Annotated in this window: 69 protein-coding genes, 1 tRNA gene and 2 pseudogenes (1 of these 72 running past the window's edge); 9 read left to right on the top strand and 63 right to left on the bottom strand. The window is 23.8% G+C overall.

Annotation, left to right across the window (positions count from 1 at the left end; genetic code table 11):
- The 6 genes from infB to AB6A63_RS00335 form a co-directional block, all read left to right on the top strand.
- Positions 1–629, top strand: the final stretch of a protein-coding gene (gene infB / locus AB6A63_RS00360; RefSeq protein ID WP_370430724.1) for a translation initiation factor IF-2. Its footprint begins 1,177 nt before the window's first position; the window shows 629 of its 1,806 coding nt (coding positions 1,178–1,806); its start codon lies off the left edge, out of view; it ends in the stop codon at positions 627–629.
- 1 nt (position 630) lies between these two features.
- Positions 631–975, top strand: coding sequence for a 30S ribosome-binding factor RbfA (gene rbfA / locus AB6A63_RS00355; protein ID WP_370430723.1), 345 nt, complete (start codon positions 631–633; stop codon positions 973–975).
- A 91-nt stretch (positions 976–1,066) separates the two neighbouring features.
- Entirely contained in the window at positions 1,067–3,247 is a 2,181-nt protein-coding gene (gene priA, locus AB6A63_RS00350; RefSeq protein WP_370430722.1) for a replication restart helicase PriA, read from the top strand.
- A 158-nt stretch (positions 3,248–3,405) separates the two neighbouring features.
- A complete protein-coding gene (locus tag AB6A63_RS00345) occupies positions 3,406–4,863 on the top strand; it encodes an MATE family efflux transporter (protein ID WP_370430721.1) in 1,458 nt (485 codons plus the stop codon).
- Between the two features lie 54 nt (positions 4,864–4,917).
- A complete protein-coding gene (locus AB6A63_RS00340) occupies positions 4,918–6,204 on the top strand; it encodes a glucose-6-phosphate isomerase (RefSeq protein WP_370430720.1) in 1,287 nt (428 codons plus the stop codon).
- A gap of 84 nt (positions 6,205–6,288) precedes the next feature.
- Complete coding sequence (locus AB6A63_RS00335) at positions 6,289–7,482, top strand: hypothetical protein (RefSeq protein ID WP_370430719.1); 1,194 nt, start codon at positions 6,289–6,291, stop codon at positions 7,480–7,482.
- A 183-nt stretch (positions 7,483–7,665) separates the two neighbouring features.
- Here AB6A63_RS00335 and AB6A63_RS00330 read toward each other — a convergent pair whose 3' ends face one another.
- Positions 7,666–8,319, bottom strand: a complete 654-nt coding sequence (locus AB6A63_RS00330; protein ID WP_370430718.1) for a hypothetical protein — start codon at positions 8,317–8,319, stop codon at positions 7,666–7,668.
- 349 nt (positions 8,320–8,668) lie between these two features.
- Between AB6A63_RS00330 and AB6A63_RS00325 the strand changes: the two genes are divergently transcribed.
- From AB6A63_RS00325 to truB, 3 genes are all read left to right on the top strand, one after another.
- The gene (locus tag AB6A63_RS00325) at positions 8,669–9,607 is read left to right on the top strand and encodes an HD domain-containing protein (protein WP_370430717.1); all 939 of its coding nucleotides are present in this window, start codon (positions 8,669–8,671) and stop codon (positions 9,605–9,607) included.
- Between the two features lie 834 nt (positions 9,608–10,441).
- The gene (gene trxA, locus AB6A63_RS00320; protein ID WP_370430716.1) at positions 10,442–10,744 is read left to right on the top strand and encodes a thioredoxin; all 303 of its coding nucleotides are present in this window, start codon (positions 10,442–10,444) and stop codon (positions 10,742–10,744) included.
- Positions 10,745–10,805: 61 nt separating this feature from the next.
- Positions 10,806–11,657 carry a tRNA pseudouridine(55) synthase TruB gene (gene truB, locus AB6A63_RS00315; RefSeq protein WP_370430715.1) on the top strand — a complete coding sequence of 284 codons (852 nt, stop codon included), beginning with the start codon at positions 10,806–10,808 and terminating at the stop codon, positions 11,655–11,657.
- Positions 11,658–11,932: 275 nt separating this feature from the next.
- On the opposite strand, the gene metG is transcribed toward truB, so the two are convergent.
- From metG to AB6A63_RS00005, 62 genes and pseudogenes are all read right to left on the bottom strand, one after another.
- The gene (metG, locus tag AB6A63_RS00310; protein WP_370430714.1) at positions 11,933–13,483 is read right to left on the bottom strand and encodes a methionine--tRNA ligase; all 1,551 of its coding nucleotides are present in this window, start codon (positions 13,481–13,483) and stop codon (positions 11,933–11,935) included.
- 37 nt (positions 13,484–13,520) lie between these two features.
- A complete protein-coding gene (rsmI, locus tag AB6A63_RS00305; protein WP_370430713.1) occupies positions 13,521–14,372 on the bottom strand; it encodes a 16S rRNA (cytidine(1402)-2'-O)-methyltransferase in 852 nt (283 codons plus the stop codon).
- An 18-nt stretch (positions 14,373–14,390) separates the two neighbouring features.
- Positions 14,391–15,326, bottom strand: a complete 936-nt coding sequence (locus AB6A63_RS00300; RefSeq protein ID WP_370430712.1) for a hypothetical protein — start codon at positions 15,324–15,326, stop codon at positions 14,391–14,393.
- A complete protein-coding gene (gene tmk / locus AB6A63_RS00295; RefSeq protein WP_370430711.1) occupies positions 15,323–15,943 on the bottom strand; it encodes a dTMP kinase in 621 nt (206 codons plus the stop codon). The genes AB6A63_RS00300 and tmk overlap by 4 nt, the downstream gene beginning before the upstream one ends.
- Before the next feature lie 14 nt (positions 15,944–15,957).
- Entirely contained in the window at positions 15,958–16,692 is a 735-nt protein-coding gene (truA, locus tag AB6A63_RS00290; protein ID WP_370430710.1) for a tRNA pseudouridine(38-40) synthase TruA, read from the bottom strand.
- 59 nt (positions 16,693–16,751) lie between these two features.
- Complete coding sequence (locus tag AB6A63_RS00285) at positions 16,752–17,777, bottom strand: energy-coupling factor transporter transmembrane component T (protein WP_370430709.1); 1,026 nt, start codon at positions 17,775–17,777, stop codon at positions 16,752–16,754.
- Positions 17,764–18,633, bottom strand: a complete 870-nt coding sequence (locus tag AB6A63_RS00280; RefSeq protein WP_370430708.1) for an ATP-binding cassette domain-containing protein — start codon at positions 18,631–18,633, stop codon at positions 17,764–17,766. The genes AB6A63_RS00285 and AB6A63_RS00280 overlap by 14 nt, the downstream gene beginning before the upstream one ends.
- Positions 18,609–19,427 carry an ATP-binding cassette domain-containing protein gene (locus tag AB6A63_RS00275; protein ID WP_370430707.1) on the bottom strand — a complete coding sequence of 273 codons (819 nt, stop codon included), beginning with the start codon at positions 19,425–19,427 and terminating at the stop codon, positions 18,609–18,611. The genes AB6A63_RS00280 and AB6A63_RS00275 overlap by 25 nt, the downstream gene beginning before the upstream one ends.
- A gap of 118 nt (positions 19,428–19,545) precedes the next feature.
- On the bottom strand, positions 19,546–19,902 hold the full coding sequence (gene rplQ / locus AB6A63_RS00270; protein ID WP_370430706.1) for a 50S ribosomal protein L17: 357 nt from the start codon (positions 19,900–19,902) through the stop codon (positions 19,546–19,548).
- 158 nt (positions 19,903–20,060) lie between these two features.
- Complete coding sequence (locus AB6A63_RS00265) at positions 20,061–21,017, bottom strand: DNA-directed RNA polymerase subunit alpha (RefSeq protein ID WP_370430705.1); 957 nt, start codon at positions 21,015–21,017, stop codon at positions 20,061–20,063.
- 17 nt (positions 21,018–21,034) lie between these two features.
- The gene (gene rpsK, locus AB6A63_RS00260; RefSeq protein WP_370430704.1) at positions 21,035–21,424 is read right to left on the bottom strand and encodes a 30S ribosomal protein S11; all 390 of its coding nucleotides are present in this window, start codon (positions 21,422–21,424) and stop codon (positions 21,035–21,037) included.
- Positions 21,425–21,430: 6 nt separating this feature from the next.
- Positions 21,431–21,823: a 30S ribosomal protein S13 gene (gene rpsM / locus AB6A63_RS00255; RefSeq protein ID WP_370430703.1), complete on the bottom strand. Its 393-nt coding sequence runs from the start codon at positions 21,821–21,823 to the stop codon at positions 21,431–21,433.
- 21 nt (positions 21,824–21,844) lie between these two features.
- Positions 21,845–21,961, bottom strand: coding sequence for a 50S ribosomal protein L36 (rpmJ, locus tag AB6A63_RS00250; RefSeq protein ID WP_152309609.1), 117 nt, complete (start codon positions 21,959–21,961; stop codon positions 21,845–21,847).
- A 43-nt stretch (positions 21,962–22,004) separates the two neighbouring features.
- A complete protein-coding gene (locus AB6A63_RS00245; RefSeq protein WP_370430702.1) occupies positions 22,005–22,196 on the bottom strand; it encodes a translation initiation factor IF-1 in 192 nt (63 codons plus the stop codon).
- Positions 22,197–22,237: 41 nt separating this feature from the next.
- On the bottom strand, positions 22,238–22,981 hold the full coding sequence (gene map, locus AB6A63_RS00240; RefSeq protein ID WP_370430701.1) for a type I methionyl aminopeptidase: 744 nt from the start codon (positions 22,979–22,981) through the stop codon (positions 22,238–22,240).
- Positions 22,982–23,064: 83 nt separating this feature from the next.
- Positions 23,065–24,375, bottom strand: coding sequence for a SecY family transport protein (locus AB6A63_RS00235; RefSeq protein WP_370430700.1), 1,311 nt, complete (start codon positions 24,373–24,375; stop codon positions 23,065–23,067).
- A 9-nt stretch (positions 24,376–24,384) separates the two neighbouring features.
- Positions 24,385–24,828, bottom strand: a complete 444-nt coding sequence (rplO, locus tag AB6A63_RS00230; protein WP_370430699.1) for a 50S ribosomal protein L15 — start codon at positions 24,826–24,828, stop codon at positions 24,385–24,387.
- A 20-nt stretch (positions 24,829–24,848) separates the two neighbouring features.
- A complete protein-coding gene (gene rpmD / locus AB6A63_RS00225) occupies positions 24,849–25,031 on the bottom strand; it encodes a 50S ribosomal protein L30 (protein WP_370430698.1) in 183 nt (60 codons plus the stop codon).
- Positions 25,028–25,531 (bottom strand): annotated as a pseudogene (rpsE, locus tag AB6A63_RS00220) (30S ribosomal protein S5); the annotation flags it as partial. The pseudogene rpsE and the gene rpmD, both read right to left, overlap by 4 nt.
- 197 nt (positions 25,532–25,728) lie before the next feature.
- Positions 25,729–26,082 carry a 50S ribosomal protein L18 gene (gene rplR / locus AB6A63_RS00215; protein ID WP_370430697.1) on the bottom strand — a complete coding sequence of 118 codons (354 nt, stop codon included), beginning with the start codon at positions 26,080–26,082 and terminating at the stop codon, positions 25,729–25,731.
- Positions 26,083–26,103: 21 nt separating this feature from the next.
- Entirely contained in the window at positions 26,104–26,646 is a 543-nt protein-coding gene (gene rplF, locus AB6A63_RS00210) for a 50S ribosomal protein L6 (RefSeq protein ID WP_370430696.1), read from the bottom strand.
- A gap of 17 nt (positions 26,647–26,663) precedes the next feature.
- Positions 26,664–27,041, bottom strand: a complete 378-nt coding sequence (rpsH, locus tag AB6A63_RS00205) for a 30S ribosomal protein S8 (RefSeq protein ID WP_370430730.1) — start codon at positions 27,039–27,041, stop codon at positions 26,664–26,666.
- 11 nt (positions 27,042–27,052) lie between these two features.
- On the bottom strand, positions 27,053–27,322 hold the full coding sequence (gene rpsN / locus AB6A63_RS00200; protein WP_370430695.1) for a 30S ribosomal protein S14: 270 nt from the start codon (positions 27,320–27,322) through the stop codon (positions 27,053–27,055).
- Positions 27,323–27,360: 38 nt separating this feature from the next.
- Positions 27,361–27,903, bottom strand: a complete 543-nt coding sequence (gene rplE, locus AB6A63_RS00195; protein WP_370430694.1) for a 50S ribosomal protein L5 — start codon at positions 27,901–27,903, stop codon at positions 27,361–27,363.
- Between the two features lie 24 nt (positions 27,904–27,927).
- A complete protein-coding gene (rplX, locus tag AB6A63_RS00190; RefSeq protein ID WP_370430693.1) occupies positions 27,928–28,263 on the bottom strand; it encodes a 50S ribosomal protein L24 in 336 nt (111 codons plus the stop codon).
- A 12-nt stretch (positions 28,264–28,275) separates the two neighbouring features.
- A complete protein-coding gene (gene rplN / locus AB6A63_RS00185) occupies positions 28,276–28,656 on the bottom strand; it encodes a 50S ribosomal protein L14 (protein WP_370430692.1) in 381 nt (126 codons plus the stop codon).
- 2 nt (positions 28,657–28,658) lie between these two features.
- The gene (rpsQ, locus tag AB6A63_RS00180) at positions 28,659–28,919 is read right to left on the bottom strand and encodes a 30S ribosomal protein S17 (protein ID WP_370430691.1); all 261 of its coding nucleotides are present in this window, start codon (positions 28,917–28,919) and stop codon (positions 28,659–28,661) included.
- A gap of 113 nt (positions 28,920–29,032) precedes the next feature.
- Positions 29,033–29,266, bottom strand: coding sequence for a 50S ribosomal protein L29 (gene rpmC, locus AB6A63_RS00175; protein WP_370430690.1), 234 nt, complete (start codon positions 29,264–29,266; stop codon positions 29,033–29,035).
- The gene (gene rplP, locus AB6A63_RS00170; protein WP_370430689.1) at positions 29,263–29,685 is read right to left on the bottom strand and encodes a 50S ribosomal protein L16; all 423 of its coding nucleotides are present in this window, start codon (positions 29,683–29,685) and stop codon (positions 29,263–29,265) included. Before rplP ends, rpmC begins: the two co-directional genes overlap by 4 nt.
- A gap of 55 nt (positions 29,686–29,740) precedes the next feature.
- Positions 29,741–30,478, bottom strand: a complete 738-nt coding sequence (gene rpsC / locus AB6A63_RS00165; protein ID WP_370430688.1) for a 30S ribosomal protein S3 — start codon at positions 30,476–30,478, stop codon at positions 29,741–29,743.
- Between the two features lie 5 nt (positions 30,479–30,483).
- Positions 30,484–30,837, bottom strand: coding sequence for a 50S ribosomal protein L22 (rplV, locus tag AB6A63_RS00160; RefSeq protein WP_370430687.1), 354 nt, complete (start codon positions 30,835–30,837; stop codon positions 30,484–30,486).
- A 20-nt stretch (positions 30,838–30,857) separates the two neighbouring features.
- Complete coding sequence (rpsS, locus tag AB6A63_RS00155; protein ID WP_370430686.1) at positions 30,858–31,139, bottom strand: 30S ribosomal protein S19; 282 nt, start codon at positions 31,137–31,139, stop codon at positions 30,858–30,860.
- A 24-nt stretch (positions 31,140–31,163) separates the two neighbouring features.
- Positions 31,164–31,991 (bottom strand): 50S ribosomal protein L2, encoded by an 828-nt coding sequence (gene rplB, locus AB6A63_RS00150; protein ID WP_370430685.1) that lies wholly within the window; start codon positions 31,989–31,991, stop codon positions 31,164–31,166.
- A gap of 46 nt (positions 31,992–32,037) precedes the next feature.
- Positions 32,038–32,337 carry a 50S ribosomal protein L23 gene (gene rplW, locus AB6A63_RS00145; RefSeq protein WP_370430684.1) on the bottom strand — a complete coding sequence of 100 codons (300 nt, stop codon included), beginning with the start codon at positions 32,335–32,337 and terminating at the stop codon, positions 32,038–32,040.
- Entirely contained in the window at positions 32,337–32,960 is a 624-nt protein-coding gene (rplD, locus tag AB6A63_RS00140) for a 50S ribosomal protein L4 (RefSeq protein ID WP_370430683.1), read from the bottom strand. Before rplD ends, rplW begins: the two co-directional genes overlap by 1 nt.
- On the bottom strand, positions 32,960–33,613 hold the full coding sequence (gene rplC / locus AB6A63_RS00135; protein ID WP_370430682.1) for a 50S ribosomal protein L3: 654 nt from the start codon (positions 33,611–33,613) through the stop codon (positions 32,960–32,962). Before rplC ends, rplD begins: the two co-directional genes overlap by 1 nt.
- 54 nt (positions 33,614–33,667) lie before the next feature.
- Positions 33,668–33,982 carry a 30S ribosomal protein S10 gene (rpsJ, locus tag AB6A63_RS00130; RefSeq protein ID WP_370430681.1) on the bottom strand — a complete coding sequence of 105 codons (315 nt, stop codon included), beginning with the start codon at positions 33,980–33,982 and terminating at the stop codon, positions 33,668–33,670.
- A 329-nt stretch (positions 33,983–34,311) separates the two neighbouring features.
- Positions 34,312–35,238, bottom strand: coding sequence for a 16S rRNA (cytosine(1402)-N(4))-methyltransferase RsmH (gene rsmH / locus AB6A63_RS00125; RefSeq protein ID WP_370430680.1), 927 nt, complete (start codon positions 35,236–35,238; stop codon positions 34,312–34,314).
- 54 nt (positions 35,239–35,292) lie between these two features.
- Positions 35,293–35,508 (bottom strand): DNA-directed RNA polymerase subunit omega, encoded by a 216-nt coding sequence (gene rpoZ / locus AB6A63_RS00120; RefSeq protein ID WP_370430679.1) that lies wholly within the window; start codon positions 35,506–35,508, stop codon positions 35,293–35,295.
- A gap of 5 nt (positions 35,509–35,513) precedes the next feature.
- A complete protein-coding gene (gene gmk / locus AB6A63_RS00115) occupies positions 35,514–36,146 on the bottom strand; it encodes a guanylate kinase (protein ID WP_370430678.1) in 633 nt (210 codons plus the stop codon).
- A 43-nt stretch (positions 36,147–36,189) separates the two neighbouring features.
- Entirely contained in the window at positions 36,190–38,646 is a 2,457-nt protein-coding gene (leuS, locus tag AB6A63_RS00110; RefSeq protein WP_370430677.1) for a leucine--tRNA ligase, read from the bottom strand.
- 37 nt (positions 38,647–38,683) lie between these two features.
- Positions 38,684–38,914 carry an acyl carrier protein gene (acpP, locus tag AB6A63_RS00105; protein ID WP_370430676.1) on the bottom strand — a complete coding sequence of 77 codons (231 nt, stop codon included), beginning with the start codon at positions 38,912–38,914 and terminating at the stop codon, positions 38,684–38,686.
- A gap of 156 nt (positions 38,915–39,070) precedes the next feature.
- Positions 39,071–39,661, bottom strand: coding sequence for a lambda-exonuclease family protein (locus AB6A63_RS00100; RefSeq protein ID WP_370430675.1), 591 nt, complete (start codon positions 39,659–39,661; stop codon positions 39,071–39,073).
- A gap of 79 nt (positions 39,662–39,740) precedes the next feature.
- Positions 39,741–41,429: an arginine--tRNA ligase gene (gene argS, locus AB6A63_RS00095; protein ID WP_370430674.1), complete on the bottom strand. Its 1,689-nt coding sequence runs from the start codon at positions 41,427–41,429 to the stop codon at positions 39,741–39,743.
- Positions 41,430–41,611: 182 nt separating this feature from the next.
- On the bottom strand, positions 41,612–42,511 hold the full coding sequence (locus AB6A63_RS00090) for an RluA family pseudouridine synthase (RefSeq protein WP_370430673.1): 900 nt from the start codon (positions 42,509–42,511) through the stop codon (positions 41,612–41,614).
- 139 nt (positions 42,512–42,650) lie between these two features.
- On the bottom strand, positions 42,651–44,828 hold the full coding sequence (gene ftsH / locus AB6A63_RS00085; RefSeq protein WP_370430672.1) for an ATP-dependent zinc metalloprotease FtsH: 2,178 nt from the start codon (positions 44,826–44,828) through the stop codon (positions 42,651–42,653).
- 54 nt (positions 44,829–44,882) lie between these two features.
- Positions 44,883–46,181 carry a serine--tRNA ligase gene (gene serS / locus AB6A63_RS00080; RefSeq protein WP_370430671.1) on the bottom strand — a complete coding sequence of 433 codons (1,299 nt, stop codon included), beginning with the start codon at positions 46,179–46,181 and terminating at the stop codon, positions 44,883–44,885.
- Between the two features lie 90 nt (positions 46,182–46,271).
- Complete coding sequence (gene rpsT / locus AB6A63_RS00075) at positions 46,272–46,535, bottom strand: 30S ribosomal protein S20 (protein ID WP_370430670.1); 264 nt, start codon at positions 46,533–46,535, stop codon at positions 46,272–46,274.
- A gap of 471 nt (positions 46,536–47,006) precedes the next feature.
- Complete coding sequence (locus AB6A63_RS00070) at positions 47,007–47,711, bottom strand: ATP-binding cassette domain-containing protein (RefSeq protein WP_370430669.1); 705 nt, start codon at positions 47,709–47,711, stop codon at positions 47,007–47,009.
- Between the two features lie 150 nt (positions 47,712–47,861).
- Complete coding sequence (gene sufU, locus AB6A63_RS00065) at positions 47,862–48,305, bottom strand: Fe-S cluster assembly sulfur transfer protein SufU (protein ID WP_370430668.1); 444 nt, start codon at positions 48,303–48,305, stop codon at positions 47,862–47,864.
- 48 nt (positions 48,306–48,353) lie between these two features.
- Positions 48,354–49,616 (bottom strand): tyrosine--tRNA ligase, encoded by a 1,263-nt coding sequence (gene tyrS / locus AB6A63_RS00060; RefSeq protein ID WP_370430667.1) that lies wholly within the window; start codon positions 49,614–49,616, stop codon positions 48,354–48,356.
- Positions 49,617–49,656: 40 nt separating this feature from the next.
- Positions 49,657–50,016 carry a 50S ribosomal protein L19 gene (gene rplS / locus AB6A63_RS00055; protein WP_370430666.1) on the bottom strand — a complete coding sequence of 120 codons (360 nt, stop codon included), beginning with the start codon at positions 50,014–50,016 and terminating at the stop codon, positions 49,657–49,659.
- A 24-nt stretch (positions 50,017–50,040) separates the two neighbouring features.
- Complete coding sequence (gene trmD / locus AB6A63_RS00050) at positions 50,041–50,769, bottom strand: tRNA (guanosine(37)-N1)-methyltransferase TrmD (protein WP_370430665.1); 729 nt, start codon at positions 50,767–50,769, stop codon at positions 50,041–50,043.
- 17 nt (positions 50,770–50,786) lie between these two features.
- Complete coding sequence (rpsP, locus tag AB6A63_RS00045) at positions 50,787–51,041, bottom strand: 30S ribosomal protein S16 (RefSeq protein ID WP_370430664.1); 255 nt, start codon at positions 51,039–51,041, stop codon at positions 50,787–50,789.
- A gap of 103 nt (positions 51,042–51,144) precedes the next feature.
- Positions 51,145–51,957: a Bax inhibitor-1/YccA family membrane protein gene (locus tag AB6A63_RS00040; RefSeq protein ID WP_370430663.1), complete on the bottom strand. Its 813-nt coding sequence runs from the start codon at positions 51,955–51,957 to the stop codon at positions 51,145–51,147.
- Positions 51,958–52,022: 65 nt separating this feature from the next.
- Entirely contained in the window at positions 52,023–53,369 is a 1,347-nt protein-coding gene (pyk, locus tag AB6A63_RS00035) for a pyruvate kinase (protein WP_370430662.1), read from the bottom strand.
- A 117-nt stretch (positions 53,370–53,486) separates the two neighbouring features.
- Entirely contained in the window at positions 53,487–54,302 is an 816-nt protein-coding gene (locus tag AB6A63_RS00030; RefSeq protein WP_370430661.1) for a 1-acyl-sn-glycerol-3-phosphate acyltransferase, read from the bottom strand.
- 23 nt (positions 54,303–54,325) lie between these two features.
- Positions 54,326–54,802 (bottom strand): dihydrofolate reductase, encoded by a 477-nt coding sequence (locus tag AB6A63_RS00025; RefSeq protein WP_370430660.1) that lies wholly within the window; start codon positions 54,800–54,802, stop codon positions 54,326–54,328.
- Positions 54,799–55,665, bottom strand: a complete 867-nt coding sequence (locus tag AB6A63_RS00020; protein WP_370430659.1) for a thymidylate synthase — start codon at positions 55,663–55,665, stop codon at positions 54,799–54,801. The genes AB6A63_RS00025 and AB6A63_RS00020 overlap by 4 nt, the downstream gene beginning before the upstream one ends.
- 164 nt (positions 55,666–55,829) lie before the next feature.
- Positions 55,830–55,917, bottom strand: a tRNA-Ser gene (locus tag AB6A63_RS00015).
- A gap of 51 nt (positions 55,918–55,968) precedes the next feature.
- Positions 55,969–57,162 (bottom strand): acetate kinase, encoded by a 1,194-nt coding sequence (locus tag AB6A63_RS00010; RefSeq protein WP_370430658.1) that lies wholly within the window; start codon positions 57,160–57,162, stop codon positions 55,969–55,971.
- 182 nt (positions 57,163–57,344) lie between these two features.
- Positions 57,345–57,671: pseudogene (locus tag AB6A63_RS00005) on the bottom strand (hypothetical protein); the annotation flags it as partial.

Genomic DNA, 57,671 nt, shown 5'->3' with positions numbered 1-57,671 from the left:
TAAATTCTGATCTCGAAAAAGAACCTGCTTCGCTTAATGTTGTTATTAAAGCTGATACTCAAGGAAGTTTAGAAGCTATTATTGAAAGTTTAAATAAATTAGAAATTCCCCAAGTAAAAATTAATATTTTGAAAGCTTCTGTGGGAATGATTAATTTTAATGATATCGATTTCGCTAATAATTTTGATTCTTTATTAATTAGTTTTAATAATCCTATTAATAATGCTTTAGAAAAAGCCGCTAAAAATAACAAAGTAGAAATTAAAAACTATAATATTATTTATAAACTAATCGAAGATATAGAGAAAAAATTAACAAAATTAATTGAACCAGTTACAAAAGAAGTAATTACAGGTCAAGCCGAAATTAAAAAAATATTTAGCATAAGTTCTATTGGGAATATAGCTGGTTGTTATGTTATCAAAGGAACTATTTACAACAACGCTTTTGCTAAAGTAATTCGTAATAATGAAACAATTTATCAAGGGAAAATTGTTTCCTTGAAACATTTAAAAAATAATATCAATAGCGCCATAAAAGGACATGAATGTGGTATTTTATTAGATAACTTTAATAATTTTCAAATAAATGATATAATTGAATCATCTAGAATAGAAAAGGTAGTATAATATGAATGTTTCGAACAAAAGAAGAGCTAGTTTAATCCACGAATTATTAGTCAATATAGTTAATGATACAATTAAAAACGAACAGATAGGTTATATTAATATAGTGGATGTTGATTTGTCTAATGATTTGTCTTTTTGCAAAGTTTTTTTTACTATTTTAAACGATAAAGAAGAATTAATAAATACTACTCTGAGAATTTTAGAAGATAACAAAAAAGAAATTCGTATTAAATTAGCGAATGAAATCAAACATATAAAAAAAATTCCTGAATTAATATTTAAATATGACGAATCTTTAACTTATAGTAAAAAAATTGATAAACTTCTAAATAATATAATAAAATAAAAAAATACTTAAAAAAAGATAAATACAAAATATTTATCTTTTTTTATTTTTAATATCTTTTTTTGAAAAAATATCCAAAAGGAACCAACTAATGTTATATGCAGAAATTATAGTTGACAATAAAATTCCTCATTTACGCAAATTTTTTGATTATATTATTCCACAAGAATATAAAAAAACAACAAAAAGAGGAATGAGGGTTATTATTCCTTTTGGTCGTAAAAATACTCCTCATTTAGGATATATTTTAAAAATAAAAAATAAAAGTCATTTTGCTTCTGAGTCAAAAAAAAATATTAAAACAATTGAATACATTTTAGATACTGTGCCTTTTTTAAATGAAGAACTTTTTTTATTAGCAGAAGAAATATTAAAAATACCTTTTATCAATATTACTTCTGCTTATAATACAATTATACCTAAAAGTTTTTTTCCTAATTTTAGTCAAGAAATTAAAATACTTGATGAAAAAAAACTTCCATTAGAAATAAAAGAATATTTCAACAAAAAAAAAATATTAACTTTAAAAGATCGATTTATTTCTAAACAAAAATTATTAGAACTTCAAAATAAAGAAATAATTAAAATTCAAATTATCATTTCTAAAAAAGATTATCGCCCAAAAAAAGAAAATTTAATTTCTATCGCTCCTTCTTGGGATGAAATACCAAATAAATTAAATTCTGAAATTATTTTAAATCCAAAACAAAATTTATTTTGGGAAAAATTGGAATTCAACAAATACAATAATTTTCTACTACTTTATAAACTTCATGAAGAAAAAATTCAAATATATTTAAAAATAATAGAAAATTCTTTAAAAAATAAAAAACAAGTTTTAATTATAGTAGCGGAAATTATTTTAATTGATTTTTTAAAACAACAAATTCAAAAATATTTTCCTGAAATTCCTATCCATATTTTTAATAGTGATTCTAATTTAGAAAAAAATTATCAACAAATTTTAGATATTCAAGAAGAAAAAATTTTCATTATTATTGGAGCACGTAAAAGTATTTTCGCTCCTTTAAATAAAATAGGAGTAATTATTTTTGATGAAGAAAATGACGAATCTTTAATAGAAAAAGAAAAAAATCCTAATTATGATTCTAAAGAATTAGCCATTATTAGAGCTCGTTATCATCAAATTCCTTTGATTTTTTTCACCACAATCCCTTCAGCAGAAAGTTATTCTCGTATTAAAAAAAAAGAAATATTATTTTTTAATTTAATCGAATCTAAAAATAAAATCCAAAATCAATTAATCGATATGAAAAAAGAATTAAAAAATGGTAATTTAGAACCTTTATCTTCTTCTTTATTAAAGCAGTTACATTCTAATATCGAACAAAAGAAAAAAACCATTTTATTTATCAATGTGAAAGGTTTTTCTCCTTTTGTTTTGTGTCATTTTTGTAATTTTATCCCGAAATGTCAAAAATGTAATCGAAATTTAGTTTTATTTACTTCTAATCAAAACCAAAAAATTTTAAAATGTAATTTTTGTAATCATAATGAATTATTTCATTCTCGATGTCCTCATTGTTCTCAAAATACAATCAAAAATGTTAGCTTAGGTATCGAATATATAGAATTATTTTTACTCAAAAAAATCCCTCATATTAATTTAGCGAGAATCGATTCTGAATCTATCAAAAATACTAAAGCATTTCAAAGTATTTTAAAAAAATTAGAAAAAAATAAAATTGATGTTTTACTAGGAACAGAAATGATAGCCAAAAATTTAAAACTGCCTCCAATAGAAACAGTCGGGATCATAATGGCTGATATCCTTTTAAATATAAATCATTTTAAAGCGACAGAAAAAACTTTTCAAATATTAACTAAAATGTCTAATTATCTCTCAGAACAAGGAGAAATGATAATTCAAAGTTATAATACAGTTCATTATGTTTTTAAAAAATTTCATAATTCTAAAATATTTCCTTTTTTGGAAAATATTTTAGAAGAAAGAAAAATAACTCAAAATCCTCCTTTTAAATTCGTCAGTAAAATTTTAATAAGTGATAAAAATTTGAATAAAGTTTCAAATATCACATTAAAAATAAAAAAAATTTTAGAAAATAATATAGAACATAAAATAAAAGTTTTAGGTCCTTCTTATCCTTTAATTTTTTATAAAAACAAAGAATATAGGATGTTATTAACTTTAAAATACCAAGATTGGCCTTTGAATTTAAATTTTATTACTCGTCAAAAACTCAATGAAAATGTTTTTATCTCATTTAATCGTTTCGCTAATATTATTTAATTATGAATACAAAAGAAAATTCCGTTATTTTAATCAATATATAACAATTAAAAATTAATATTTTTTGTGAAATAATTCAGAAATTTTTATATAATATTTAAATGGTATAACTTCTCTATTTAAGGTTAAAAATTATTGTTTTAAAAAAGTAAAAATAAATGAAAGATTTTTTGTGGATAATTATGCAAAAAACTTTATCTTTAGAAAATCAAATTACAACTAATCCTAATCCAGAACCGAAAAAAGAACTTCCTATTTGGATTCAACTGATTATTGCTAGTTTGCCAATATGTCTATATTTATTATTTCAACATTTAGGTTCTGCAATAGATTATTATATTATAGGCGGAAAACCTGATCAAAAAAGACTAGAAGGCACGATCGGTTATTTGAAACAAATTAAAAAAGTACTACAAAGTATCGCGATCTCTTTAGGTGGTGCAGGAGTTGTTTTAGTTTCGAGAGAATATAAAAAAAATAATAAAGAAAAAGCAAAAGAATATGCTGTATTAGTTTTTTTTATAGCTTCTATAAGCGCTTTAATTATTTTTTTATTTTTTTGTTTAGGGAATTATATTCCTTTTATAGGTAAAAAAATTTTTTTAAAAAAAGATTTTTGGGTAGATGGCGGATTAGAATATTATAATATTTCGTTAATAACATTTGTTTTAATAACAATCAATTCTGTCTTTTTAGGTTTAGAAAGATCCAAAAGCAAAAACTTTTTTGTTTTATTTTTGAATATTTTAAATATTACAGCAAGAATCGTTTTTTCTTTTGCTTTTAAACATATGTTCGGCCATAATATTAATATGGTCCATTTAGCTTGGGCTGATTTCTTCTCTAATTTTATTATTACTCTTTTAGCTTTTTATTTTATGTTCAATAAAAAAAATGAATTTAGACTAGAATTTAGTAAATTAACTTTTCCTAAAGACGTAGTTCATAATATTTTAAAATTATCAGGTGTTTTAGTAATTGGAAAAACAACTTATGATATCGGAAAAAAATTTATTAATGATATGACGACAAATTATTACGGAGACAAATTATTAGGTATCGTTACATTAGCTGCTGTAGTCAATGGAATTTTATATGTTGTTTCTCAATCTTTTGAAGACGGTCAAACAGCATTAGTATCTCAACAAGCAGAAATATCCAAAAACCAAAAAACTTTAAAAATATTTAAAAATGTTTTCGTTATTACTTTAATTATAGGTATTATAGGTGTTATATTAAACCAATATTTTGGAATATCTTTACTCGAGATTTTAAATCCGGCTAGTAAACAATTTGCTCAATCAGAAAAAGATGGTTTTAAAACAGTTTTATTTTTTGAACAAATGTCTTTGTTTACCTCTATTTGGGCTTCTATGATGATGTTTTATATTATGTCTTATAAAAAAAATGCTAATATTGTTTTGTTATTAAATATTTTAAGAATTATAACCAGAATATTTTTATTATGGTTCTTTCATGAATTTTGTGTTTCAGACGATGGATATTTATCATTTGGATTAAGTACATCTATAAGCAATATTGTCGTTTTAATAGTAACTACAATTTTATTTATACAATTTATAAAACAAACCAAAAAAATAGAATCAAATAAATAATTTTATCTACAAAATTTTCTTGGATTTAATTTTTAAAAAATAGGAGACACAATTATGAGTTTAACACTAAATTTAGAAGGTATACAAAATTTTATCAATTGGGAAGATGAAGTACAAAAAATCCAACCAAAAGTATCCCAGATACATAACGAATTACATCAAAATATTGAATTGCAAAAAAAATATTTAGGTTGGCTAAAATTACCGTTAGATACAAATATTCAAAAAGACATCGAAAGAATTAAAAAAATAAAAAATAAAAATAATGATTTAGATGTTTTAGTAGTTATAGGCATTGGAGGTTCTTACTTAGGAGCGAAAGCGGTAATAGAATCTTTAAAAAAACCTTTTCCAAAAAATAAACCTGAAATTCTTTTTGCTGGAAATCAAGTATCAGGTAATTATTTAGCAAACTTAATTCGTTATTTAAAAAATAAAACATGGGCTATCAATGTTATTTCTAAATCAGGTACTACTTTAGAACCAGCTTTATCTTTTAGAGTTTTAGAAAAAGAAATAGAAAATAAATATAGTCTTGAAAAAGCGAAAGATTATATTTACGTTACAACAGATAGCGAAAATGGTATTTTATTAAAAATCGCTAAAAAAAAAGGTTATGAAACGTTTTTTATTCCTGATTCTATCGGTGGTCGTTTCAGTGTTTTAACTGTTGTAGGAATTTTACCTTTTGTTTTTGCAGATTTAAATGTTGAAGAAATTTTAAAAGGTTCCTTACAAGGTTATCAAGATACTTTAACTAACAATATAAAAGAAAATTTAGCTTATCAATATGCAGTCGCTAGATTTTTACTACATACTAAATTAAATAAAAAGATTGAATTATTAGTTAGTTATGAACCACATTTATCTTTTTTTGCTGAATGGTGGAAACAATTATTTGCGGAATCAGAAGGAAAAGAAAATAAAGGACTTTTTGTAAGTGCTATTAACAATTCAACAGATTTACATTCTTTAGGACAATTTATTCAAGAAGGTTCTAAAATAATGTTTGAAACGATATTAAATGCACATGATAATAATGATGATTATATTATTCCAAAAATTGAAAACGAATTAGATAATTTAAATTATTTAGCAGGCCAATCATTTTCAGACATAAATCAAAAAATTATGAAAGCAACTAAACAAGCTCATATAGAAGGCGAAATTCCAAATATTGAAATTTGTATTCCGCAAATAGACGCATATAATTTAGGTTATATTATTTACTTTTTTGAAAAAGCTTGTGCTGTATCTGGTTTTTTACTAGATATCAATCCTTTTGATCAACCTGGAGTAGAAATTTATAAAAAGAAAATGTTATCGCTTTTAAACAAATAAAAAATCTTTTTTTTAAAAAAATCGCAAAAGATTTTTTATTAATTTAAAAAATTTAAAAAAATATTTCATTAGAAGGACTAAAATATGACTAAAAATTCAAATAAATTCACTTTTCATAATATCATTAAATATTTATTTTTTGTAGGTACTTTTGTTGTTAGTTTCTTAACTTTATTCGTTATTGTTATGAGCACTATTAAAGCTAACAATTTTAAAAGTGCTATCATTTTTTCACATCCTAGTATCACTAATATTTTAATTTTAATTGTATTTTTTATCAATATCACACAATATAAAGACAATAAAATTTATTATTGGTTAGCTTTTACTGCTTTAATTTCTTCTTGTATAACTCTTATTTTTTCTTCTTCAGAAATGGCTTCCAATATTGATTTATTATTAAACAAAGAAAACCTTTTTAATTTCTTTTTTAGATTACATCAAATCATTTTACCTTCTTTATATTTAATTTTTTATATTTTTTTAGATAACAGTAATATGTTTAAGAAAAAAAGAAGTTTGTTAATTTCTTTTTTATATCCTTTAATATATATAGTGATTGTACAATTTTTATCAACTATACAACAAAACGAAAATGATTCCGCTATTAGTGAACTTAATTTAAATTCTTTTTATACTCTTCAAGGATTAATTTTTAATATTTTAAAAATTTTCTTTTTATTTTTACCGTTAACTCCGACTATTTTAGGTTTGTCATTTTTAAAAGAAGAAATAATGAAAAACCAAAAAATTAAGATGTTATTTTTAAGTTTAGGAATTTTTTTAATTTTCTTTCCGTTGAGCGGTTTATGGTACGCTCCTGTTTTAAATGAAAAGACATTCAAAGAAATAACTGACACAGGTTTTGCGAATCAAGTTTCTTACCGTTATAAATTCAAACAAACATCTTCTACAACTGACAAATTGTTAAAAAATAATTTGACTCTGTCCAGCGACAAATTCGTTCCATTAGACAAGATTCAAAAAAACTTTCAAACTAATTCTGCTGCATCTGCTAACTCAAATAATTTTGTTCCGTCTACTGCATTGGTTCCAACACAAAATACAACACCACCAACTTCGGTTTTAAAAGAACGTAGAAATAATTTTTTCAGAATATTAGTTGATTATGAACCAATAAGTAATGACGAATTAGTTTTCATCCAACAAAATTGGAATGAAATTTTAAAACAAGGTACATATACTTTCAACGAAACAAAATATAAAATTTCGTACAAATCAAGTAATAATTCATATTTAAGAAAACACCAACGATAATATAATATAAAAAACAAGTTTCAGATTAATCAGAAACTTGTTTTTTTAATGTTAAAAAGAAATTTTATTTTTGAAACAAAATAATATTTTTTGTTTTTATAAAATTAATTTTTTTAATATTTTAAAACTATTAAATATTAGACTCAATAAATTTAATTAATTTAATTGTTTTTCATAAATTAATTATATAAAGGTGTTAATTTCTTTTAAAGAATTAGACTCAATAAAACGATTAATTTTATTAGTCCATTCAGGAGCTTCTTTTTGTAATGCAGTATTTAAAGCATGAAAAAAACAATAACCATCTGAAGGAGTATCTTCAGGAGTTTGAATATAAAAATGAATATTACAACGATTAAGTATCTTGATGTTCAAAATATCTACTTCATTTAAAGACATTGAAGGATTATTTGTGAACAGAACAGCATTATTATTTACCGACAAACGAATATTTTTTTTAAAAATTTCACTAACAAAATTAATAGTACCGTAAATTAACGGAGTACTAACTGTTTTTAAATTACCCTCCAAAACATGTTGTATAAATAATTCTGGATCTCCTTGAAAAATTTGTTTATAATCGTTGTTTCCTTCCTGTCCTAATCCTTCCATAAATTTATTTAATCCCAAATAAGCTAACTTTTGAACTAAATTAAAAGATTTGGTATATTGTTTTTCTTCTTTTTTGATTTTTTGAAACCTAATATTATCTTTATTTATATTATTTATTTGTTGAATTTTATTTAATATAAAACGACTTAAAAAATAAATTAAAATAAATGTAATAATAATAACAATATATAGAAATTTACTTTTTTTCCACTTATTAAAATGCATTATTATCCTTTGGATTAATTGCTACAAATAAACCAAAATTAAATAAATTTTTAAAAATTATATTTTATTTATATATAAAAAATTAAAAAAATATATATTATTAAAAAGGAATAACGTTTATTTAATAATACAAAATGATTTTAACACAAATAAAAAAATTATTTAATATATTTTTTTATATTATCTACATTATTTTTTTTAAAAAAATTAATATTAAAAACATAATATAATTAAAATTTTTTTCTAAAATAGCAATAATAAAAATAAATCAATCAAAAAAAAATAAAATTAATTTTTTTAAAAAAATAATTTGATAAGTAATATTTAAAAAAACAGGAATATAAATTATATGAACCAAACAACATTTTTAAAAAATCAAAAAATAGGAAATGAATTTAGTTTTATCGGAAAATTAAATAGTATTAATAAAGGAGAACATTTTATAAATGTTGATCTTTTATTAGAAGAAAAATTTTGTATCAATATAAAATTAGATTTGAATTCTGAACTTCCTCAAAAAGAAAAAATTTATATATTTGAAGCCAAATATATTACTACCGAAAAAGAAAAAAATATTTTATTTGGTTCAAAATATAATCTCATTGAAGATATGTTGGAATGGGATAATATTTATTATTATTATAATCTTTTTTTTTCAAGTGCTCCTATATCTTTTCAAAAAATTGATGAAACAATTAATGAATATTTATCTCAAATCAAAAATCCTACTTTATATCAATTAACTAATAATTTATATCAAAAAAACAAAAAAAAGTTTTTGATTTCTCCGGCCGCTTTTAAAATGCATCACAATTATTATGGTGGTTTAGGATATCATACTTATAATATGTTAAGAATGGCTAGCAATGTAACAACTATATATCCTTTTTTAAATAAAGATTTATTAAATTGCGGAATTATCCTTCATGATATGGCGAAAATCAAAGAATTCGATTTTATTTCTAAAAATTACAATAAAGAAGGTGTTTTATTAGGACACTTAGTTTTAGGAGTAAATGATATTCAGGAAGAAGCTATTTTATTAGGAATTCAAAATACAGAAGAAATTTTACTTTTAAAACATTTATTGATTGCTCATCACGGTTTATTAGAATATGGTTCGCCAAAAGAACCTAAAATAGGAGAAGCTCTTATATTATGGTATTTAGACAATATAGACGCTAAATTAAATACTTTAGGTGAATATTTACAAAAAACAAAAAAAGGTGAATTTACCGAAAATATATCTGTCATCGAAGGTAAAAAATTTTATAATCCTGATTTATAATTAGAGACAATTTTAAATAATTATAAAAAATATTATGACAATATTTAAATGATAAAAAAATAAATTAATAAACATTTAATAAAATACTGAAAAAGATTAATTATTTTTTTATGTTATAATTAAATTATATTTATTTTACATTTATTAATTTGTTTTGGCATGTTTAAAAAGGATAATTTTTCTAATATTTTTTTATATTTTGTTATCAAAAATTTGCCTTATTGATAATAAATATATAAAAGATAAAAAAGAAATAAAATAATATATATGATACAAATATCTGGTAGAAGAGTGTTATATTTTTTTTATTATTTCTTGTGTGTTTTGGCGCAAGAGAATTATATTTAAGATATCTTGGTTTAAAGGACGATTCAAAAAAACAAAGTAAAATCTCATGAAAAACAAGAACAGTTAATTTGTGATGATTTCATGGCAAAAGCAATTCATAACGATAGGGCAAAATATTAATTATTAATTAATATTACTTTTATAGCTTGCATTGTTGTTCCTGGTTTTATTTGTTTTTGGAGAAAACGAGAAGACGAAAATACCGAAATACAAAATAGAGGAGTGTCATATTATTAAGAAAATTTATTTTATTTTCGAAATATATATTTTCTAAATCTATTTTTATTTCGTTAATTCAAATATAAAAATAAAATTTTAATTATTATCGCCAATATCAGTAATAATTAAAATTTTTTTATTTTCTAAAAAAAATATCTAATATATATTTATAATTTAAAAAAATAAATATTATAATATAAAAGGATATTGTAATAACAATTCATATTTAAAAAAAATAAAAATAAAATAAAAGAGTGAAATCGATATATGTTCCAAGAAAATGCCACTAAAAGTATAGAAAATTTAATTAATCAAAAAGAAACAATTTTACTGGATTTTTACGCTTCTTGGTGTGTACCTTGTCAAAAATTAATGCCTATTGTAGATAATTTTTTTGAACAAGATACAAATATAAAATTAGTTAAAGTTGATGTCGATGTATATACTGATTTAGTGTTAAAATATAATATCAAAAGTTTTCCTACTTTAATATTGTTTAAAAACGGTCAAGAAACAAAAAGACAAATAGGACTTTGTACAGAACAAGAATTAAATTCTTTTTTAAAATAAAATTAATAATTTCGATTATTATTAAAATACAAAATAAAATTTGGGAATAATAATTTCTTTCATGAACGGGTTTTTTTTAATTAATAAAAAACAAAATATGACATCTCATGATGTTGTTAATTTTATAAAAAGAAAATTTAATTTTGATAAAGTAGGCCATACTGGTATTTTAGATCCTTTAGCTGGAGGATTATTAATTATTTTAGTAAATAAAGCCACTAAATTATCTTTTTTATTTAATGACTTAGATAAAACATATACAGGCAATATTTTGTTTAATTATAATTATGATACTTTGGATATAACAGGCAATTTAATTGAAACAAAAAATATTATCCTATCAGAAAAAGAAATAAAAGAAAATATTCGTTTTTTTAATCAAAAAAAATATTTCCAAATTCCTCCTATGTATTCAGCCATCAAAGTTAAAGGACAAAAATTATATCATTTGGCTAGAAAAAATGTTGCAATTTCGGTTCCTCCAAGAGAAGTTTTTATCTATAAATTTCAAATGTTAGGTTCTTTAGAAGAAAATACTATCAATTTTGAAGCCCAAGTATCCAAAGGAACTTATATTAGAAGTTTAGCTAGAGATTTAGCTAACAAAATAAATACTTTTGGAGTTATCAAAAGTTTAATAAGAACTAAAATAGGAACTTATAATTTAAAAGAAGCTCATGATCTTGATACAGTCATGCTCGACCATTTTATTGATGCTAAAATTTTATTCCAAGACACACAAAAAATTATTTTAAATGATTATCTCATTAAATTAATTAAAAATGGTATTATGCTGGACGAAAGACAAATTATCACAACCGAACCTTTCGTCGTAACAGATGAACAAAATAATTATATCGCTTATTATGAACCAATAAAAAAAAACAAATATATAATAAAATATTTGTTTTAAATAAAATTAAAATTGAGAAGAGTACAATTAAGACAAATTATTTTATTCTCAAAATATATACCTTCTAAACATATTTTTTATTTCATAAAATATAAATTTAAATATAAAAATAAAAATTCAATTATTATCGATATTAATTGATGATAATTGAATTTTTTTTTATTTTATGAATAATTTGATTATTATTCTTTTTTTAATCTTTTTATAATTTCAAAACATATAATCAAAGATGAAATTTGTATTTAGAAACACACAAAAAAATTAAAATTCATATATTAAAAATCTTTTTGAATTAATCTTTCGAAAAGATTTTTTTCTAATTGTAATTCTTTAGGTTTAGTAACACCGAATTCTTGAATACTTTCAAAAGTATTATTTTCAGATTTAATTTGTTCCAAAATATTTTTTGATGTTTCCGGTAAAAAAGGTTGTAATAAAACTCCTATAAAACGAATAGTTTCTATTAAATGATATAAAACGAAATCTAATTTATCTAAATTTTCTTCCTTACGGAATAATTCCCAAGGTTTAACTAAATCAATATATTTGTTACATAAACGAGATAATTTTAAAATAGATTCTAAAGAATCGCCTACTTTATAAGATTTCATATATTCTTTAATAGAATTAAATGTTTCTACAGATTCTTTATCTAAATCAATTTCGGCAAGCTCAGTAAAAATTTTTTTATTTTTTTCTAGTTTGCCGTTTTTATATTTACTAATCATTCCTAAAGTACGACTTAATAAATTACCAATAGTATTTACTAAATCTGTATTATATCTATCAAATAAAAGATCATGAGTTAAAACACCATCATCATTATAAGGCATCTCATGTAAAACAAAATAACGAATCGCATCTACAGAAAAAGTTTTCAATAAATCGTCCACATAAATAATATTGTTCAAAGATTTAGACATTTTTTTATTATTAAACAAAATCCAAGAATGAATAAAAAACTGTCGAGACAAAGGCAAATTTAAAGCCATTAATAAAATAGGAAAATAAATTAAATGGAATCTGCTAATGTCTTTTCCTATAAGATGTAAATCACATGGCCAAAATTGTTCAAATTTTTTATCAGAACCTTCAGGAGAATAACCTAATCCAGTTATATAATTACTTAAAGCATCGATCCAAACATAAACTACATGTCGAGAATCAAAAGAGAAAGGAATACCCCATTTTAAAGAAGTTCTAGAAATAGATAAATCTTCTAATGGTTCTTTTAACAAATTCAAAATTTCTTTTTTTTTAGAATGAGGAAAAACTAAATCTAAATTTTCTTCTAAATATTTTAATAATTTATCTTGATATTTGGATAATTTAAAAAAATAAACCTCTTCTTTGGTCCAAATAGGTGTTTCACCGCTTAATGTTTTGCCATCAATTAAATCTTTTTCAAAAATATAACTTTCTTCCTGTAAAGAATACCAACCTTCATAAACTCCTAAATAAATATCTCCTTGTTTCAATAACTTATCTATAATTTGTTGAACTTTTTTTTTATGAGAGGCGCTATCTGTACGAATAAAAGAATCATATTTGATATTCATTTTATCATAAATTTGTCGAATTTCATTTGATATTCCTGCTACATAATCTTTTGGCTGTAGTCCTGCTTGTAATGCTTTTTTTTCTATTTTTTGTCCGTGTTCGTCTGTTCCTGTTTGGAAATAAACATTATAACCTTCTAATCTTTTAAAACGTGCTATCACATCTCCTAAAATCATTTCGTAAATATTTCCTATATGTGGAATCGCAGAAGCATAAACAATAGAAGTTGAAATATAAAAATTTTTTTTCTGTAATTTAGAATTCATTAATTTTTTTTATAAACCTCTTTTTTATAAACTTATTTTAATTATTTTGTTTAATCTTGAATTTATTATAAATAGTCTTTTTGGAAATTTTTTTCAATTTAGCTACTTTTTCAAAAGATTCTTTTTCTGTATATCCTCTTTGAATAAAAAAAACAATATTTTCTTCTAAACTTAAATCTTGATGTGCGACGGGATCTTTATTTCCTTCTATGACTAAAACATATTCACCTTTTTGAGTTAATTCTATATTCAAAATTTCGTCCAAAGAACCATTAATAATATTTTCGAATTTTTTAGTTAATTCACGAGATAAAGAAATATTTCTATTCCCGTAAATATAACGAATTGATTTTAACGTATCATAAATTCTATTAGCTGATTCATAAAAAATAAGAGTAGATTCAAAAAAACGATATTGTGATAATAATTTTTTCTTTTGTTCTTTTTTTTTAGGTAAAAAACCTAAAAATAAAAAAGGTATATCGAAAGAAGACAAAACGAAAGCAGATAAAAAAGCTGAAGCTCCTGGAACACTACTGACATGAAAACCAGCTTGTTGAACCGCTCGAACCAAAAAAAGACCTGGATCACTAATCAAAGGAGTACCAGCGTCACTTATTAAAGCTAAATTATTCTGATTTTTTAATAAAAGTAAAACTTGTTGAATACGTTCTTTTTCATTATATTTATATAAAGAAATTAATTTATTCTGAAAATTATAAAAATTTAAAATTTTCAGAGCTACTCGCGTATCTTCAACTAAAATATAATCTACTGTTTTTAAAATTTCTAAAGCTCTAAAGCTTAAATCTTGCATATTTCCGATAGGCGTCGAAACCAAATATAAAATATTTTTATTTTCAACAAAAGTTTTTTGATTCATTAACATATTTATAAACTCATATTTTTAAATTTGAATTTCTTTTTCTAATTTAATCAACAAAGAAATAAAACAAAAATGAGGTTCTAAAAATATTTTTTGTTGTTCTGTTTCAATGAAAACATCCAAAATATCTAAAACTTTGTTTAAATCTAATTTATCATAAAATTCTTTTTTAAATAAATAAGAAGGAAAAATAACATTTAAATTATTTTTATAATAATACAAATCTAAAAAAAAGCTCATCAAAAGAGATAACAAATCATTCAAAAAATATTTGATTTTATTCAAATCATAACTTTGAAAAAATAATTTAGCGACAATGTCTTTTTCTGGCAAAGTATCTAAAAAAAATAAAAAAAATTGTTTAAAATCTGAATAATAAGCGGAATTTTCTTCTTTAGGAAAATTATTTTTTAATAAAAAAATAAAAGCTGTATCTAAAGCATCTATTTCTTGATTTTTGGGTAATTGAGGCATATTATATTTATTTTCATCTTTTAAAGAAAAGACTTGTGCTCTAGATAAAATAGTAGGCAATAAAAGATTACAATCACGAGTCAACAAAATACCTAAATGGTCCTCACTAATAGGATTTTCTAAAAAAAACAACAAACTATTAGAAATTTTATACGAAAGATTTTCAATACCATTAATAACATAAACTTTTTTTTCTTCTGTTAAAGATGTTTGAGCGAAATACGATTTCATATCTGAAATATCTTCTTTAGTAATATTTTTTTGATTAGCGTCCAAATAATAAAAATTAGGATAAGAAAAATTTGTAATCTGTTGTTTTAAAAGAGGAGTATCATTTTCTTTTTTTAAAAATTCATATGCTAATTCGAACATAAATTTTTTTTGTTCTTCATTATTTTCATCTTCGATAATATAAAAATGATTTAATCTTTTATTTTTGATAATCGTCTTAAATTTTTCTAATAAATAAATTTTACTTTTCATATTTTTATTCGGAATAACTTCTCAATTTTATTTTCGATGATAGATACAAGCGTTTCTACAGAAGCGCTAGCGTCTAATTTATGAATTCTTTCAGGATATTCATCACAAAGTTTTAAAAAACCTTCTCTTACTTTCTGATGAAAAGTAATTTGTTTTAAATCAAAATATTCTATTTTGTTTTTTCTTGTGTTTTTTAATCTTTGAATACCAATATTCGGATCTAAATCTAAATAAAAAGTAATTTGAGGTAAATGTTGTAAAGATAAAAAATTAATTTTTTTAATAAAATTTTCGTCTAAACCTCTTCCATACCCTTGATATGCAAAAGATGAATCTAAATAACGATCACAAATAACTATTTTATTATCTTTTAAAGCAGGTAAAATAACTTTTTTTAAATGTTCTGTTCTATCTGCTGCATACAATAAAGCTTCAGTATGGGAATCGATTTTATCAAAAAAATTAATTAAAATTTCTCGCATTCGAATATTAAATAAATTTCCTCCACCAGGTTCTTTTGTTAAAATAACAGGAAATTTTTTACTCATTTTTTGAAATAAAATTTGAGATAAAGTAGTTTTTCCTGAACCATCTCCGCCTTCAAAAGAAATAAACATAATATTTTCCTTTTTTAATAAAAAATTTTTTGCAAAAACAAACCATTTGAAGGAGCTGCAAAAGTAAATCTTTTATTATTTTTTACATTTAACATATCTTGAAAATCTAATAAACTTTTTTTTCTTTGTCCTATATAAATTAAAAACCCTACTAACAAAAGAATCATCTGTTTTAAAAAACCTTTTCCATGAAAAAAAAGTAAAAATTGTTCTTTTGTTTCTTCAAAAAAAACTTTATAAATATATTTAATGGTACTTTTTTTTATATCTTTGTTGCTAGTAAACAAGATAAAATTTTTCTCTCCTGCGATTAAATGGAGTGCTTCTTTAATGAGAGAAAAATCGATATCTTTTAAATATACTTGAAAACGACAATCAAAAGGATTTAATTCTTTTTTAGAAAAAACATACTTATAAATTTTAGATTTGGTGTGATAACGCGCATGAAAATCATGTGATAATATCTCAATATCAACAACTAAAATATCACAAGGCATAATTTTATTTAAAGATTTTTTTAAAATATCAGGCGGAATAAGAAAATCAGTTTGAAAACTGACAACTTGACCTTCCGCATGAACACCTTTATCAGTACGACTAGCTGATATCGTATGGATTTTTTTCTTAGTTACCTTAAATAATGCATTTTCTAAAACTGATTGAACTGTTATGAATTTAAGTTGTTTTTGATAACCATAATAATTCGTACCGTCATAACTCAAAATTAATTTATAATTAGTTCTTCCCAAACAAAACCTCTTTTTGAATATATTTGCCAAAATAAAAAAATATATTTATTAATATTTTATTAAAAAAAACTTAATATGAAAAAAAATAAAAAGAAAAACAATATAAAATAATCATTTTTTTTCATTCGATATGAAACTAATTTGGTACGTTCTTTTCCTAAAACGAATCCTCTGGTTTCCATAGCGTTAGATAAAACAAAAGATTTTTTAAAAGATAAAACAAAAATAGGGATCAATAAAGAAAGCAAATAATAAATTTTTTTAAAAATATTATTGGTATAAAAATTCAGTCCTCTGGATAATTGAGCTTTAAAAATTTTTTTAGTTTCTTCTAATAAAAAAGGAATAGACATAAAAATCATAGACAACATAAGAGTTATAATTTCGACAGGAACTTTTATTTTCTTTAAAGGTTTTAAAAACATTTCTAAACCGTCATTGATTTCAACAAAAGAATTGATTTCTTTCATTAAAATATTTATCATTAAAAATAAAAAAAGGCTGATAAAAATTAAAAAAATATTAAACAAATCTGTTTTTTGAATATATACAGGATATGATTTAGATCGATAAAACGAAGGTAATATACAAAAAAAAACAAAAAGAAAAAGAAAATATATTCTTCTATAATTTTTTTTTTTCAATACAAACAAAGAAAAAAGATATAATGAAATAAATAAAAGGATATATAAATATGCATGTCCTATATCCCAAATCCAAAAATCATAACTTAAAACATTATTTGAAGGAGCTTCGGTGGATAAACGTAAAAGAAAACTAAAAAAGAAAATAAATTTAAACCCTGCAATTTGTTTAATTAATTTTCCGAAAGAATAACCCACTATTTTAAACAAAAAAAAGAAAATAAAAGTAAAAAAAAGAAAATAAACCAAACAAAAAATAACCTTTAATGTTGGTTGTAATGAAGTTCCAAATTCGAAAAAAGCATTAAAATGCTGAGATTTTAAACTAAAAATAATTTTAAAAATCAAAATAATTAAAACAATTTTTAAGCAAGGATGAATTGAATGTACAAAAGATTTCGCATTTTTATTAGAATCATATCTTCTATTAACGATCTCCATCGAATTCAACGTTACCTTTACAAATTTCTTCTAAATATTTTAGAATGTCTGAATAAGAATATTTATAATCAAAAGGAATTCTTAATTCTTTGTTTAAAAATTTCAAAATCTTAAAATTTTGCGGAATTAAAAAATTTAATTTTTCTAAAGAAAAACTAGTAAAAAAATCTTCTTTGGAACCAAAAAATTTAATTTCATTATCATCTAAAAAAAGAACTTTATTTGCGTATTCGGCTACTAAATCAATATCGTGAGTAATAAAAATGATAGTATTTTTATCATTTTCATTTTTATTTTTTAAAATATTCATAATTTGTTTTTGACCATCTACATCTAAACCTCTAGTAGGTTCATCCAAAATCAAAATAGAAGGTTCCATAGCCAAAATACCAGCAATAGCGACTTTTCTTTGTTGTCCTTCAGATAATCTAAAAGGAGACGATTCAAATAAATCACTTTCAATGCCTACCTGTTTTAAAGCTTCAATAGCTTTTTGTTCTGCTTCTAATTTTGTTTTCTTAAAATTTCTAGGCCCAAACATAACATCTTTCAAAACAGTATTTTCAAAAATTTGATATTCAGGAAATTGAAATACTAATCCTATTTTTTTTTTCAAAGATGTTATATCTTGGAGGGATGTACGTTTATCTATTTTTTGATCAAAAACCTTTATATAACCTTCATTAGGAACTAATAAACTATTCATTAATTGAACTAAAGTGGATTTTCCTGAACCTATTTTACCAATTAAAGCAATGAAATCACTTCGCGCATTGATTTTTAAATTAATTTTATTAAAAACTGGATTATTTTTTTTGTTATAATAAAAAACTACATCTTTAAAGTGTATTCCCATAAAGCATCCTTTAATTTATTAAAAAATTCTTTATTTATGTCTTTCGAATCCAATCTTTTCTGTAATTCATAATTAATTTTCATAGATAATGGCAAATAATTAAAATATTTTTGAGCAAAATCATAGTTTTCTAATAATTCTAAAGGCCAATATTGTTCCAAATTACCTTCTTCTAAAAGAAGAATTTTATCGCTTTTTAAAGCGAAATTCAAATCATGTGTAATAGTTATTAAAATTTTATTTTGTTCTTTGGAAATATTATAAATAATATCAAAAATTTCCTTAGCACCTTGAGGATCTAAAAAAGATGTTGGTTCATCAAAAATAATAATTTTTGGTTCCATAACTAAAACAGAAGTTATAGCTACTTTTTGTTTTTGTCCTCCGGATAAGTCTTGAGGTTTTTTATCTAACAAATGATTTATATTCATCATACGAGAATATTTTTCAATTCTTTTTTGCATTTCTTTTCTAGATAATAATTGATTTTCTAAGCCAAAAGCGATATCACTTTTAACATCTAAACCGACAAATTGATAATCAGGATTTTGAAAAACAATACCCATCAAAGAACGTATTTCTGATAAATTGTCTTCTATTAATTCTCGACCATCAATAAAAATTTGCCCTTCGTTTTGTTTTAATAAACCAATTAAAATTTTGGCTAAAGTACTTTTACCTGAACCGTTTTTGCCTATAATTGAAATCCAATTTCCAATAAGAATTTCTAAATTTAAATTATTAAAAATTTTTTTATTTTTATAATTAAAACCTAAATTTTTAATAACTATCATCTTTAATTTATATTTCTCCTATTTGATATATTATTAAAATTTATATTAAAATTCCTTTTATTTTATTTATTTGAATATTTTTTTATCTTTTTTATCTAAATATTATTCAAAATAAATATTAAACTAAGGAAATAAGAGCCATAAAAGATGAATCTCCTCTACGAGGTTCGGTTTTTATAATTCTTGTGTATCCGCTTGTTTGAGTTTGATATTTAGGAGAGATATCTTCGAATAATTTTTGTAAAACAGTTGTTTCAGAATCTATCTTTTTATCAAATAATAAAGTCGATACTATTCTTCTAGCAGATAAGGTATTTTTTTTACTTAAAGTAATAATTTTTTCAAAAGTTCTACTAAGTTCTTTAGCTTTAGATTCTGTAGTAAAAATTTGGCTATGAATAATCAAATCAGAAACTAAATTTCTTAATAAAGCTTTTCTTTGAGACGAATTACGTCTTAATTTACTATATTTCATCTATATTACACCTTTTATTAATAATAAAAATAAAATTTATTTATGAAGTAATATTTTTTTATTTTCTATACCTTTATATTTTAATAAAAGTTTTAAATAAAAAATAAAAATATTAGTTTTATAAATCAAATAAATAAAATAAAAAAAATTTAATTTAGCTAAATTAAATTATCATTTTGAAAAGAAATTTCTAATTCTTTCATTTTGTTTTTTAATTCTTCGAAAGATTTTTTTCCTAAACTATTTAATTTAGAAATGTTTCTTTCGCCTTTTTCTACTAGTTCTTTTACTGTATTAATACCAGATTTTTTTAAACTATTAAATAATCTAACTGATATACCTAATTGATCGATTCTTAAATTTAAAGCGTGATTATAAGTTTCTATTTTAGGTTCATAAATAAAGTTTTGATTTTGTACTTGTTCAGATAAATTAACTAAAACGTTTAAATGATCGATTAAAATTTTAGATGCTATTGATAAAGCTTTTTTTGATGTAATTGACTTATTAGTTTCTATTTCTAAATTTAATTGTTCTTTATTATTAATTTTTTGTTCCACGTTATAAGCGACTCTTAAAACAGGAGTATATAAAGAATCAACCGCAATTATTCCAAATTGATTATTAGAATAAGCTTTGTTATCATCAGATGATACGTAACCGATCCCTTTTCTAACAGTAACTTCCATTTTAAAATTAACATTTGCTGATAAAGTAGCTATTACTTGTTCTTTATTAACAATTCTAACACCAGCAACAGAATCAAAATCACCAGCAGTTACTATTTTGTCACCAGTGGCATTAATGTGTAACTTAGCTTCAAAATCATCTTCTTCAGAATCAACAGCGACAACAATTTTTTTCAAATTCAAAACAATAGTCATAACGTCTTCTAAAACACCAGGAATAACACTAAAATAATGACTAACACCTTCAATTTGAAAATTAACAATAGAAGCTCCTGGAAGGGAAGATAACAAAATTCTTCTTACAGAATTACCAATAGTAATCCCTAAGCCTTTTTCTAAAGGATAAATGCTAAATTTTCCATTAAATTCGTCTGATTCTATTTCATCAACAACCATATTAGGCTTTATAAATTTTAATTTCTCCATTATATACTCCTTACAAATTAACCACGAGGACGTTTAGGTGGTCTACAACCATTATGTGGTAAAGGTGTTACATCTTTAATAGCGGTAATTTCTAAACCAGATTCTTGTAAAGAACGGATTGAAGTTTCTCTACCAACTCCTGGTCCTTTAACGAATACCTCAATTTGTTTCATTCCTTGTTCTTGAGCTAATACAGAAGCTTTTTTTGCTACTTGTTGTGCTATATACGAAGTAGATTTTTTACTTCCTTTATATCCTAAAGAACCAGCGTTACACCAAGAAACAGTATTTCCTGATAAATCTGTAATAGTAACAATAGTATTGTTAAAAGTAGCTTGAATATGAGCTATACCTACAGGAATATTTTTTTTAATTTTTTTCTTTTTGTTTTTTCTTTTTTGTACCATGATTAATTATCCTCTTTTCGGTCCTTTGTTAACTTTTTTATTACTCAAAGTCACTTTTTTAAGATTTCTTTTAGCTGTTTTAGCGTTATTACGAGTTTTTTGTCCTCTAACAGGTAATCCTTTACGATGATGAATCCCTCTATCACAACCAATTTCCATCAATCTTTTGATATTTAAAGTAATTTCTCTTCTTAAAACTCCTTCTAAACTAAACTTATTTAATTCACTTCTAATAGTAGATAATTGAGTTTCGCTCAATTGATTAACTCTAATATTTCCGTCAATATTTAAGTCATTTAAAATTTTTTTAGAAGTTTGTGTACCAATACCGTAAATATAAGTTAAAGCAATAAATACTGTTTTGTTATTTGGAATATCTACTCCAGCAATTCTTACCATTTTTTAAAAATCCTTTCTATTTCAACCTTGTCTTTGATTATGACGACGTTTTTTTTTGTTTATAATATAAATTCTTTTTTTACGACGTACAATAATATCATCGGCACTACGTTTTTTAACAGAAGCTCGAACTTTCATATTATAATATCTCCTTTTTTATACGAAAAGAACTAATACTTTTTTAAATATAACGATAAATAATACGACCTTTATAATCTACTTTTACTTTATCACCTAATAAAATACGAATTTTATTAATACGTATTTTGCCAGAAATATAAGCAACAATAACTCTTTTATCAGGAAGTTCTACTTTGAATTTAGCGTTAGGCAATATCCCAACAACTATAGCATCAACAACTTCATCATTCATAATTTTAATTATTTTTTCCTTTATAACGAATATTTATTTTTTTATGTTAAAATTTCATATCCTTTTTCAGTAACTAAAATTGTATGTTCAAAATGAGCACTTAAACTAGAATCAGAAGTAACAGCACTCCAACCATCTTCTAAAATTTTAATTTCTTTACTTCCTAATGTGAACATAGGTTCAATACAAAAAGTCATTCCTGGTTTCAAAATATAATCCTTTGTAAAAAAATCAAAATTAAAAATATAAGGTTCTTCATGTAAACTTTTTCCGATTCCATGTCCTGAAAATACTTCTACTATACCATAATTAAATTTTTTTCCAAATTTTCCTATAGCGCGTGAAATATCAGAAATTCTATTACCAGGCTTCACTTGTTCGATTCCTAAAAATAAAGCTTTTTTAGTATTTTCTACAAAGAATTTAATTTCTTCGGGAACATCGTCTACATAATAAGTCCAAGCAGCATCTACAAAATAACCTTTATATTTAATTCCTAAATCAATAGTAATTATATCACCTGATTTAATAATTTTTTTTTTAGAAGGTAAGCCGTGTACTACAGTTTCATTTATCGAAATACAAGTATATCCGCCATATGACTGATAACCTTTAAAAGCGGAAACAACTCCATGTTTTTTAATTATATCACGAGCTTTCATATCTAAATCAAAAGTAGATATTCCTGCTTTTAAAAAAGTCACTAATTCTTTTCTTATAGAAATCAAGATCTTTCCTGCTTCTCTCATTAAAACAATTTCATCTACAGATTTAATTGATAACATATAAAAAATAAACAACCTTTTTTTATTATAAATTAATTTTTACATAAATTAATATATATCATTTTTTTAAAAAAACCTAAATATTAAAAAAATTTATTATAAGTTTGTTTAACATTAGTATTTTTTTCTTTCATATTTTGTATACATTCTATGGTAGTACCAACAACAATTAACAAACTAGTACCACCAAAAGGAATTCCATCTGCTACTTCTTTATAACCCAATTGTTTTAAAACAAAATTAATTATATCAGGTGAAGCAGCTAATAAAGTTAAAAAAATAGCGCCAATAAAAACAACTTTAAACATTTTATGAGTTACCGTTTTAACAGTTTCTACACCTGGTTTAGTATCTTTTAAATAAGCATTTTGTTTTGATAAATGTTCAGAAATACTATTAGGATTAATACTCATAAAAGAAGAAAAAAAAGAAAATAACAGAATCAATAAAAGATAAATAAAAAATGCTATTCCTAATTGTGGACGAGATTCTTGAAACATCTTTATAAAATCATTTTTAGGAAAAAATATGTCAATAGTATTTGTTAAACTTAGAAATGTATCAGCTAGAATAATTGGCATAATACCAAATATATTCATCTTAATAGGAATATATTTATCAATTGTATCATCATTTTTATCTGTTGCATAATTAATAGGTATTTTTAAATAACCTAAATATAAAATAATGGTTAATACCAATAAAACAAGAAATAAAAATAAAACTATCATTCTAGGAATTAAATGTTCTTTTGTTACGTGAACATAACCTTCTTTTATTATGACACCTAATAAATATTTAAAAGTCTTAAATAATTTACCGACGATACCAATAACTATTAAAACAGAAACTCCGTTTCCTACTCCTTTTGAAGTTATCAAATCGGCGAGCCAAATACAAATAAACACACCAACTACTAAAAAAAAGAGTGTAAGTATATAGTAACCTTTATCCAAAATTTTAGCATTAATAATCAACATCGGCCATCCTTGTGCCACAGCGAAAAATAAAGTCAAAATTCTAGTAGTTAAATTAATTTTAGATTTCCCTTTTTCACCCTGTTCTTCCCATTCTTTAAAAAAAGGTAAAAGTTTTTGTAAAAATTGTACTATAATCGAAGCAGTAATATAAGGGAAAATACTGAGCGAAAAAAGATTTAAAGATCGAAAAGAAAAAAACAAATCCATAGAAAAATTGTTTTTTCCCAATATAAATTTTGTTGGATTTTCCGATATATATTTCACTGGATCTGCATTATATTTATAATAATCATTTGATAAAAAAGGAATAAGTATGTTGGTACCAAGAACATAAATAAAAATAATAAAAAAAGTAAAAAAAATTTTTTTAATTATATTTTTTTTATTTGATAAAAAAATAATTAAATTTTTCATACAAAAAAATTACCTTATTATTTCTATATTTCCGCCATTTTTTTCGATAATACTTTTAGCTTTATTCGAAAATTTAGAAGCTTGAACAGTAATTTTTTTTCTCAAATCTCCTTTAGCTAAAACTTTAATCAATGACATATTTTTTTTAATTATCTTTTTTTGTAATAACAATTCTTTTGTAACTACAGAACCATTTTCAAAAACTTCTAAATCTTTTAAATTCAATATAAAATATTTTTTTTTATTAAAATTAAAAAAACCTCTTTTAGGGATTCTTTGGAAAAAAGGCGTTTGGCCCCCTTCGAAACCTAATCGAGTTCCGCCACCAGTACGAGCTAATTGTCCTTTATGTCCTTTTCCTGATGTTTTTCCATTACCACTACCCGGTCCACGTCCTAATCTTTTAATAGTTTTTCTAGCATTTTTAACTGGTTTTAATAAATGTAAAAACATATTTCATCAATACTCTCTTATTAAATAATTTCTTTAACAGAAACTAAATGATTAATTTTTTTTAAAATTCCTCTAAAAACAGCAATATCTTCTTTAATAACTTTTTGATTAATTTTTTTTAAACCTAAACAATGAGCGTTTTTAACTTGGTTAGGACTTCTACCAATTAAACTTTTTTTTAATGTAATTTCTAATTTTTTCATTTTCTTTTCCTTACAAATCTTGAATTTAAAGAGATGCCTCTAATTTTTTCGACTTCTTTGATAGTTCTTAAACTTTTTAATCCATCCATTATCGCTCTTAAAATATTGATAGAAGTTCTAGAACCAAAAGATTTAGACAAAATATCATTAATACCAACTAATTCAAAAACAACCCTAGCAGCTTTTCCACCTGCGATGATTCCTGTTCCTTTAGCAGCTGGTTTTAATAAAGCTTTTGAAGCTCCAAATTTTCCAATAATCTCATGAGGAATAGTAGACCCTGAAAGAGAAATTTGGAATAAATTTTTCTTAGCTTTTTCTAATGCTTTTTTGATAGCGTCTAAAACTTCTTGAGCTTTAGCATTAGCAAAACCAATTCTTCCTTTTTTATCTCCTACAACAACCAAAGCAGAAAAACGTAAACGACGTCCACCTTTAACAACTTTAGTTATTCTATTGATTGAAATGATCTTTTCTTCAAATTCGCTAAAAGTTTTTTTAGCAACAAAATTATCATTTCTATTTTTAGAAACAAAAGAATCTGTTTTGTTTTTAGAAACTAAAGTATCTGTTTTAGTTTTAGATACTAAATTTTCTGTTTTTTCTTTAGAAACTGAATTATTTGTTTTATTTGAAGAAACCAAAGTATCTGTTTGAGTTTTGGAAGTTAAATTATCAGTGTTATTTACTGTATCTTTCAAAATATTAAGCCCTCTTCCCTTGCAACATTAGCTAAAGCTTTAATACGACCATGATATAAACGACCGCCTCTATCAAAAACAACATGACTAATACCTTGTTTTAAAGCTTTTTGAGCAATGATTCTACCAATATCAGAAGCCACTTTTATATTCACTGTCGTAGCGTTAATTTCTTTGCTATGAGCACTACACAAAGTAACTCTTTTTTGATCATCAATAATTTGTGCGTAAAAATATTTATTAGAATAAAAAACATTTAAACGAGGTCTTTTTTCGGTACCTATAATTTTTTTTCTTAAACGTAAATGTCTTTTTTGAGCTAATTTTTTTGATGATTCTTTATTTATCATAATAAAAATTAATATCCTTTCTTATTTTTTAGCACTTTTACCAGCTTTACGATGAACATATTGATTAAATAAACGAATCCCTTTACCTTTATAAGGTTCTGGTTTACGTAATTTTAGTATTTTGGCAGCGAATTCTCCAACAAATTGCTTATCTATTCCTTTGACAATGATTTCTTTATTTTTGATAATTTCTATTTCCAAATTAGAAGGAATTGTTAAAGGAATAATATGTGAAAATCCTAAATTAAAAACTAAATCAGAATTTTTTTTAGTAACATCATAACCTAAACCAACAATTTCAATTCTTTTAATAAAAGGTTTGATTAAACCAGCGATGATATTAGATAATAAAGCTCTTGTAGTGCCATGAATTTTTTTTGTAAAAATATCATTGCTTGTTCTTGAAACTTTAATAAATCCGTCTTTAACATCGATATTTAATAAAGGATTAAATTGATATTGTAACTGATTAGTATTATATTTAATATTTACTAAATTTTTTTCTTGAATTTCTATTTGTACACCTTCTGGAATTGAAATAAGTTTTCTTCCCACTCTTGACATTAAAATCTCCTTAACAATTACCAAATATAAGCTAAAACTTCTCCGCCTACATTATGCAATAAAGCATCATAATCTGTTAAAACACCTTTTGAAGTAGAAATTAAAGCTATTCCTAATCCGTTATAAACTCTAGGTATTTTTTGAACAGGAACATATTTTGATACTCTTTTTAACCCTGTAATAGTTCTCTGTTTATTAGCATTATATTTTAAATGAATAATAATGTTTCTTTTTCTATCATCTAAATAAAAATCTTTTATATAGCCTTCTTTTTTGATAACTTCTAAGATTTTGATTTTGAATTTTGAAATAGGAACAGAAACTTTATCATGATACATTATATTAGCATTACGCATTCTAGTTAATAAATCAGCAATCGGATTTGCTATCATAATTTTCGTTCTCCTTACCAACTAATCTTTTTAACACCAGGTATTTCACCTTTGTTAGCTAACTCACGAAATCTAATTCTAGAAATCCCAAATTTTCTTATATACCCTCTTGCTCTACCATCGATTTGATCTATATTTTTTAAACGCACTGGAGAAGATTTTATAGGAAGACGAGAAAGCCCTTTATAATCTTTTTTTTTTTTTAGCTCTAAACGTTTATCTTTATATTTCAAAAAAATTTCTCTTTGTTTTTGATTTTGAACAATTTTGGATTTTTTAGCCATAAAAAATCATTCCTTCTTAATTTTATATTAAATATATTTTATTTTCTAAAAGGCATTCCATAAAATTCTAATAATTTTTTTGCATCTTCATTATTTTTAGCTGTAGTGACAATGCAAATATCCATTCCACAAATTTTTTTAATTTTATCGATATCGATTTCAGGAAAAACAATTTGTTCTTTTATACCTAAAGAATAATTACCTCTACCATCAAAAGATCTAGAATTTAATCCTCTGAAATCTCTTATTCTTGGTAAAACTATTCTAATTAATTTATCTAAAAAAAATTCTTTTTTGCTTCCTCTTAAAGTAACTTTTAAACCGATAGGCATACCTTCTCTTAATTTAAAATTAGAAATAGATTTTTTAGCTTTAATAATAACAGGAACTTGACCACTAATTAAAGTTAACTGTTCGTAAAATTCATCTAAAATTTTAATATTCGAAACAGCTTCACCAACACCCATATTGATTACTATTTTATCTATTTTAGGAACTTGCATTACAGATTTAAAATTAAAAATTTCTTTTAAAGCAAGAATAGAATCTTTTTTGGTATATTGAATATTATCTTTTTTCATTATATTATATTTTCCTTAATTCAATTAAATAATAATTCCTGTTTTTTTTGAATAACGAACTTTTTTGTTGTCTTCGTAACGAATACCAATACGAGTAGGAATTTTTTTTTCAGGATCAATTAAAGAAACATTAGAAATATGGATAGGCATTTCTTCTTGGATGATAGTACCTTTTTTATCATCATTAGGAGGAGTTTTATGTTTTTTTGCAATATTAATACCTTCAACTAAAATCTTTTGTTCTTTGAAAAAAATTTGTATCACTTTTCCAGTTTTGATGGCTTTTTTACCTTGTTCATTAATAAAAAAACGATCTTTACCTGTACGAACAGCGACTATATCACCTATTTTAATATACATTATAAATTTCCTCTATATTACAAAAACTTTTTCAGATAAAGAAAGAAACTTAGAAAAATTATTATCTTTCAATTTTTGATTTTTTACAACAGGTCCAAAAATCCTTGTTCCTTTTAAAGTAACATCATCTTTAATAATAACTACTGCGTTATCATCAAATTTAATATAGGAACCGTCTTTTCCTCTTAAACCTTTTTTTGTACGTAAAACCAAAGCTTTTGCTTTATCTCCAGCTTTTAACATACCTGAAGGAATTGCTTTTTTGACAGAAACAACAACAATATCCCCTATATTAGCATAACGTTTTTTACTAGAACCAGGAATATTAATTACTAAAACTTCTTTAGCACCACTATTATCAGCAACTGTTAAACGACTATTTATTTGGATCATAATTATTTTACCTTATTTTTGCTTAAAATAATATTTAATAAACGAAATTTTTTAGTTTTTGATAAAGGTCTTGTTCCTACAAAATTAACCAAATCGCCTATTTTTGCAATTTCTTTTTCATCATGTACATAAAATTTACTAGTTTTTTTAATTCTTTTTCCATATAAATGAACTTTTTTATAATAATCAACTGCAACAACGATTGTTTTTTGCATTTTATCAGAAACTACTACACCTGAAAAAAACTTCTTAGTATTAGTCATTATTTTACCTCTTTTTTATAAAAAAATTTAAAACTGTAAAATATTTTCTTTATATTGTCAATTTGATTGATTTTAATTATTTATTAATAAATAAAAAATTATAAAAATATAAATTAAACATTCGTTGAAGAAACTTCTTGGACTGGAACTTTTTCAATACCAAGTTTTCTTTCATTAATAACAGTTTTAATTCTTGCAATAACTTTTGTAATTTGAGAAATACGAGCGCTATTTTTTGACTTAGCTAATTCTACTTGAATTTTTGTATGAAATAAATTTTTTTTCAAAATTACAACTTGTTCTTCCAATTCTTCTATTGTCATTTTGCGAATATCTTTTATTTTCATAACTCTTTTCCTCTTTTGACAATTTTTGTAGTAATAGGTAATTTATGAGAAGCTAATCTTAAAGCTTCTATTTCCATTTTATCTGAGTTATTATTATCGCTTACTTCAAAAAGGACTTTACCTTTTTTTACTACTGCAACCCATAATTCTGGATTACCTTTCCCAGAACCCATACGTACTTCTAAAGGTTTTTTAGTTAAAGGTAAATATGGGAAAATATTAATCCAAACTTTACCCAATCTTTTCATATGACGAGTCATCGCAATACGAGCGGATTCTATTTGTTGACTAGTAATCCAAGCTCCTTGTTTTGCTATTAATCCGTAATTACCATTTATAATTTTGTTTTTACCTTTGGATTTTCCTTCGTAGCTTATACGATGGTAACGACGATATTTAGTTCTTTTTGGAATTAACATAATGATGCTTATTGAACTCCTTTAAAATAAATTAAAAAAATAACTTTTAAATCTTTTATTTTTTTATTATTTTTTTTCTATTAATATTTTTTTTATTTTCGTTTTGTGGATAACTAGAAGCAAATATTTTTCTTGTATCAGAAATAGTTTTATTAGGTAAAACCTGACCGTGATTAATAATTACTTTTACACCTAAAACACCATAAGTAGTATGAGCTTCTTCAAAAGCATAATCAATATCTGCTCTTAAAGTGTTTAAAGGAACAGCTCCCATAGCAACCGATTCACTTCTGGCTTTTTCTGCGCCACCTAAACGACCAGAAATAATAATTTTAACACCTTTAACACCGCTTTTTAAACATCTTTGAATAGCTGCTTTTTGAACTGATCTATAAAAAGCTCTTTGTTGTAATTGTATAGCGATACTTTGAGCTACTAAAGAAGCAATTTTATTTACTGCTTTTACTTCAAAAACATTAACATCGATTTTTTTATTAATTAATTTTTCTAACTTTTTAATTAATTCTTTTTTATTTTTGCTATCTGTTCCTTGAACGATTCCCATTTGTGAAGTATATAAATCCACTTGAATTACTTCATCATTAGATTTTTTTAAACGTTTAATTACGATTTGTGAAATAATTCCTTCAGAATGAGTTTTACGAATTAAACTTCTAATTTTAAAATCTTCTACAAGCAAAACAGGAACTTTTTTATAACTAGTAAACCATTCGGATTCCCAATTTTTAATAATTCCTAATCTTAAGCCGTTAGGATTACTCTTTTGACCCATTTAAATTATAACTCCTTCATTTCTTGTTTATGTTCAGAAATAAATATTGTTACATGACTTGTTCTTTTTTTTCTTTTATCTGTTTTTCCTTTTGCTCTCGGAAATAAACGAGGTAAACGAAGTCCTTCATTAACAAAAATTTCTTCTACATATAAATCGTTTCTATTAAGTTGAAAATTATGAACAGCATTAGCAATAGCGCTTTTTAATAATTTCAAAACAATAGGAGAAGCTGATTTCGAAGTAAACATTAAAATAGCTTCTGCTTCTTTTACGTTTTTACCACGAATTAAATCGATTACTAAACGTGCTTTTCTAGGAGCAACAGGCACTTGATTAGCAATAGCTTTTACTTTCATATAAAAATTCCTTCTTTAAATTATTTTTTTTGACTTTTTTTATCGCCTTTAGCATGACCACGAAAAATACGAGTAGGAGAAAATTCTCCTAATTTATGACCTACCATATCTTCTGTAATAGAAACAATAATATATTCTTTACCATTATAAACAGCAATTTTGTGTCCGATAAATTCAGGCAAAATAACGCTTCTACGTGAACGAGTTTGAATTATTTTTTGAATTTTTTTTTCGTTTTGTTTTATTACTTTTGATAAAAGATGTTCGTTGCAAAAATAACCTTTTTTAAGTGAACGAGCCATATTTTACAAATCTCCCAATTTATTTTATTTGCGTCTTTTCAAAATTAAACTATCATTATTTTTATTTTTTTTACGTGTTTTAATACCACGTGCTTTTTTACCCCAAGGTGTCATAGGTGATTTACGTCCGATAGGTGCACGACCTTCTCCACCACCATGTGGGTGATCATTAGGATTCATAGCAGAACCTCTTACTGTAGGTCTAATAGATAAATAACGAGTTCTTCCTGCTTTACCATTACGAATCAATTTATAAAATTCGTTTCCTAATGTTCCGATTGTTGCTCTACAAGTAGCTAAAACTTTTCTTAATTCTCCAGAAGGTAAATTTAAAACAACATATTTATCTTCTTTTTTTACGATTTGAACTGAAGTTCCGGCACTACGAGCTAATTGTCCACCTTTACCAGGTTTCATTTCGATATTATGAACAAATGAACCAATAGGAATATTTTTTAAAGGCAAAGAATTTCCTACTTTAATATCGGATTTTTGTCCTGAAAAAATATTACTACCTACAACAATATCTTTAGGACTTAAAATATATCTTTTTTCGCCATCTGCATAATGAATTAAAGAAATGTTGCAATTACGATTCGGATCATATTCTATAGTCGCTACTCTTCCAGGAATATCATCTTTATCACGTTTAAAATCAATAAGACGATATTTTTGTTTAACTCCACCACCACGATGTCTTACAGTAATTTTCCCTTGATTATTTCTTCCGCCTTTGTCTTTTTTAGGAACTAATAAACTTTTTTCAGGAGTAGAAGTTGTAAGTTCTCTAAAGTCTTGTAAACTCATATTACGGCGTCCATTGGATATAGGTTTATATTTCTTAATAGCCACTTTTGATGTCGAACCTTTCTTAAATATTTTAAAATTTTTATTTTTTTTATTTTTCTTTATCGAAAAATTCAGTTATTCTTTGTCCTGGAAACAATTTAATGATTGCTTTTTTATAACCAGAAGTATAACCTTGACTTTTAACTTGTTTTTTAAATTTCGGTAAAACATTCATAACATTAACAGAAGCTACTTTAACATTAAAAATATGTTCAGCTGCTTTTTTAATCTCTGTTTTATTTGCACTTTTTGCAACTTTAAAAGTATATAAATTTTGTAATTCCATTTTTTTATTAGTTGATTCGGTAATAATAGGAGATTTAATTAAATCATAGTATTGAGAGGACATTATTTAAAAACCTCCTCGAATTGTTTTAACGCTTCTTTTGTTAAAAGAAGACATTGAGTATTTAAAATTTGATAAACGCTAACATGAGAAAAACTTTCTAAAGTTACTTGAGGTAAATTATTAGTACAACGAATTAAATTATCATTTAATTTGTCAACTACTATTAAAACTTTATTAGAAATTTTCATTTTATCTAAAAATTCTTGAAAATGCTTAGTTTTTACAGTATCCATTTCTAATGAATCCATTATTATTAAATTATTTTTTTCTTTTTGTAAAAATAAAGCAGAAGCCATAGCTAATTTTCTGATTTTAGCATTTAATTTAAAATTATATTTTCTTGGTTTAGGACCGAATGCCACGCCCCCACCTCTCCATAAAGGAGAACGAATCGAACCGTGACGAGCATTACCTGTTCCTTTTTGGGCCCAAGGTTTTTTACCACCACCAGAAACAAGTGCTCTATTTTTAGTAAAATGTGTTCCTTGACGCATGGCTGCTCTTTGTTGATTCACAACATCATATAAAACTTGTTGATTTGATTTAGTACCAAAAATATCATCTTTCAAAAAAATTTCTGATACTACTTCTCCTTTTTGATTGAAAACATCATATTTATTCATTATGAAACTTCCTTATTTACTTTTTTGACAGCAGATTTTATAATTACAAAACTTTTTTTAGGCCCTGGAACATTGCCTTTAATTAACAATATTTTTTTTTCTGCATCAACAGAATGAATTGTTAAATTTTGTATAGTAACTCTTTGGTGCCCCATTCTACCTGGTAATTTTTTACCTGTAATATTTCCTTTTATAGGACCCATAGATCCAGGTCTTCTATGATATCTAGAACCATGACTTTCAGGACCACGACTTTGATTATGTCTTTTAATAGAACCAGCGAAACCTTTTCCTTTGCTTATCCCGATAACATCGATAATTTCTTTTTCAGAAAATAAATTATTATCTAAAACAGTACCTTCTTTTAAATCTTTTAATTCGTTCACTTCATCTGATAAAAAAGAAATTTCGCGTACAAAATATTTTGGTTCAGTTTTGCTTTTATTAAAATGTCCTAAAAGAGGTTTTGTTGTTAATTTTGCTTTTTTAGATTTAAAACCTAATTGAGTAGCTTGATAACCATCTTTTTCAATAGTTTTTTGTTGTAAAACAACGTTATCAGAAACATCAACTACAGTAACAGGAATTAAAAATCCTTTGTCATCAAAAATTTGAGTAATTCCTATTTTTTGTCCTAAAATTCCCTTCGACATCTTATCCTCTTTCTTAAATTAAAAAAATCAAAATAATTTTTTTAAATAAAAATTTTATTTTGTTAAAAAAATATCAACTACATGAGGCAAATTGATATGCATTAAAACATCTATCGTTTGATTGTTTGGTTCGATAATTTGAATTAAACGCTTATGAGTGAAACGACCGAATTGTTCTCTACTATCTTTGTTAACAAAAGTAGAACGATTTACAGTGAAAATTTCTTTTCTAGTAGGTAAAGGTATCGGTCCTACTACTTTAGCTCCTGTTTTGATAACACTATTAATAATTTTTTTAGCCGCTTGATCAATCAAATGATAATCATAAGTTTTTAAAAGAATCTTAACAATTTCTTTCTTTTTTACCATTTTATAATATAAACTGCCTTTCTATAAAGTATTGAAAATTTTAAAAAAAAAAAAAAATAACATAACTAAATGAAAAAAATACATCATAAAGATACAAAAACTGCATAACTCAAAAATAATTTTTCATTTTTTTAATATTTTATGTAAAAAAATAAAAAACAAAATATTAAAATAAACTAATTTTAACTATTGTTCAAAAATAATTTATTAAAAAATAGACAATCATTATAATTATATATTAAATTTATTTTTTTTATAAAAATTGTTAAATATTTAACAATTTTTATATATTTTGTATAAATAAATAATATACAATTATATACAAAAATTTAATAATTTTTGATAGCTACTCTTAATTTTGCGTAACGACTCCTAGAGTTTAATTTTATTTCTTCTAAACTAGGGATAATAATTTTTTTATTCAAAAGAGTTAAAGGAGTTTTTGGCAAATTTTTTTCTTTAATAGGTAAATCAGAAAGTAAATTTAATTGACTATTTTCTTTAAAAAATCTCTTTACTAAACGATCTTCTAAAGAATTAAAACTGATAACGACTATTCTGCCATCTTTTTTTAATAATTTAAGACTTTGTTTTAAAGCCATCTCTAAAAATTTTAATTCTTGATTAACTTCTATTCTTAAAGCTTGAAAAATTCTTTTAGCACTATGCCCCTTTTTATTTTTATCATAAAAAGGATAAAATTTATCTGTAATCGCTACCAATTCTAAACTTTTATTTATAGGTCTTCTTTTGATAATTTCACGAGCTATTAAAGAAGATTTTGGTTCTTCCCCAAAAAATAAAAAAATTTTTTTTAATTCAGTAAAACTATAATTGTTCACGATATAATGAGCTGTTGTTTTTTGTTTTTGATCCATTCTCATATCTAAAAGAGAATCTTGTAAATAACTAAAACCTCTTTCAGGATCATCAATTTGAAAAGAAGATAATCCTAAATCAAAAACAATGCCATCAATAGAAAAAATATTTTTTTTTGATAATTCTTCTTCAATAGAAGCATAATTATTATGATATAAAAAAATATTTTTTCTACTTTCAAATTTTTTCTGACATTCAAGAATTGCAAAATAATCACGATCGAAAGAATGTAAAAAACCTTGATTTATTTTTTCTAAAATAGCTAAACTATGTCCTCCGCCGCCTAAAGTAGCATCGACATAAGTCCCTTGAGGGTTAATGTTTAAAGATTCGATAATTTCTTTAGTCAAAACAGAAATATGCTTTAATGATTTCAATTTATAAGCCTCTATTTTTTTATATCACTTTTATAATTAAAATAATTTTTGTTTTTATTCAAATTCAATTTCGAAATTACCATTAATAACTTCATATAAAGCTTTAGTTACTAATTTTTTGCCTTCTATATTCGAAACATCTATATTTTTTTCTTTAATAATACGAGATATTTTACTAGACAAGTAAACTAATTTATATTTAGAATCTATTTTTTTTAATAATTCATCAATTGAAGGATAATTTAAACCTTCTTTTTCTTTTTTTTCCATAATAGTTATTTTCCTTTTTTTACAATTTCTGTTAAATAATAATCAATACTATTTTTAGTCTTAGAATGTTCTGCGATGATAATAGACATAATTTTATCTACAGCATTTTTTACTTCATCGTTAACAACAATATAATCGTATTTATAAGCTAAATTCATTTCTTTATCATAATTCAACATACGTTTTTGAATTTCTTCATCTGTTTCAGAATTTCTTTTTTTTAAACGTTCTTGGATAATTTGTTTAGAAGGAGGAGCGATAAAAATAAAAACACTGTCTTTATGCAATTTATGTTTTCTAATTTGTAAAGCTCCTTTAATATCAATTTCTAAAAGAATTTCTTTTTCTTCTTCCAAACTTTGCAAAATATTTTTATATGGAGTGCCATAATAATGATCAACAAATTTACTATATTCTAAAAAAAAATTTTCTTTGATTTTTTGTTTAAAATCTTTTTTTTGCATAAAAAAATAATCTATTCCGTCTTTTTCTCCAGGCCTAGGTTTTCTCGTTGTTGCGGACACAGAATAAAAAAAATTATTACCTTCTCTATTTAATAAAGATTTTTTTATTTCTCCTTTGCCGACTCCAGACGGACCTGAAATTACTATTACTAAACCTTTTCTATGCAATTTCATAATATAAATTTTATAATTCTTTCTTTTTTGTTTTTGAAAAAAATCAAATAACTAAATTCAATAATTTATTTTGGATGTAAAAAAATTTTAAAATCTTTTTATTTTGAATTAAAAATTTAATTTTGTCGTTTTGTAAAGCTTTTTGAAAAACCGTGTCTTTATCGTCATTTTTTAAAATCCAAATTTTAGTTTTTAAATGACCGTTAATTTGAACAACGATTTCAGTTTGAACAGAAGTATCAGTTAATGCTGTTTTTTGATAAAGAGGCCAATCGGAATAAACCAATTCATCAGAATTTTTTAAAATATTTTGATTTAATTCTTCTGTTAAATGGGGTGCTATAGGATTTAATAATTGTAAAAAAATTCTCATTTGATTTTTATTTATTTTTTTGAATTTATAAACTTGATTAATAAAAATCATTAATTGGCTGACGATGGTATTGAATTTTAATTTATCGTAATATCTTGTAACTATTTTAATAGTCTGATTAAGTATTGAATTTAAAAAATCACATTCTTCATCTATTATAAAAGAAGAAGCTGCATTATAAACTTTATTTAAAAAACGATTGATCCCTTTTAATCCATTTTCGTTCCAAATTTTGTTATCTTCCAAAGGACCTAAAAACATAATATAAATTCTGATAGCATCTGCTCCGTATTTTTCTAAAACTGTCGAAGCACTGACACTATTGTTTTTAGATTTACTCATTTTTAAATGGTCTTCACCTAAAATCATACCAGGATTGACTAATTTTTGAAATGGTTCTGGAGTTGAGACTATACCTGAATCATATAAAAATTTATGCCAAAAACGAGAATATAATAAATGACCGACAGCGTGTTCGCTTCCACCGATATACAAATCAACAGGCAAAAAATAATTTAATCTTTTTTTAGCTTCTTCAGAATCTAATGACAACATCCCTGTATTATTTCTTAAAAGATAAGCTATATGATACCAAGAACTAGCAGCAACTTGAGGCATAGTATTAGAATCTCTTTTATATTTTTTACCATCTTTTTCGAAATACAACCATGAAGAAACTTTAGATAAAGGAGAAGTTCCATCACCTGAGACCTCAATTTTTTCTAAAAAAGGTAATAATAAAGGCAATTGATCATCTTCTTCTAAATAAACATTATCATTTTCATCATAATAAACTGGAAAAGGTTCGCCCCAATATCTTTGACGAGAAAAAACCCAATCACGCATTTGATAAGTAAAATGCACACGACCAAAATTATTTTCTCGAGATAAATTCAAAATTTTTTCACTAGCTTCTTTAATATCAAGTCCATTTAAAAAAACACTATTAATTAAAATATCTGTCTCTGAAATAGAATGAATATCAGTATTATCTTTTTGAAAATCAACATTATGAGATTCGTTATTGACTTTAAAAATAGGAATTATTTCTAAATTATATTTTTTAGAAAATAAAAAATCTCTTTCATCACAAAAAGGAACAGACATAACCGCTCCTTTACCGTAATGAGGTAATACATAATCAGCGACCCAAACAGGAATTTTTTTATTAGTGAAAGGATGAATGACATAACTTCCGGTAAAAACACCAGTTTTGACCGCGTTGATATTTCTTTTTAGATCTGTTTTATTTTCGACATCTTTTAAATATAATTTAACCGGTTCGAGAAATTCTTTTGTAACAATCGAAGAAATTAAAGGATGTTCAGGAGCTAATACAACGGCACTTACTCCGAAAATAGTATAAGGTTTAGTCGTAAAAACTTCTAACTGAGCATCAGTAAGAGAATCAAAAGCGAAATTAAAAATAAACCCCTTTTTTTTGCCTATCCATTTTTTTTGAATATCTTTTAATTGAGGAGACCAATCTAAAGAATCTAAACCTTCTAATAAACGATCAAGATAAGAAGTTATTTTTAAAACCCATTGTTTCATTTTTTTTCTTACAACAGGATACCCCCCTCTTTCAGAAAAAATACCTTCTTCTGTTGTAAAAATTTCTTCATTAGATAAAACTGTTCCTAATTTTTCACAAAAATTAACTTCTACATTTTTCAAAAAAGCTAAATCATTTTTGAAAATTCTTTTGAAAATCCATTGTGTCCAGTGGTAAAAATAAGGTTCAGAAGTAGCTAATTCTGTATCCCAATCGATACCTTTCCCCAACATTTTAATTTGTTTTTTAAAATTTTCAATGTTTTGGTAAGTGAAAGTTTCGGGATTATTACCAGTTTGTAAAGCGTATTGTTCTGCGGGTAAACCGAAAGAATCCCATCCGAAAGGATGAAAGACATTATAACCACTCATTCTTTTAAATCTATTAACAATATCACTGGCTGTATAACCTTCAATATGACCCACATGTAATCCTGAAGAGGAAGGATAAGGGAACATATCTAAACAATAAAATTTTTTCTTTAATTTTTTTTTATTAGTTTTAAAAGTTTTTGTATTGTCCCAATGAGATTGCCATTTTAATTCTATTTTTTTGAAATCATAAACCAACATAAATGAAAACCTCTATTTAATATAAAAAATAATTAAATTAAGATATTTTTGTTTCGACGTAATTGACAACATCTTTTAAAATTTTAAATTGTTGCATAGACTCATCACTAATTTGGATTTTAAAAACTTTTTCTAATTCCATCACTATTTCAACAGCGTCAAAAGAATCTAAACCTAAATCTTCTTTTAATCTTGTTTGTGGTGTTATATCATCACTTTTGATATTTTTTTTCTTAGAAATAATTTCTTTAACAGTATTTTCAATCATTAAAAACCTCTTTTTTTAATAAAAATTTTATTTTTATCCAAAGATAAAAACATTTATTTATATATTATTTTATAATATTTTTGCTTTAATTACTTTATTAAATGGAGATATATTAAGATTATATCCAAAAATAAAAATTAGAAAAAAATATTTTTTTTATTCACCAGATACTTTATTTAAAATTTGTTTCGCTTCTTCAAAAATATTATAAAATTTTAAACATTCTTCATACATTTTTTCAAGAAACTCTGGATCTCTATTAACTTCTTTAACTTTAGCATTTTGGTAATCTTGAAAAACTAAAAAAAAAGCTTTTTCAGCATCAGAACAATAAATTTGAGCCTGAATCTGTGCATAATAATATTCAGGAATTTCTCCATTAATAAAAAATTTTTGCCAAGTCTTAGAATTGATATAAAGAGGACATTTAATCTCTAATAAACTATTTGTTTCAGCGTTCCAACCATCTAAAGAAGCAGAAAAAAATTCTTTAACACAAACTAAAGGTTTAAAATTAGTTTTATTAATATCATTAAAAAAATTTCTAGCTTTGGGTTCTAATTTTCTTCCGTGTTGCATAAATTTATTATCTTCTATTTTTTCATCAAAAAGTTTTCTTTTTAAAAGATTCTTTTTGTTATCAAAAGGATTAAACCCCATAATAATTGCTACTTCAGAAGCATTAATATATTTTTTTCTATGAATATGCCAATTATCTGAATTTTGTTCTAAATTTAAATTATTCATAAAAAACCTTTTTTCTTTCATTATTTTTATAAAGTTAAATATAAAGTTGAAATGAGAAAAATATAAACGAAAAATTAATTTACATTTCTTTTAAAATAGGAATTCCTAAAATTTTTAATCCTTCTTCAAGTAAATTTAAACAATTTTTAATTAATAAAATATTAGCGTCTTGTAAAACAAGATTATCAGTATTTAAAATTTTTTCTTTTTCGTAAAACTGATTAATATTCTTAGCTAATTGTAATAAATATCTAGCTAAAATACTAGGCATATTTTTTTGTTGTACTTTTTCTAATATTTCATAAAAAGAATCTATTAATTTAATTAAATTATAATAATGAAATTGACTATAATAATTAATTATTTCTTCCCAATGTAAATTTTCGTTGACTTGAGATTTTTTTAAAATAGAATATAATCTAACCATTGTATATTGTAAATAAGGACCATTATTTCCTTCAAATTGTAACATTTTTTTTAAATCAAATTCAATATCTAAATGACGATCATTTTTTAAATCATTAAAAACAATGGCTCCGATAGATACTTTTTGAGCTATTTGTTCTATTTTTTTTGTATCAGAAAATCTTTTTTGAATTATATTTTGAGCTTCTTTTTTAGCTGATTCAATAATATTAATCAATTTAAAATCTATGCTTTTTCTTGTAGAGATTTTCATATTTTGAAAATGAACTAAACCAAAATTAACATGTTCTAAATTTAAATTATCGTAACCTATTTTATTTAAAACCGCTTTTAACTGTTTATAATGTAATTTTTGTTCGTTTCCAACCACATATAAAACTTTATAAAAATTAAATCTTTTATAACGATATATAACACAAGCTACATCTCTTGTTAAATAAAGTGTGCTTTTGTTTTTTTTTTGCATTAAAGCTGGCGGCATTCCATCGTCTAATGGCATAATATAAGCTTGATCATCAAATAAAACTAAATTTTTTTGACGTAGTTCATCTAACAATTCAATAGCTTTGTCATGAAAAAAAGATTCACCTATATAATGATCAAAATGAATATCTAATAAATCATAAATTTTCTTAAATTCTTCTAAAGAAATTTTTTTAAACCAGTTCCATAAATCAGTTATTTCTGGATCTTTGTTTTCTAAAAGACGAAATATTTCTCTCGCTTCATCTTCTAATGATTTATCTTTTTGAGTTTCTTCATGAAACAAAATATAAACTCTTTGTAATTCGTTAATAGGATCTTTTAAAATGTTTTCTTTTTGAGCCCATTTTTTATAAGCGAAAATCATTTTTCCAAATTGTGTTCCCCAATCACCTAAATGATTAATTCCGACAGTTCGAAAACCTAATTTTTTATAAACGTTTTTTAATGCGTTTCCTATCACTGTTGAACGTAAATGCCCAATAGAAAAATTTTTTGCTATATTTGGTGAGGAATAATCAAAAATAACAACTTTGGATACGTTGTCTGCTTTTTTTTCATAATCAAAAATAGATTTATCAATATTAGTTAAAATATTTTTACTTATAATTTTTCTATTTAATTTAATATTTAAAAAACCATTTTCAAAAAAAATATTGTCTACTACTTCTAATGACAAATCTTGTTTAAAAATTTCAAAAATATCTAACAAATTTTTTTTTATATCTTTGACATAAGGAAATAACGGTAAAAAAAAATCAAATTTATCTGATTTATAATTTGATTGTAGAAATGCATTAATATTATGTTTTTTATTTAAAATTTGTTCTATTTGATTTTGAATTTGTTGTAAATACATTTGTAAATATCCTTGATTATTACATATTAACTTATATATAAAAATTATAAACAATAGTTAATAAATAATATTTAATATTTTACAAATATTATTTATTAACTATAATAATTTAATTGATCAAAATAATTTTTAAAAAAATCTCTGCATTTTAACAAAATCAAAAAATTAATTTATAATAATTATTAATTTTCTATTTGAACTAAAAATTCTTGAAAATGACTAGGTAAAGGAGTTTCTAATTCTACATATTGATTTGTTATAGGATGAGTAAAATTAATCTTTTTAGAATGCAATAATTGTTGTTGTATGGATTGATTTTTATTGCCATATAAAACATCTCCCACGATAGGATGTTTTAAATAAGATAAATGAACTCTAATTTGATGTGTTCTGCCGGTATCTAATTTCAATTCTAATAAAGAAAAATCTTTAAATTTTTTTAAAATTTTAAAATGAGTAGTAGCTGTTTTTCCTTTATCAGAAACTTCCATTTTAGAAAAATTAACAACACTTCTTTTTATAGGTAAATCAATAGTTCCATAATCGTAACCTAAATATCCATGAATTAAAGCCCAATAAATCCTTTGAACTTTTCTTTTTTGAATTAATTTTTGCATAATTTTAACAAATTCATCTGTTTTGCCAACAATAATTAATCCTGTAGTATCTTTATCTAAACGATGAACAATGCCAGGTCTTGCTGTGTCTTGACATTGAAAATCTTTAATTTGGTGATATAATCCGTTAATCAAAGTAGTTCCTGAATAACTATTAGAAGGATGAACTATTAAATTAACAGGTTTATCAATGACTGCTAAATATTGATCTTCATAAATTATTTTTAAATTTAAATCAACAGGTTTAAAAATATTTATTTCTGATTCTTTTTCAACAATAGAAGTTATTATTATATCATTGGTTTTTAATAAATATCTCTTTTTTTTTAATTCATCATTTACAAAAACTTGTTCGGAATCAATTAACAAAGAACATTTATTTCTACTTATGTTTAAATTTTTCATTAAAAATATATCTAAACGTAAATTTTTATCTTGTTCTGAAATAATAAATTTTTTTATCATTTTATAAAAAAACTTCCTCAAGTGAATTTAAATTATATTTAAAAAATAAAAAAATGATTTATATAAAAAAAATAAAATAAATAATATATTTTAGTTTTAAATAAACCAAAATATATTTTTATTTATTAAATTTATTTTCTTATTGATTATTTTCTTTTTTGCCAATGATATCATTTATATTTTCTTCAACATCTTTTACTTCTTGTGAATCATCATTTGTTGAGTTGATTTGTTCTGTGTTTTGAGATTCTGATTCGTCATTACTATCATTACTATCATTTATATTTTCATCAATATCTTTTATTTCTTTTGAATCATCATTTGTTGAATTAACTTTTTCTGTTTCTTGTGTTTCTTCTTGTGAAGAACTACTAATTTTTCCAGTTGTTAATATTTCTTCAATATCTTTTTTACTCAAAGTTTCAAGTTCTAATAAATAATCACTTATTTTAAATAAAAGTTCTTTGTTTTCTGAAATTATTTTTTTAGCTGTTTCATAACATTCAGAAATAATTTTTTTAACAGCTTCATCAATTTCTGAAGCTTTCGCATCTGAAAAATTTTTATGAAAACTATTTTCATCTGAACCAAATTGAACTAAACCTAAATCGCTCATTCCGAATTTAGTTACCATTTGAGTAGCAATTCGAGTAGCTACTTGTAAATCTTGATAAGCTCCATCTGAAATATCATCCAAGAACAATTCTTCAGCGGCTCTACCACCTAAGAAAGATGTAATTGTGGCTAATAATTGTTTTTTAGAAGATGTAAAAGTTTCTTCTTCGTTCAACATTATATTGTATCCGCCTGCCATTCCACGAGGAATAATTGTTATTTTTTGAACTTTTTGAGCATATGGTAATTTTAAACCAATAACAGCATGTCCTGCTTCGTGATAAGAAACCATTTTTTTTTCTTTTTTAGTATATTTTGCACTTTTTTTAGAAGGACCCATTAATATACGATCAACAGCTTCACTAAGTGTTTGTTTATCAATTGCTACTAAATTATTTCTAATAGATAACAAAGCTGCTTCGTTTAAAACACCTTCCAATTGAGCACCACTAAAACCTGGTGTTTCTTTAGCTATTTCTTTTAAATCTACATCAGGAGCAATTCTTTTATTTTGTGCATGTAATTTTAAAATTGCTTCTCTGTCTTTAACATTTGGTAAATTAATATTAAAACGACGATCAAAACGACCAGGTCTTAATAAAGCAGGATCTAAAAAATCAGGTTCATTTGTAGCTGCGATAACAAGAACTCCTCTACTAGGATTAAAACCATCTAATTCAATCAATAATTGATTCAATGTTTGTTCTTGTTCAGTGTTTCCAAAACTCATTCCTCTTTTACGAGCAACAGTTTCGATTTCGTCTATAAAAATTATACAAGGAGCATATCTTTGTGATGTTTTGAATAAATTTCTAATACGTGAAGCACCTAACCCTACAAACATTTCGACAAATTCAGAACCAGAAACTGCAAAAAAAGGTACTTTTGCTTCTCCAGCAACAGCTTTAGCTAATAAAGTTTTACCTGTGCCTGGTGGACCTGCTAATAAAATCCCTTTTGGCATTCTTGCACCCATTAAAGAATATTTTTGAGGATTTTTTAAAAAATCAACTAACTCTTCCATTTCTTCTTTTTCTTCTTCTGCACCAGCAACATCTGCGAAAGTAAATGGAGGTTTTTTAAAAATCTTTTTTTGAGAACCACCTTTACTTTGATTTGGAGACAAATTATCTACCAACTGATTTTTGGTTTTATTGAATAAATAAAACAAATAATAAAGAAATGAGAATGTTAATGCAAGATTAAATGATTTTAATAAAGTCGATAACCCATAATTATTTGCATAAGTACGATTACCTTTTAATATTGATTCATTTGTCATAACTCCAGAATAGGATGTGTTTGTTATCGCATCTTTACTCTGTGTTAGAATAAGCTTTACAATTTCGTCCCAATTATGTTGTGGTACAGTTTCATAAATTATTGTTTTCGAAGTTCCTTCTAGATTCGATTCTTCTTTTATTTTATATCTTACTTTTAAATCATAAAAACCAGGAGCTATCTTAGAAATATAAGGCTTCACGTCATCAACTGAAAGTATTACTATTTGTTTATTATTAACTTCTATTTTTGTAGCTTGTCCTTTTTGTTTATTTGTCAAAACATTTTGTAATTCAGTCCAAGAACGTGGTTCTGGTTCGGTAACTATTTCATAAATATTTACTACCAAACCAAATGATATTATAGATACTATTACGACCCAAAACATATTTTTTTTAATAAAATTCTCTAATTGATTCATATTATTTTTCCTTATTTAATTAAATAAATATATTGAAAAATCATTTTAAAATATTTATTTAATTAAATTTTCTTTAAAGTAGTCATGTAAAACTTCAGGAACAACAATATGACCGTTTTCATCTTGATAATTTTCTATAATAGCCATCATTGTTCTTCCTACTGCTAAAGCAGAACCGTTTAAAATATGTAAATATTCTTTTTTATTTTTTGTATTATCTTTAAGTTTGATATTTGCTCTTCTTGCTTGAAAAGACTCTGTATTACTTATAGAGGCGATTTCACGATATCTATTTTGACTTGGAATCCATACTTCAATATCATAAGTTTTACTTGCACTAAAACCTAAATCGCCTGTTGATAAAGTAAGGATTCTATAAGGTAAATTTAATTTTTGTAAAATATATTCAGAATCTTTTAACATTTCTTCTAAAGCTTTATAAGAATTTTGAGGTTCTACAAATTGAACCAATTCCACTTTATTAAATTGTTTTTGTCTAAAAATACCTTTACTTTTTAAACCGTTAGCACCTGCTTCTTGTCTAAAACAAGTAGTAAAACCAACATATTTTAAAGGTAATTGGTTTTTATCTAAAACATCGTCACGATGAAAATTAACCATAGGCACTTCAGCAGTCGGATTTAAATACCATTCATGCTTATCTAATTTCAACTTAAAAAGATCTTTTTTAAATTTAGGTAATTGTCCTGTTGAAAACATAGATGTTTTATTAACAATGAAAGGAGACAAAATTTCTTCATACCCTTTCGATATATGAACATCAAGCATGAAATTGATTAAAGACCTTTCTAATCTAGCTCCGGCCCCTTTTAAAACAACAAATTTACTGCCTGTAATTTTAGTTGCTCTTTCAAAATCTAAAATATCTAAATTTTTTCCCAATTCAATATGATCTTTCACAGGAAATGAAAATTTTTTTGGTTCTAAAAAACGAAATACTTCTACATTGTCATTTTCATCTGTTCCTACAGGAACAGAATCATGAGGAATATTAGGGATATTATACAAAATATGAGAAATTTTTTGCTCTATTTCTTGTAATTGTTTTTCAAATTCCTTTAAATCTTTTTTAGAAATTTGTTCACTTTTTTGTTCGCTTTTGAAATTATCATTATTGAATTGATTTTCTTGTTCTGATTTGTGTTTTAATTCTGAAATAACTTGTGATACATTGTTTTTACGAAAGCGGATTTTTTCTATTTTTTGAATCAATTCTTTTCTCATATTAGATAAAACCACAATATTGTCTAAATCTTTGATTTCTATTAATCTTTTTTGAAGTTTTTCTAAAACTAAATCCATATTACGTAAAACAAATTTTAAATCCAACATAAAAAAATCCTTTATAATTTACTAAAAAACATCCTTACGCTAATAAAAAAATAATTGGAAACATACGTCCAATAAATTTGATCAACTTATTTATTTGATACTGTTTAATAATTTAGCAAAATTAGATTTGTTTCTGGATACAAAATTTATATGAAAAATACCTTTAGATAATCCTTTATCTAATTTTTTATTAATAAGATTAAAACAAGAATTAGCTTTTTCTTTATCAGAAGCAGACACATAAGTTTTAAATTTTTTTATAAATGTTCTAACTGAAGATTTAAAAGCACTATTCATTAATCTACGTTTTTCATTTGTTTTGATACGTTTTTTTTGTTGTTTTGTATTAGCCATTTTTATAATTACTCTCTTTTTTTCAAAATTTTTATTTTATGATATTAAAATTTTTTAAATTTAAAAAAATATTTTTTACTAATGGTATAATTTTTAAACTTTAAAAATTGCACATATATATTTTATATAAAAAAAATTTTAAAAATTAAAAATTTAAAAAAGTTATTTTAAAAAAGAAATAAAACAAATATTTAATTTTGAAAATTCTTACTATATTAAACATCAACGCTTGTATTAATTATATATTATATTTCTATAAAATCCAAATTTTATAGAAATATAATTTGAGATTTTATTAAAATTATCCTAAAAACTATATAAAAAGGAAAATAAAAAAATGAAATTTTTTTAAAAATATTATTAAATTATAAAAAAATAAAAAGAATAATAATAAAAAGATATAATTTTTCATCAATTATTCATTTTTAATTTATTAAATAGCGATAATTCGACCAATTAAGAAATAAAATATCAATTCGATTTTTTAAAAATGGCTTGGTAAGAAAAAGATTGAAAATCATAACTAGGTTTTAAATTAACCACTTTTTCTATTTGACCTTGATTCAAAATAGCAACAGAATTACACAAAGTTTTAATAACTGAAGAATCATGCGAAACGATAACAATAGTTGTTTTTAATTTTTGATTTATATCATAAAATAATTTTAAAATATTTTTACTAGTTTGTTCATTTAAAGCTGAAGTGGGTTCATCACAAAAAATAATTTTCGGTTCGTAAACTAAAGTTCTAGCGATAGCCACTCTTTGTTTTTGACCACCCGATAATTGTTTAGGATATGAATGCAAAAAATTAGATAATTCTACAAAATCAAGAACTTTTAAAACTCTGCTTCGAATTTCTTCTGAATCCAGATTTCTTATTTTTAATGGCAAAGCTACATTGTCAAAAACATTTAAATTACTTAAAATATTAAAATTTTGCCAAATAGTACCACTTTCTTGTAACGAAAATTCTTTATAAATTTTAGTTTCTTTTCTTTTGTCTGGTTTCATTAAACCATTCATTATTTGCAATAAGGTAGTTTTTCCTGAACCAGTAGAACCTACCAACCCAAAAATTTGATTTTTAGGTATTTTTAAATTAATTTTTTGCAAAACGGAAATAGATTTTTTATTAATAAAAAAAGTTTTATATAAATCAATTATTTCTAACATTATTTTCAAATAATAAAACCTTTCTTATTTTAGGAAATCTTATTTTTTCCCTTATTTCTAAAAAGAATTACTAAATTTAAATAACTAATTAATAAAAATAAGATATATTTATTATAACATATATTATATTTTTGATAATATAAAATTAATTTATTGTTTAGAAGATTCTAATACTTCCAATAACAAAGACCAAGGCATACTAGCACAAACAAATCTTCCTGGAAAACCTTTAACTAATGAAAAAATTTGTAATTCTTCTTCTAATATATCTTTATCAAACAATTTATTCTCCAACATATCACAAAAATTATTTATTTTTTTAATAGCTGTTTTAATTTCAATGTTTTTTAAATAAACAGACATCAAAGAAGCCGATGATTGTAAAATGATACATCCTTGTGCTTCATATTTAATATCTGTAATAACGTCTTTATCTAATTTAACTTGTAAAATAATTTCATCGCTACAAGCGATATTTTTTTTTTTAATCGTAAAATATTTATCGAACTCGCTATCCTGAATCAAACCTTTATTAACAGGATTACGATAATACTTAATTATCAAATCACGATATAATTTATTGAAATTATCCAATGAAATCAAACTCCTTTTTTTGAAAAAAAATAATGCTTTAATTAATTTTCAAGAACGAAAAATAATTAAAGCATTTATTTTATTTTTTTTTGTTAATAAAATATATTTTTGGAATAAAGTTTGTTCTGAATCTAAATAAAAATCTACTTCTTTTATAGTTTTTTTGAAAATTTTAATAGCACCAGACAAAATTAAAGTTTTAGCTTTTTTTTTAGAATCGGCTAGCTTTGTTTGAACTAAAGCATCTAATAATAAAATCGGTTTATCTATTTCTACAGAAAACAACCTTTTTTTTATTAATGTAAAATCTTCTATTTTTAAATCTTCAGTTTTTTTAGAAAATAAAATATCATTTGTTAAAAGACATTCTTGAAAAACATCTGAACCATGAACCAAAGTTACCACTTGTTTAGCTAATTCTTTTTGTGCTAATCTGGCTTTAGGATTAATTTGAGTCATTTCTTCCAATTTAATAATTTCTTCTACTTCTAATAAAGTCAATCTTTTTAAAAAACTTACAACATTTTTATCTTCTGTGTTTAAAAAAAATTGGTATATTCTGTAAGGAGTTGTAAGTTTTTGATCTAACCAAACAGCGTTATTATCACTTTTACCGATTTTATTACCTTTATCATCTAATAAAAGTATCATACTCATTCCTAAAGGTTTTTTAGTGTTTTTATCTTCATTATTAGATTCCATTTTTCTAATTAATTCGAGCCCTGAAGTAATATTACCCCATTGATCAGAACCGCCTAATTGTAATTGTACTTCGTGATTTTTATATAAATGGTGAAAATCAATCGATTGTAAGATCATATAAGAAAATTCTGTATAAGAAATACCTTTTGTTAATCTTTTCGCTATTTTATCTTTAGAAATCATATAATTAACATTAAAATATTTTCCATAATCTCTTAAAAAAGAAATAACATCTATTTTAGAAATCCATTCATAATTGTCAACGAAATCAATATTTTCTTTAGGTAATAGTTTTTTTAATTGATCCTTGATTTTTTCGTAATTAAAACTAACATCTTTTAAAGATAATAATTTTCTTTCTTCTTTTTCTTTAGGATCTCCTATTAAAGATGTTGCTTTCCCTAATAAAACAAAAGGATGATGTCCTCTTTTTTGTAATAACGAAATAGTTACAATTTGGATTAAATGACCTATAGTTAATGAAATAGCTGTCGGATCAAAACCACAATAAAAAGCAATTTTACCTTCGTTTAATAAAGTTTCTATTTGTTTTTCATCGCTTACATCTTTAATCAAATTACGCCATTTTAATTCTTCGAATAAAAACACAATAAAACCTCTATATTTTCAGATTTATAAACAAAACTACTTATCTTGTTTTTTGTTCTTTAATTTTGATGGCTTTATTAGATAAATTTCTAATATAATAAAGTTTTGCTCGGCGAACTATTCCGCGTCTTATGACTTCTATTTTTTCATATGAAGGAGAATGAACTGGAAAAGTACGTTCTACGCCTATTCCTGAATAAACTTTTCTCACAGTAAAAGTTTCGGAAATATGACTTCCTTTACGTCTTATAACTAATCCTTCAAAAATTTGAATTCTTGTTTTATTTCCTTCTTCGATTTTGATAAAAACTTTAACAGTATCTCCAGGTTTGAAATTAGGAACAGTTCTTAAATTGTTAGCATTAATTGAATCAATTAATTGTTGTCCTTTTAAATTCATTTAAAACTCCTTTGAGTATTTTTTTTATTTCTTTTCTTTTTTTATTTTTGTTAATATTTCTTTAGCTTCAGTATCTAATGTTATTTTAGATAATAATTCTGGTCTTTTTATCAAAGTATTTCTTAAGCTACTTTCTTTACGCCATTTGATAATTTTTTGATGATCACCAGATAAAAGAACTTCAGGTACTTTATGATTTTGATATTCTTGTGGTTTAGTATATTGAGAATATTTTAATAATCCATTTTGAAGTGAATCTTGTAAATAAGATTCTTTTTTGATGACTCCTGGGACAACTCTAGCGACGACATTAATTAAAATCATTGCTGAGAATTCTCCTCCTGTTAAAATATAATCGCCTATCGAAATTTCTTCATCAATATATTCTAAAATTCTATCATCTACCCCTTCATAATTACCGCATAAAATTATTAAATGAGAATAATTTTCTACATATTGAACAACTTTTTTTTGATGCAATAAATTACCTTGAGGTGACAAGAAAATCACTCTTGTTTTTGAAGTTTTTTTTATATTTTTTAAACAATCATAAAAAGGAGGAAAGGCTAACAACATCCCAACATCTCCACCATAAGGGGTGTCGTCGACTTGATGATGTTTATTTTGGCTATATTCTCTTAAATCATGAATATGAACTTCAATTTTGTTTTTTTCACGAGCCCTTTTTAAAATAGAATTATTTAAAAAATTATCAAAAAAATTAGGGAAAATAGTTATAATATCAAATTTCATTATTTCTTGAATTTTAATTAATTTGAAACTGATTTCGAATTTTTTCTATTTTTTTTTAATAAATTCTTAACAGTTTTAGTAGGTTGAGCTCCACGAGATAACCATTTTTCTACTTTTTCTGCATCTATATTTATCAAATTATGAAACGGTTCGTAAGTTCCTAAAATTTCTAAAAATTTGCCATCTCTTTTGTTACAAGATTCTGCTGTTACTACACGATAAAAAGGTCTTGTTTTGTTTCCAAAACGTTGTAAACGCATTTTTATTGCCATAAAAAAATCACTTTCTTAAAATATTTCGTAAATTAAAATTTTATTTATATTGTTTTTATATTAATTTTCAAAAATAGAACAAAAGAAACATAAGATAATTATTCTAAATCATGTCTTTTCTAGAAAATCTAAAAATATTTAATAAAAATTTCAATATTCTTATAAAGAATAATACTATAACGGCAACAAAACATAATGATAATTGCCATTCATATTTTTTAGTCATATTATTAAATATCATTTGTTCAACATAATCAAAATATAAAATTAAAGTTAAAGATGAATAAACTATTAAAAACATATTAATAGGTAAAGCTATAAACCATACTGATTGCATTTGTTCAAATAAAGGAATACGGAGAACAGCAAAAATTATAGATAAGATAGAAAAAGATAAAATTATAAAAGTACAAAATAACATTTTTTTTTGAAAACTAAAAGTTGACACTAAAATATTATTTGAATACAATAAAAGCATTATAGCAAAAACTAAAATAGTAGAAATTAACGCTAACGATATTACTGAATTAAAATTACTCAACCAAATATATTCTGATCTTAAAAAAAGTAACAAAGCTCCTAAAGTAAACCCTTTAGACATTGCGAAAATCCAAGAACATGCTTTGGACAATGAAACAGAAAAAACACCTACTAAATAAGTACCAAAAGTTAATAAAACAGAAAAGAATAATATTGGTCTTATTAATGAAGGTTTTTTCGATACAAGTGAAGGAATAAAACTAGAATAACTCAGCCAAGCAAATAAAGAAACACAAAGTAATAATGAAATTGTTTTTACAGCAACTCCAGTACGTGTTATCGTTTCTTGATAAATAGTGTTCCCTTTTTTATCAATTAAAAAATTTTCTTCAACTTTACGAAAACCAATACCTATTTTATTTTTTTCTTCAAACATAAAAAAATACCTCTTATTAAAAGTAAATTAATTATTTAAATATAAACATAAAAATAAAATTTATACTACATAAATTTTAAATTATCATTTTCTATTTTTAATAAAACTAAAGAATTATCATTTTGTACTTGCAACAAATTAAGTTTATTTTCTAATTCTTGTTCGCTTAAAAAAGGAAAACTAGCATAATTTAAAGCTAAAGATGTTGCTTCCAACATATCATTTACTTTAGTGAACACTAACGCTTTAGGATAAAATTTAGATAATGCAATAGCATATTTTTTATCATCTACAACAATCGCATCAATATTATTTCTTGCGCATATTTGAGAAACTCCAAAAGCTAACATTTCTTCTTTGTTTGTGGGAGTAAAAAATTCAGAAATGATATCATGAGGAACACTTTTTTCAGCTTTTTTTTGAATTTTAAACATTGTCGCAACAGATTTAACAGGATATAATCCAGCAGCTGATTCGCCTGATAACATTGTTGCAGTAGCTCCTTCTAAAACAGAGTTATAAACATCGCTAATTTCTGCTTTTGTAGGTCTTGGATTTTTTTGCATTGATTCTAACATTTGAGTAGCTACAATAACAATTTTTCCTGCTCTTAAACAACTTTCAATCATTTCTGTCTGATAGAAAGGCACTAATTCTTCATTAATTTCAATACCTAAATCACCACGTGCGACCATGATTCCATCAGAAAGACTAATAATTTCATCTAAATTATCAAGACCTTCTTGATTTTCGATTTTAGAAATAATTTTAATATGTTTATTATTTTGAGAATTTAAAATTTCTCTCACATCTAAAATATCTTGTGCTTCACGAACAAATGAAAGAGCTAAAAAATCATATTTTTTTTCAGAAGAGAAAATAATATCAGATTTATCTTTGGCTGAAATATAAGGCATTTGTAATTTTACATTCGGAACATTAACGCCTCTACGTGATTTAACAACATGAGAATTTTTTGCTTTAGTTATTAATTCACGTTTTATTTCATCTTTTTCGATAACTTCTAAAGTTAAATAACCATCATCAATAAAAATAGAATCACCTTTATTCACGTCATCATATAATTTATCATAAGTAACAGAAAATTTTTCTTTTGTTCCTAAAACTTCTTCGAAAACTATTCTAATTTCTGAATTTTCTTCTATTTGAACTAAACCATCGAAATTATGAGTTCTTATTTCGGGACCTTTTGTATCAAGCATAGTCGCTAAATAAGAGTCATTTTCTTTATTAATTTCTTTAATTAAATTTAAAATTTTTTCGCTATTTGCGTAATCAGCATGAGAAAAATTAAAACGTGCTACACTCAATCCATTTTTCACCAATTGAGTTAAAATTGTTTTACTTTCGCAAGCTGGTCCTAATGTGGCTACTAATTTTACTTTATTCATTAAACTTACACAATACTTTCTTTATTTTTAAAACATTTTTAAAATATATAAAATTTCCAACAATTATATTAATATTATAATAAAATATAGAAAAAAATTTTTTATTTTATGCAATTTTTACAAAACCGAATTAATAATACTGGTTACTTTTGTATTTATTTCTTTTGTTTTTTTCTCTTTAAATGTTTCAAATGGTAAAGCGAGATGAAAAAAAACTTCAATTTTTTTTTTACGAAACCAACATTTTCCTCTCATGGCACAAGCCCCTTTTAAAGTAACAGGAAGGATATTAGCTTCGCTTTTTAAAGCTATATTAAAAGAACCATCTAAAGAATTTAAAATTTTGTCGCTTTTTTTTTGTTTAATTCCACCTTCGTGAAAAATAACAACTGCTAATTTTTCTTTAATATTATCGATACCTTTTAAAATGTTTTGTACTGTTTTTCTATCGTTGTCTCTTTGAATCTGGATACAATTTATCAGTTCAAAAAAATAACTTAACATCCAACCTATTTTACCATGATAAAGTTCCTCTTTAGGTGTAAAAGCAAGAGTTCTTGGAAAAATTGAAGAAATAATAAAAGGATCGAAATTCGTTTTATGATTAGAATAAATAACTAATTTATCTTGCAAAGGAATTAATTCTTTATTATGAACAATAATTTTAATCCTAAAAAATCTTACAATTAATTTAGAAATACTCATGATAATTTTTTGTCTGAAAGGGTGATCTACTTTTAAATTTCGAGTAATCCACATAACTGAAAACAATAAAAAAAGAACATAAACCCAAGCTAAAATTACACTCACGACAAAAAATAAAATACCCATTAAAATTTGAATATGCAAAACACTACTAAAAGGAATTATAAACAAATTAAAAGAAATAAAATTAAAACAAATTAAAAACAACAAAAAAATAAAGCTAAACATAATTTTATTTTCATCCCTTATTTTTATTTTTTAATATAAGTAACAAAAATCAATTCATTTATATATGTTTTTTCTTTAACCAAATAATATTGATAATTAAAAAAAGGGAAGAAAGTGTCTCCTTTGTACCTTTTTAATATATGAGTCAAATACATTTTTTTTGCATAATCCAAAGATTGGTGATAAATTTGACTACCACCTATAACCATAATTTCTTCTTTTTTGTTTTTATATTCTTCTAAAAAAATTTTTAAATCCGAAACCCAAAATATATCTTGAATATTCAGTTTCGAACGACTGGCTACATAAATTTTATCAAAAGGAAGTGGTTTTTTTTTATAATATGTTTTCAAAGATTGATAAGTATTTATTCCCATTAAAACATTTTTATTAAAAGTTTTTTGTTTAAAAAATAAAAGATCTTTAGGATAATGCCACGGTAACTTGTTTTCTTTACCAATTAAAAAATTAGAATCTAAAGCCGCAATAATTGTAATCATACTGCGATTTCAGCTTTTAAAACATTATGAGTTTTATAATTTTTTAAAACAAAATCAGAAAATTGAAAATCTTCTATTTTGCTAACATTTTTGTTTAAAATAACTTGTGGTAAAGTAAAAGGAACACGATTTATCTGAGTTTTAACTTGTTCTAAATGATTTTCATAAATATGAGCGTCACCTAAAGTATGAACAAATTCATAAGGTTCTAAATTAGTTAATTGTGCCACCATCATTAACAATAACGAATAAGAAGCGATATTAAAAGGAACACCTAAAAAAACATCCCCACTTCTTTGAAACAATTGTAAAGAAAGTTTATTTTTATAAACATAAAACTGCATCAAAACATGACAAGGAGGTAAAACCATTTTGTCTATAAGTGGAGGATTCCAAGCTAAAATAATCAAACGTCTCGAAGAAGGATTATTTTTGATTTCTTGAATAACTTCTTGTAATTGATCGATACCTGAAAAATCACGCCATTGTTTTCCGTAAATAGGACCTAAATCACCATGTTGTTGAGCGAAATTTTTATCTTGTTTTATTTTTTGAATAAATTCTGATAAAGTTTCTCCTTGAAAAAAAGGAGATCGAGAATACTTTTGGTAAGGCCATTCGTTCCAAATATTAACATTATGTTTAACTAAATAACGAATATTAGTATCTCCTTTAATAAACCATAACAATTCATAAACGATAGCTTTAAAATTTACTTTTTTAGTAGTCACCAAAGGAAAACCCTCTTGTAAATTGAAACGTATTTGTGTTCCAAATATACTAAAAGCCGGAAATTTAGTTCTATTTTCTTTTAAAACACCTTTTTTTAATATTAACCGACATAAATCTAAATATTGCTTCATCAATATTTTTTCTCTTATTCTGAAATATCTAAAATAATTTTTTAAAATTTTCCCATATAAAAAAATAATACATAGTATATTATAAAAAATAAAATAAATCATTTTATATAAAAAATTATTTTTTTATATCAAAAAAAATTACTTTTATAAAATAATTTTATATTTGGCGGAGAAAAAGGGATTCGAACCCTTGATTCTATTCGAACTACTCGCCTTCCAAGCGAGCCTCTTAAACCACTTGAGTATTTCTCCTTATATATTAAAAAATAAAAATATTTTTCTTATATATACAAAAAAATATTTTTATTTTATTTTGTTTTTTGTCAAACTAAAAACATTTTGAGCAATTTTTAATTCTTCATTTGTAGGAACGACTATAACTTGTACATTAGATTTTTCATTAGAAATAATTTGTTCTTTTACAACAGCTTCTTCATTTAATTTATCATCAATATAAATATTTAAAATAGATAAATGTTTAATTATTTCTTTTCTCACAAAAGATGAATTTTCTCCTATGCCAGCTGTAAAAACTAAAGCATCTATACCTTTTAATAAAACATAATAACTAGCTATATAATCAACTATTCTTTTAATTTGGATTTCGAAGGATAAAATAGATTTTTTATCTCCTCGGGAAACCATTTGTTCTAAAACACGACAATCATTTGAAATTCCTGAAATACCTAAAAGTCCTGATTTTTTATTAAGGATATCTAAAATTTCTTCAATATTTTTATTTTCTTTTTGAGATATAAAAGAAATAATAGTAGGATCGATATTTCCACTTCTTGTCCCCATAGGAACACCTTCTAACGGAGTTAATCCCATAGATGTATCTATAGATTTTCCGTTTTCGATAGCTGCTAAAGAAACTCCGTTACCGATATGACAAACGATCATTTTTAAATTGCTTTTATTAAAAATTTGTTCTACTCTTTCGGAAACATATTGATAAGAAATACCATGAAAACCATATTTTCTTATTTTATATTTTTGATACCATTCATAAGGAGTAGCATATAAAAAATTCTTTTGAGGTATATTTTTATGAAAAGTAGTATCAAAAACTCCTACTTGAAATATTTGAGGTAACATTTTTTTAAATAATCTAATTCCTAAAACGTTCGCATGAGTATGTAAAGGCGCTAAATATTTCAAACTTTCTATTTGGTCGATGTCTTCATCAGTTAAAATAACAGATTCTTGAAACAATTCACCACCTTGTACAATTCTATGTCCTACACCATCAATCTCATCCCAAGAATTAATAATTTTATTTTCTAATATAAAAGATAAAAATAATTTAATAGCTTCTTGATGATCTTTGATAGTTAAAAAAATTTGTTCTTTTTTATTATGAAATTTAATAGTAAAAATTGCGTCTGTGCAACCAATTTTTTCTATAGAACCACTACATAAAATTTCTTCATAAGGCATATTAAATAATTTAAACTTTAAAGAAGAACTTCCTGAATTAATCGAAATGATTTTCATATTAAAACTTTCTAATATATTTTTTTTATATAAATAAAAAAATAACCTAAAAAATAAATATAAATAGTTTTTTATTTGTTTTATATAATTTTCGTTCTTATAAAATTTAAAAACAAATTGATATTTCTATAAAAAAACAATTTATAAAAATATCAATTTTATTTATTAATAATAAAAGTAAATTATTTATCTAATATAATTTCAATAGGTTTTTTTCTAGAAAATTTCCAAATAGGAGAGGAAATAGAAACAAAAGTTATAAATAAATTTATTATAGTAACAATTAAAATTACAAAACCAAAATTTAAATGAATTTTTAAATTAATTAATGTGCTCATTTGACAAGAAATTATCAAATGCTTGAAATATAATTGTTTTTTTGTCCATCCAGACCAATTGACTATATCAATCGGAATTGTTAAACATATCAATAACAAACAAGAAATCAAAAAGAAAATAACAAAACCTTCAGTCAAAAAAATTTTTAAAACATCTGTTCTTCGAGCTCC

It is taken from the genome of 'Camptotheca acuminata' phytoplasma (assembly GCF_041276565.1).
Classification (GTDB): Bacteria; Bacillota_I; Bacilli_A; order Acholeplasmatales; family Acholeplasmataceae; genus Phytoplasma.
Note: the sequence above shows the minus strand (reverse complement) of the source record. Positions and strands in the feature narration are given on the sequence as shown.

What these genes read in the sequence shown, in the direction of transcription:
- rbfA (WP_370430723.1), top strand. Translation starts at nt 631, where the DNA reads ATGAATGTTTCGAACAAAAGAAGAGCTAGTTTAATCCACGAATTATTA.
- priA (WP_370430722.1), top strand. Translation starts at nt 1,067, where the DNA reads ATGTTATATGCAGAAATTATAGTTGACAATAAAATTCCTCATTTACGC.
- AB6A63_RS00345 (WP_370430721.1), top strand. Translation starts at nt 3,406, where the DNA reads ATGAAAGATTTTTTGTGGATAATTATGCAAAAAACTTTATCTTTAGAA.
- AB6A63_RS00340 (WP_370430720.1), top strand. Translation starts at nt 4,918, where the DNA reads ATGAGTTTAACACTAAATTTAGAAGGTATACAAAATTTTATCAATTGG.
- AB6A63_RS00335 (WP_370430719.1), top strand. Translation starts at nt 6,289, where the DNA reads ATGACTAAAAATTCAAATAAATTCACTTTTCATAATATCATTAAATAT.
- AB6A63_RS00330 (WP_370430718.1), bottom strand. Translation starts at nt 8,319, where the DNA reads ATGCATTTTAATAAGTGGAAAAAAAGTAAATTTCTATATATTGTTATT.
- AB6A63_RS00325 (WP_370430717.1), top strand. Translation starts at nt 8,669, where the DNA reads ATGAACCAAACAACATTTTTAAAAAATCAAAAAATAGGAAATGAATTT.
- trxA (WP_370430716.1), top strand. Translation starts at nt 10,442, where the DNA reads ATGTTCCAAGAAAATGCCACTAAAAGTATAGAAAATTTAATTAATCAA.
- truB (WP_370430715.1), top strand. Translation starts at nt 10,806, where the DNA reads ATGAACGGGTTTTTTTTAATTAATAAAAAACAAAATATGACATCTCAT.
- metG (WP_370430714.1), bottom strand. Translation starts at nt 13,483, where the DNA reads ATGAATTCTAAATTACAGAAAAAAAATTTTTATATTTCAACTTCTATT.
- rsmI (WP_370430713.1), bottom strand. Translation starts at nt 14,372, where the DNA reads ATGTTAATGAATCAAAAAACTTTTGTTGAAAATAAAAATATTTTATAT.
- AB6A63_RS00300 (WP_370430712.1), bottom strand. Translation starts at nt 15,326, where the DNA reads ATGAAAAGTAAAATTTATTTATTAGAAAAATTTAAGACGATTATCAAA.
- tmk (WP_370430711.1), bottom strand. Translation starts at nt 15,943, where the DNA reads ATGTTTATTTCTTTTGAAGGCGGAGATGGTTCAGGAAAAACTACTTTA.
- AB6A63_RS00285 (WP_370430709.1), bottom strand. Translation starts at nt 17,777, where the DNA reads ATGGAGATCGTTAATAGAAGATATGATTCTAATAAAAATGCGAAATCT.
- AB6A63_RS00280 (WP_370430708.1), bottom strand. Translation starts at nt 18,633, where the DNA reads ATGGGAATACACTTTAAAGATGTAGTTTTTTATTATAACAAAAAAAAT.
- AB6A63_RS00275 (WP_370430707.1), bottom strand. Translation starts at nt 19,427, where the DNA reads ATGATAGTTATTAAAAATTTAGGTTTTAATTATAAAAATAAAAAAATT.
- rplQ (WP_370430706.1), bottom strand. Translation starts at nt 19,902, where the DNA reads ATGAAATATAGTAAATTAAGACGTAATTCGTCTCAAAGAAAAGCTTTA.
- AB6A63_RS00265 (WP_370430705.1), bottom strand. Translation starts at nt 21,017, where the DNA reads ATGGAGAAATTAAAATTTATAAAGCCTAATATGGTTGTTGATGAAATA.
- rpsK (WP_370430704.1), bottom strand. Translation starts at nt 21,424, where the DNA reads ATGGTACAAAAAAGAAAAAACAAAAAGAAAAAAATTAAAAAAAATATT.
- rpsM (WP_370430703.1), bottom strand. Translation starts at nt 21,823, where the DNA reads ATGGTAAGAATTGCTGGAGTAGATATTCCAAATAACAAAACAGTATTT.
- rpmJ (WP_152309609.1), bottom strand. Translation starts at nt 21,961, where the DNA reads ATGAAAGTTCGAGCTTCTGTTAAAAAACGTAGTGCCGATGATATTATT.
- AB6A63_RS00245 (WP_370430702.1), bottom strand. Translation starts at nt 22,196, where the DNA reads ATGAATGATGAAGTTGTTGATGCTATAGTTGTTGGGATATTGCCTAAC.
- map (WP_370430701.1), bottom strand. Translation starts at nt 22,981, where the DNA reads ATGTTATCAATTAAATCTGTAGATGAAATTGTTTTAATGAGAGAAGCA.
- AB6A63_RS00235 (WP_370430700.1), bottom strand. Translation starts at nt 24,375, where the DNA reads ATGAAAAATTTAATTATTTTTTTATCAAATAAAAAAAATATAATTAAA.
- rplO (WP_370430699.1), bottom strand. Translation starts at nt 24,828, where the DNA reads ATGTTTTTACATTTATTAAAACCAGTTAAAAATGCTAGAAAAACTATT.
- rpmD (WP_370430698.1), bottom strand. Translation starts at nt 25,031, where the DNA reads ATGAAAAAATTAGAAATTACATTAAAAAAAAGTTTAATTGGTAGAAGT.
- rplR (WP_370430697.1), bottom strand. Translation starts at nt 26,082, where the DNA reads ATGATAAATAAAGAATCATCAAAAAAATTAGCTCAAAAAAGACATTTA.
- rplF (WP_370430696.1), bottom strand. Translation starts at nt 26,646, where the DNA reads ATGTCAAGAGTGGGAAGAAAACTTATTTCAATTCCAGAAGGTGTACAA.
- rpsN (WP_370430695.1), bottom strand. Translation starts at nt 27,322, where the DNA reads ATGGCTAAAAAATCCAAAATTGTTCAAAATCAAAAACAAAGAGAAATT.
- rplE (WP_370430694.1), bottom strand. Translation starts at nt 27,903, where the DNA reads ATGAAAAAAGATAATATTCAATATACCAAAAAAGATTCTATTCTTGCT.
- rplX (WP_370430693.1), bottom strand. Translation starts at nt 28,263, where the DNA reads ATGTATATTAAAATAGGTGATATAGTCGCTGTTCGTACAGGTAAAGAT.
- rplN (WP_370430692.1), bottom strand. Translation starts at nt 28,656, where the DNA reads ATGATCCAAATAAATAGTCGTTTAACAGTTGCTGATAATAGTGGTGCT.
- rpsQ (WP_370430691.1), bottom strand. Translation starts at nt 28,919, where the DNA reads ATGACTAATACTAAGAAGTTTTTTTCAGGTGTAGTAGTTTCTGATAAA.
- rpmC (WP_370430690.1), bottom strand. Translation starts at nt 29,266, where the DNA reads ATGAAAATAAAAGATATTCGCAAAATGACAATAGAAGAATTGGAAGAA.
- rplP (WP_370430689.1), bottom strand. Translation starts at nt 29,685, where the DNA reads ATGTTAATTCCAAAAAGAACTAAATATCGTCGTTACCATCGTATAAGC.
- rpsC (WP_370430688.1), bottom strand. Translation starts at nt 30,478, where the DNA reads ATGGGTCAAAAGAGTAATCCTAACGGCTTAAGATTAGGAATTATTAAA.
- rplV (WP_370430687.1), bottom strand. Translation starts at nt 30,837, where the DNA reads ATGAAAGTAAAAGCTATTGCTAATCAAGTGCCTGTTGCTCCTAGAAAA.
- rpsS (WP_370430686.1), bottom strand. Translation starts at nt 31,139, where the DNA reads ATGGCTCGTTCACTTAAAAAAGGTTATTTTTGCAACGAACATCTTTTA.
- rplW (WP_370430684.1), bottom strand. Translation starts at nt 32,337, where the DNA reads ATGTCCTCTCAATACTATGATTTAATTAAATCTCCTATTATTACCGAA.
- rplD (WP_370430683.1), bottom strand. Translation starts at nt 32,960, where the DNA reads ATGAATAAATATGATGTTTTCAATCAAAAAGGAGAAGTAGTATCAGAA.
- rplC (WP_370430682.1), bottom strand. Translation starts at nt 33,613, where the DNA reads ATGTCGAAGGGAATTTTAGGACAAAAAATAGGAATTACTCAAATTTTT.
- rpsJ (WP_370430681.1), bottom strand. Translation starts at nt 33,982, where the DNA reads ATGGTAAAAAAGAAAGAAATTGTTAAGATTCTTTTAAAAACTTATGAT.
- rpoZ (WP_370430679.1), bottom strand. Translation starts at nt 35,508, where the DNA reads ATGGAAAAAAAAGAAAAAGAAGGTTTAAATTATCCTTCAATTGATGAA.
- gmk (WP_370430678.1), bottom strand. Translation starts at nt 36,146, where the DNA reads ATGAAATTGCATAGAAAAGGTTTAGTAATAGTAATTTCAGGTCCGTCT.
- leuS (WP_370430677.1), bottom strand. Translation starts at nt 38,646, where the DNA reads ATGTTGGTTTATGATTTCAAAAAAATAGAATTAAAATGGCAATCTCAT.
- acpP (WP_370430676.1), bottom strand. Translation starts at nt 38,914, where the DNA reads ATGATTGAAAATACTGTTAAAGAAATTATTTCTAAGAAAAAAAATATC.
- AB6A63_RS00100 (WP_370430675.1), bottom strand. Translation starts at nt 39,661, where the DNA reads ATGAATAATTTAAATTTAGAACAAAATTCAGATAATTGGCATATTCAT.
- argS (WP_370430674.1), bottom strand. Translation starts at nt 41,429, where the DNA reads ATGTATTTACAACAAATTCAAAATCAAATAGAACAAATTTTAAATAAA.
- AB6A63_RS00090 (WP_370430673.1), bottom strand. Translation starts at nt 42,511, where the DNA reads ATGATAAAAAAATTTATTATTTCAGAACAAGATAAAAATTTACGTTTA.
- ftsH (WP_370430672.1), bottom strand. Translation starts at nt 44,828, where the DNA reads ATGAATCAATTAGAGAATTTTATTAAAAAAAATATGTTTTGGGTCGTA.
- serS (WP_370430671.1), bottom strand. Translation starts at nt 46,181, where the DNA reads ATGTTGGATTTAAAATTTGTTTTACGTAATATGGATTTAGTTTTAGAA.
- rpsT (WP_370430670.1), bottom strand. Translation starts at nt 46,535, where the DNA reads ATGGCTAATACAAAACAACAAAAAAAACGTATCAAAACAAATGAAAAA.
- AB6A63_RS00070 (WP_370430669.1), bottom strand. Translation starts at nt 47,711, where the DNA reads ATGTTAGAAATAATTGATTTATATAAAACTTTTTTTATTAATAAAAAA.
- rplS (WP_370430666.1), bottom strand. Translation starts at nt 50,016, where the DNA reads ATGAATTTAAAAGGACAACAATTAATTGATTCAATTAATGCTAACAAT.
- trmD (WP_370430665.1), bottom strand. Translation starts at nt 50,769, where the DNA reads ATGAAATTTGATATTATAACTATTTTCCCTAATTTTTTTGATAATTTT.
- rpsP (WP_370430664.1), bottom strand. Translation starts at nt 51,041, where the DNA reads ATGGCAATAAAAATGCGTTTACAACGTTTTGGAAACAAAACAAGACCT.
- AB6A63_RS00040 (WP_370430663.1), bottom strand. Translation starts at nt 51,957, where the DNA reads ATGTTTGAAGAAAAAAATAAAATAGGTATTGGTTTTCGTAAAGTTGAA.
- pyk (WP_370430662.1), bottom strand. Translation starts at nt 53,369, where the DNA reads ATGAATAAAGTAAAATTAGTAGCCACATTAGGACCAGCTTGCGAAAGT.
- AB6A63_RS00030 (WP_370430661.1), bottom strand. Translation starts at nt 54,302, where the DNA reads ATGTTTAGCTTTATTTTTTTGTTGTTTTTAATTTGTTTTAATTTTATT.
- AB6A63_RS00025 (WP_370430660.1), bottom strand. Translation starts at nt 54,802, where the DNA reads ATGATTACAATTATTGCGGCTTTAGATTCTAATTTTTTAATTGGTAAA.
- AB6A63_RS00020 (WP_370430659.1), bottom strand. Translation starts at nt 55,665, where the DNA reads ATGAAGCAATATTTAGATTTATGTCGGTTAATATTAAAAAAAGGTGTT.
- AB6A63_RS00010 (WP_370430658.1), bottom strand. Translation starts at nt 57,162, where the DNA reads ATGAAAATCATTTCGATTAATTCAGGAAGTTCTTCTTTAAAGTTTAAA.